At 72.8% G+C, this 57,671-nt stretch carries 42 protein-coding genes (2 of these 42 cut by a window edge); 23 read left to right on the forward strand and 19 right to left on the reverse strand.

The annotated features are described in order from the left end of the window. The 4 genes in view from C2L59_RS37240 to C2L59_RS37255 are tightly spaced (at most 57 nt apart) and all read right to left on the reverse strand, a layout consistent with a single transcriptional unit that may run on beyond the window. Nucleotides 1-605: the 5' portion of an ABC transporter substrate-binding protein gene (locus C2L59_RS37240; protein ID WP_103354282.1), read on the reverse strand. 568 nt of this gene lie to the left of the window's left edge; 605 of the gene's 1,173 nt are visible here — the first part of the coding sequence; its start codon is at nucleotides 603-605; its stop codon lies off the left edge, out of view. Continuing rightward, nucleotides 602-997: a nuclear transport factor 2 family protein gene (locus C2L59_RS37245; protein ID WP_103354379.1), complete on the reverse strand. Its 396-nt coding sequence runs from the start codon at nucleotides 995-997 to the stop codon at nucleotides 602-604. Before C2L59_RS37245 ends, C2L59_RS37240 begins: the two co-directional genes overlap by 4 nt. A gap of 30 nt (nucleotides 998-1,027) precedes the next feature. Then, on the reverse strand, nucleotides 1,028-1,795 hold the full coding sequence (locus C2L59_RS37250; protein ID WP_103354284.1) for a MoaF C-terminal domain-containing protein: 768 nt from the start codon (nucleotides 1,793-1,795) through the stop codon (nucleotides 1,028-1,030). A gap of 57 nt (nucleotides 1,796-1,852) precedes the next feature. Further along, entirely contained in the window at nucleotides 1,853-2,797 is a 945-nt protein-coding gene (locus C2L59_RS37255; RefSeq protein ID WP_199199447.1) for a helix-turn-helix domain-containing protein, read from the reverse strand. Nucleotides 2,798-2,910: 113 nt separating this feature from the next. On the opposite strand from C2L59_RS37255, the gene C2L59_RS37260 reads away from it, so the two are divergent. From C2L59_RS37260 to C2L59_RS37270, 3 genes are all read left to right on the forward strand, one after another. Further along, on the forward strand, nucleotides 2,911-3,882 hold the full coding sequence (locus C2L59_RS37260) for a magnesium transporter CorA family protein (protein ID WP_103354286.1): 972 nt from the start codon (nucleotides 2,911-2,913) through the stop codon (nucleotides 3,880-3,882). A 388-nt stretch (nucleotides 3,883-4,270) separates the two neighbouring features. Beyond that, the gene (locus C2L59_RS37265) at nucleotides 4,271-8,821 is read left to right on the forward strand and encodes a HAMP domain-containing protein (protein WP_103354287.1); all 4,551 of its coding nucleotides are present in this window, start codon (nucleotides 4,271-4,273) and stop codon (nucleotides 8,819-8,821) included. Further along, nucleotides 8,818-11,214 (forward strand): SpoIIE family protein phosphatase, encoded by a 2,397-nt coding sequence (locus tag C2L59_RS37270; protein ID WP_103354288.1) that lies wholly within the window; start codon nucleotides 8,818-8,820, stop codon nucleotides 11,212-11,214. Before C2L59_RS37265 ends, C2L59_RS37270 begins: the two co-directional genes overlap by 4 nt. Here the strand turns inward: C2L59_RS37270 and C2L59_RS37275 are convergent. Further along, the gene (locus C2L59_RS37275; protein ID WP_103354289.1) at nucleotides 11,204-12,301 is read right to left on the reverse strand and encodes a calcium:proton antiporter; all 1,098 of its coding nucleotides are present in this window, start codon (nucleotides 12,299-12,301) and stop codon (nucleotides 11,204-11,206) included. The genes C2L59_RS37270 and C2L59_RS37275 overlap by 11 nt on opposite strands. Nucleotides 12,302-12,352: 51 nt before the next feature. Beyond that, nucleotides 12,353-13,267, reverse strand: coding sequence for a LysR family transcriptional regulator (locus C2L59_RS37280; protein ID WP_103354290.1), 915 nt, complete (start codon nucleotides 13,265-13,267; stop codon nucleotides 12,353-12,355). Nucleotides 13,268-13,337: 70 nt separating this feature from the next. On the opposite strand from C2L59_RS37280, the gene C2L59_RS37285 reads away from it, so the two are divergent. The 3 genes from C2L59_RS37285 (at nucleotide 13,338) to C2L59_RS37295 (ending at nucleotide 17,075) form a co-directional block, all read left to right on the forward strand. Then, entirely contained in the window at nucleotides 13,338-15,071 is a 1,734-nt protein-coding gene (locus C2L59_RS37285) for a pyruvate dehydrogenase (RefSeq protein ID WP_103354291.1), read from the forward strand. A gap of 133 nt (nucleotides 15,072-15,204) precedes the next feature. Continuing rightward, a complete protein-coding gene (locus C2L59_RS37290; protein ID WP_103354292.1) occupies nucleotides 15,205-16,329 on the forward strand; it encodes a hypothetical protein in 1,125 nt (374 codons plus the stop codon). Nucleotides 16,330-16,418: 89 nt separating this feature from the next. Then, nucleotides 16,419-17,075, forward strand: a complete 657-nt coding sequence (locus C2L59_RS37295) for an HNH endonuclease family protein (protein WP_103354294.1) — start codon at nucleotides 16,419-16,421, stop codon at nucleotides 17,073-17,075. Here the strand turns inward: C2L59_RS37295 and C2L59_RS37300 are convergent. Then, nucleotides 17,072-17,815: a fructosamine kinase family protein gene (locus C2L59_RS37300; RefSeq protein ID WP_103354295.1), complete on the reverse strand. Its 744-nt coding sequence runs from the start codon at nucleotides 17,813-17,815 to the stop codon at nucleotides 17,072-17,074. The two genes, C2L59_RS37295 and C2L59_RS37300, sit on opposite strands and share 4 nt — an antisense overlap. A gap of 55 nt (nucleotides 17,816-17,870) precedes the next feature. Between C2L59_RS37300 and C2L59_RS37305 the strand changes: the two genes are divergently transcribed. Beyond that, entirely contained in the window at nucleotides 17,871-18,227 is a 357-nt protein-coding gene (locus C2L59_RS37305) for an MmcQ/YjbR family DNA-binding protein (protein ID WP_103354296.1), read from the forward strand. Here the strand turns inward: C2L59_RS37305 and C2L59_RS37310 are convergent. The 3 genes from C2L59_RS37310 to C2L59_RS37320 all read right to left on the reverse strand — a co-directional run bounded on the left by C2L59_RS37310 (nucleotide 18,152) and on the right by C2L59_RS37320 (nucleotide 24,291). Next, nucleotides 18,152-19,015: a GNAT family N-acetyltransferase gene (locus C2L59_RS37310; RefSeq protein ID WP_103354297.1), complete on the reverse strand. Its 864-nt coding sequence runs from the start codon at nucleotides 19,013-19,015 to the stop codon at nucleotides 18,152-18,154. The two genes, C2L59_RS37305 and C2L59_RS37310, sit on opposite strands and share 76 nt — an antisense overlap. Before the next feature lie 44 nt (nucleotides 19,016-19,059). Next, nucleotides 19,060-21,132, reverse strand: coding sequence for a putative Ig domain-containing protein (locus C2L59_RS37315; protein ID WP_103354298.1), 2,073 nt, complete (start codon nucleotides 21,130-21,132; stop codon nucleotides 19,060-19,062). A gap of 183 nt (nucleotides 21,133-21,315) precedes the next feature. Further along, nucleotides 21,316-24,291, reverse strand: a complete 2,976-nt coding sequence (locus tag C2L59_RS37320; RefSeq protein ID WP_103354299.1) for a BTAD domain-containing putative transcriptional regulator — start codon at nucleotides 24,289-24,291, stop codon at nucleotides 21,316-21,318. Between the two features lie 290 nt (nucleotides 24,292-24,581). On the opposite strand from C2L59_RS37320, the gene C2L59_RS37325 reads away from it, so the two are divergent. Continuing rightward, nucleotides 24,582-24,944, forward strand: a complete 363-nt coding sequence (locus tag C2L59_RS37325) for a DUF488 domain-containing protein (protein WP_103354300.1) — start codon at nucleotides 24,582-24,584, stop codon at nucleotides 24,942-24,944. Nucleotides 24,945-24,981: 37 nt separating this feature from the next. Here the strand turns inward: C2L59_RS37325 and C2L59_RS37330 are convergent, their stop codons facing one another. Continuing rightward, entirely contained in the window at nucleotides 24,982-27,312 is a 2,331-nt protein-coding gene (locus C2L59_RS37330) for a glycoside hydrolase family 2 TIM barrel-domain containing protein (RefSeq protein WP_103354301.1), read from the reverse strand. Nucleotides 27,313-27,389: 77 nt separating this feature from the next. After that, nucleotides 27,390-28,436, reverse strand: a complete 1,047-nt coding sequence (locus tag C2L59_RS37335; protein WP_103354302.1) for a LacI family DNA-binding transcriptional regulator — start codon at nucleotides 28,434-28,436, stop codon at nucleotides 27,390-27,392. A 161-nt stretch (nucleotides 28,437-28,597) separates the two neighbouring features. Here C2L59_RS37335 and C2L59_RS37340 point away from each other — a divergent pair, with 161 nt between their 5' ends. Genes C2L59_RS37340 through C2L59_RS37380 form a run of 9 tightly spaced genes read left to right on the forward strand, consistent with a single transcriptional unit; the run spans nucleotide 28,598 to nucleotide 39,571 of the window. Then, nucleotides 28,598-30,115 (forward strand): sugar ABC transporter ATP-binding protein, encoded by a 1,518-nt coding sequence (locus C2L59_RS37340; RefSeq protein WP_103354303.1) that lies wholly within the window; start codon nucleotides 28,598-28,600, stop codon nucleotides 30,113-30,115. Next, complete coding sequence (locus tag C2L59_RS37345; protein WP_103354304.1) at nucleotides 30,112-31,152, forward strand: ABC transporter permease; 1,041 nt, start codon at nucleotides 30,112-30,114, stop codon at nucleotides 31,150-31,152. Before C2L59_RS37340 ends, C2L59_RS37345 begins: the two co-directional genes overlap by 4 nt. Beyond that, the gene (locus tag C2L59_RS37350) at nucleotides 31,145-32,143 is read left to right on the forward strand and encodes an ABC transporter permease (protein WP_103354305.1); all 999 of its coding nucleotides are present in this window, start codon (nucleotides 31,145-31,147) and stop codon (nucleotides 32,141-32,143) included. The genes C2L59_RS37345 and C2L59_RS37350 overlap by 8 nt, the downstream gene beginning before the upstream one ends. 5 nt (nucleotides 32,144-32,148) lie before the next feature. Then, nucleotides 32,149-33,210 carry a rhamnose ABC transporter substrate-binding protein gene (gene rhaS, locus C2L59_RS37355; protein ID WP_103354381.1) on the forward strand — a complete coding sequence of 354 codons (1,062 nt, stop codon included), beginning with the start codon at nucleotides 32,149-32,151 and terminating at the stop codon, nucleotides 33,208-33,210. After that, nucleotides 33,210-33,545: an L-rhamnose mutarotase gene (locus C2L59_RS37360; RefSeq protein WP_103354306.1), complete on the forward strand. Its 336-nt coding sequence runs from the start codon at nucleotides 33,210-33,212 to the stop codon at nucleotides 33,543-33,545. The genes rhaS and C2L59_RS37360 overlap by 1 nt, the downstream gene beginning before the upstream one ends. After that, a complete protein-coding gene (gene rhaI, locus C2L59_RS37365; protein ID WP_103354307.1) occupies nucleotides 33,542-34,717 on the forward strand; it encodes an L-rhamnose isomerase in 1,176 nt (391 codons plus the stop codon). The genes C2L59_RS37360 and rhaI overlap by 4 nt, the downstream gene beginning before the upstream one ends. Nucleotides 34,718-34,719: 2 nt before the next feature. Continuing rightward, nucleotides 34,720-36,738 carry a bifunctional aldolase/short-chain dehydrogenase gene (locus C2L59_RS37370; RefSeq protein ID WP_199199449.1) on the forward strand — a complete coding sequence of 673 codons (2,019 nt, stop codon included), beginning with the start codon at nucleotides 34,720-34,722 and terminating at the stop codon, nucleotides 36,736-36,738. Between the two features lie 8 nt (nucleotides 36,739-36,746). Next, nucleotides 36,747-38,168, forward strand: coding sequence for an L-fucose/L-arabinose isomerase family protein (locus C2L59_RS37375; RefSeq protein ID WP_103354309.1), 1,422 nt, complete (start codon nucleotides 36,747-36,749; stop codon nucleotides 38,166-38,168). Between the two features lie 44 nt (nucleotides 38,169-38,212). Then, nucleotides 38,213-39,571 (forward strand): rhamnulokinase family protein, encoded by a 1,359-nt coding sequence (locus tag C2L59_RS37380; RefSeq protein ID WP_103354382.1) that lies wholly within the window; start codon nucleotides 38,213-38,215, stop codon nucleotides 39,569-39,571. On the opposite strand, the gene C2L59_RS37385 is transcribed toward C2L59_RS37380, so the two are convergent. The 5 genes from C2L59_RS37385 to C2L59_RS37405 are packed head-to-tail and all read right to left on the reverse strand — an operon-like array spanning nucleotide 39,514 to nucleotide 47,264. Further along, nucleotides 39,514-44,802: an NACHT domain-containing protein gene (locus C2L59_RS37385; protein WP_103354310.1), complete on the reverse strand. Its 5,289-nt coding sequence runs from the start codon at nucleotides 44,800-44,802 to the stop codon at nucleotides 39,514-39,516. The two genes, C2L59_RS37380 and C2L59_RS37385, sit on opposite strands and share 58 nt — an antisense overlap. A gap of 3 nt (nucleotides 44,803-44,805) precedes the next feature. Beyond that, nucleotides 44,806-45,150, reverse strand: a complete 345-nt coding sequence (locus C2L59_RS37390) for a hypothetical protein (protein ID WP_103354311.1) — start codon at nucleotides 45,148-45,150, stop codon at nucleotides 44,806-44,808. Nucleotides 45,151-45,183: 33 nt separating this feature from the next. Further along, entirely contained in the window at nucleotides 45,184-45,792 is a 609-nt protein-coding gene (locus C2L59_RS37395; protein ID WP_103354312.1) for a response regulator transcription factor, read from the reverse strand. Then, nucleotides 45,789-46,871, reverse strand: coding sequence for a sensor histidine kinase (locus C2L59_RS37400; RefSeq protein WP_233223886.1), 1,083 nt, complete (start codon nucleotides 46,869-46,871; stop codon nucleotides 45,789-45,791). The genes C2L59_RS37395 and C2L59_RS37400 overlap by 4 nt, the downstream gene beginning before the upstream one ends. Before the next feature lie 9 nt (nucleotides 46,872-46,880). Next, a complete protein-coding gene (locus C2L59_RS37405; protein ID WP_103354313.1) occupies nucleotides 46,881-47,264 on the reverse strand; it encodes a hypothetical protein in 384 nt (127 codons plus the stop codon). 120 nt (nucleotides 47,265-47,384) lie between these two features. Between C2L59_RS37405 and C2L59_RS37410 the strand changes: the two genes are divergently transcribed. After that, nucleotides 47,385-48,416, forward strand: coding sequence for a LacI family DNA-binding transcriptional regulator (locus C2L59_RS37410; RefSeq protein ID WP_103354314.1), 1,032 nt, complete (start codon nucleotides 47,385-47,387; stop codon nucleotides 48,414-48,416). A gap of 127 nt (nucleotides 48,417-48,543) precedes the next feature. Beyond that, a complete protein-coding gene (locus C2L59_RS37415; protein WP_103354315.1) occupies nucleotides 48,544-51,768 on the forward strand; it encodes a TIM-barrel domain-containing protein in 3,225 nt (1,074 codons plus the stop codon). Between the two features lie 65 nt (nucleotides 51,769-51,833). Here the strand turns inward: C2L59_RS37415 and C2L59_RS37420 are convergent, their stop codons facing one another. Beyond that, a complete protein-coding gene (locus C2L59_RS37420; protein ID WP_103354316.1) occupies nucleotides 51,834-52,376 on the reverse strand; it encodes a DUF305 domain-containing protein in 543 nt (180 codons plus the stop codon). Then, nucleotides 52,373-53,305 carry a DUF1996 domain-containing protein gene (locus C2L59_RS37425; RefSeq protein ID WP_103354317.1) on the reverse strand — a complete coding sequence of 311 codons (933 nt, stop codon included), beginning with the start codon at nucleotides 53,303-53,305 and terminating at the stop codon, nucleotides 52,373-52,375. The genes C2L59_RS37420 and C2L59_RS37425 overlap by 4 nt, the downstream gene beginning before the upstream one ends. 223 nt (nucleotides 53,306-53,528) lie before the next feature. On the opposite strand from C2L59_RS37425, the gene C2L59_RS37430 reads away from it, so the two are divergent. From C2L59_RS37430 to C2L59_RS37450, 4 genes are all read left to right on the forward strand, one after another. Continuing rightward, nucleotides 53,529-55,655, forward strand: a complete 2,127-nt coding sequence (locus C2L59_RS37430) for a discoidin domain-containing protein (RefSeq protein ID WP_103354318.1) — start codon at nucleotides 53,529-53,531, stop codon at nucleotides 55,653-55,655. 517 nt (nucleotides 55,656-56,172) lie between these two features. Next, the gene (locus C2L59_RS37440; RefSeq protein WP_103354320.1) at nucleotides 56,173-56,607 is read left to right on the forward strand and encodes a transcriptional regulator; all 435 of its coding nucleotides are present in this window, start codon (nucleotides 56,173-56,175) and stop codon (nucleotides 56,605-56,607) included. A 32-nt stretch (nucleotides 56,608-56,639) separates the two neighbouring features. Further along, nucleotides 56,640-57,218 carry a hypothetical protein gene (locus C2L59_RS37445; RefSeq protein WP_233223887.1) on the forward strand — a complete coding sequence of 193 codons (579 nt, stop codon included), beginning with the start codon at nucleotides 56,640-56,642 and terminating at the stop codon, nucleotides 57,216-57,218. A gap of 9 nt (nucleotides 57,219-57,227) precedes the next feature. Beyond that, nucleotides 57,228-57,671, forward strand: partial view of a hypothetical protein gene (locus C2L59_RS37450; protein WP_103354322.1) — the beginning only. The gene runs 615 nt beyond the window's last position; only the first 444 of its 1,059 coding nucleotides appear in the window; the start codon lies at nucleotides 57,228-57,230; its stop codon lies beyond the right edge, outside the window.

A 57,671-nucleotide genomic window follows, 5' to 3' on the forward strand; every position in this document is an offset into this window, starting at 1 on the left:
GGGACGGTCGAGTCGACGTACTTCAGCTGCTTGCCGGTGATCTTCGTCCACTCGGCGATGGCCGCCTGGTACGCCGGCAGCGTGTTGCCGGCGATCTCCAGCAGGGCACAGATGTTGTCCTGCTTCAGCACTTCGGAGCCGTAGAGCAGGGTCAGCGTCATGTCGTGGAACGGGCCGACGTTGACCGGCGCGATGTTCGGGCTCGAGAAGCACGCCGGGTCGACGCCGATGCCCGGCATCGACAGGATCTTCTGCTGCTCGTAGTACTTCTCGTTGATCTCGCACTCGATCAGGCTCGACGACCCGACGAGCGCGACGGCCTGGTCGCCGCCGACCACCTCGCGGGCGGCGGCCGCGGCCGCCGCCGGGTCGCCCTTGTCGTCGATCGCCTTGTACTCGATCTTGCGGCCGTTGACGCCGCCGGCCGCGTTGGCCGCGTCGAACACGGCCTTCGCCGCCTGGGACGCCTCCGGGAAGGTGGCCGCACCGGAGAGGGCGTTGACCGAGCCGACGACGATCGGGCCGTTCGCGCCGGCGTCGGAACCGGCGCAGCCCGCGGTGGCCAGCAGGGCGGCGACCGCGAGGGTGGGCAGGGCCTTTCTCATTGCTGCTCCCGGGTTGCGGCCACGACGGGCGCGGAGTCGACGATCTGCTCGAAGGAGGCGACCTCGGCGCCCTCGAAGCGCCACACGTGCGCGACGCGGGCGGTGAAGGACCGGCCGGTGCCGCGGTGGGTGCCGGTGTAGGTGCCGACGCCGATCACCGCGGTCCCGGCGTCGAACAGGTCGCCGAGGGTGAAGCGGTAGCCGTCCCAGTCGCGGCCGATGGCCGCGAAGACGTGCTCGCGGACCTCGTCGGGACCGGTGTACGTGCCGGCGTAGGGGAACCCGGCCGCCTCCGTCCACGTCGTCTTCGGGCCGAGCGGGGCGAGCATGCCGGGCAGGTCGCCCCGGTCGCTGGCGGCGTAGTGGGCGCGGATGACGTCCAGATTGGACACCTTGGGCACGGGGGACACGGTGCGGCTCCTTCAGACGGGCTGGGCGTCGGGGTAGGCCACCGCGCCCAGCGGGTAGATGTGCCCGCCGGCGCGGGAGTGCTCGGATCGGCCGTCGCCGGTCAGGCCGAGGAACACGCCGGTGGTGCGCAGCGCGTAGCCGAGGTCGTGCAGCCAGACGCTCGCCACGGCGATGCGGAACTCGCGGAAGCAGAACAGGTAGAGCCCGTCGGCGAACTTCCACACCGTCGACAGGTCCGTGTCGCCGTGCCCGCGCTGCACGCCTTCCAGGCATTGCCAGGCGTAGCGCTGCGAGGAGACGTAGACGTGCTCGTAAAGGTGGTCGGGGCTGTAGCGGTAGAGGTTCCGCTTGCCGATCAGGTCGCGCGACGGCCCGGGCACCGCGCCGGACGGCGTACCCCCGCCGGTGACGCCCGCCCGGAAGTCCTGCGAGACGCGGGGGACGCCCTCGACGTCCGCGGCGCCGATCACCGAGCGGACAGCGAGCGCGCGGTGGGTGGCCGTCGAGAACACGACGGTCAGCGCCTCGCCGTCGACGCTGGTCAGCGGCAGGTTCACGAAGAAGACGTCGTCGCGCACGGCGACGGCGTCGTACGGGTCTGCCACGCCGTTGCACAGGACGTGCTCGGCGTCGGTGAAGCTCAGGGCGAGGGTCTCGCCGTCGTCGAGGGTGATCGTGACGTCCCGGCCGGTGAGGTCGGCGTTCGGCAGCCGGTAGGTGGCGATGCCGGCGGCGAACTCGTCGTACGTGCGCCAGTCGTCGGAGGGGGCTTCGGGCATGGCCTCATCGTCGGGTGGCCCGGCCCGGCGGGCGAGCGGTCACGCGCTGGCGGGCAACTACCGGACGCTGACGGTCAACTCCCGGCGCACCTCGCTCGGCGCGCGCCCGAAGGCGCTCTTGAACACCCGGCTGAAGTGCGCGGCGTCGACGAACCCCCAGCGTGCGGCGATGGCCGCGACCGGGCGGCCGGCGTGCACCGGGTCGAGCAGGTCGCGGCGGCAGTGTTCGAGCCGCCGGGTGCGGATCCAGCCGGAGACGGTGGTGCCCTGCTCCTGGAACAGCCCGTGCAGGTGCCGGGTGGAGATGAAGTGCTCGGCCGCGATCCGCGCCGGGTTCAGGTCCGCGCAGTGCAGGTTGGCGTCGATGTGGGCGCGGATCCGGCGCATCAGCTCGTGGTGCGGGTCGGCGTTCGCGCGCGCGAGGTCCAGCTCGGTGGCCACCAGCGTGGACAGCAGGTCGACGGCGCTGTGCGCCAGCCGCGCGCCGGCCGGGCCCGCCAGCTGCTCGAGGTTGCCGCCGAGCTGGGCGAGGAACGGCACGACGACGTTGCCGACCCCCTCCTTGCCCGACATCTTCACCGCGGTCAGCCGCCCGACGAGCTCGGCGGGCAGGTCGATCAGCCGCTGCGGGAACATCACGACGAGGGTCCGGAAGTCCTCTTCGAACACGAGCGAATACGGCCGGTGCGTGTCGTAGAGGGCGACGTCGCCGGGGCGCAGCACGGCCTGGCGGTCGTCCTGCACCAGCAGGCCGGTGCCGGCCAGGATCAGGCTCAGCTTGTAGTAGCGGCGCTCGCCGCGCGCGATCAGCTCTCGCGTGCGCTCGACGACGTGGGGCGAGGCGGTGACCTCGGCAACCTGCACGTCGTCGGCCACCGACGAGCGGATCCGGCCGCGGAAGCCGTCACCGCCCGCGGTCACGTGCAGGGGCACGAAGGACTGCGAAACGGCGGTGCGGAACTCGGTGAAGTCACGGGCGATGAGGGTCGTCGGGGCAGGCACGGGGTCACCTCGCAGCGTCGGGAGGGTGCGGCGTCGTATACGATAAGCGATACGATCTTCGGCGACAATGCTCACCGGCGTGTGAACCCCGGGGCGTCCGGGCATCCCGCGGCATGACGAGAACCCGCGTCTACCGCGACGGCGTGCTGCACGAAGAAGACTTCCCGCTCGCGGACGTCTCCGGCTTCCTCGCCGAGCCCGGCACGGCCGTGTGGGTCGACCTCTGCGAGCCGTCGGAGGCGGACCTGGCCGAGCTGGCCGGCGAGCTGGGCCTGCACCGGCTGGCCGTGGAGGACGCCGCCGGAGAGAGCCAGCGGCCCAAGCTCGACCGCTACGCCGGGCACGCGTTCCTGACCGCCTACGCGGTGCGGTTCGACGCGGCCGCCGGCGACCTCGCGACCGCCGAGCTGGCGGCGTTCCTCACGCGGCAGGCGCTGGTCACGGTCCGCAAGGACGACGGGTTCGACATCGAGGCGGTGGTCCGCCGCTGGGACGAGAACGCCGAGCTGGCGAAGTCCGGGGTGCCGTTCCTGGTGCACGGCCTGCTGGACTTCGTCGTCGACGGCCAGTACGAGGCCGTGCAGGCGCTGGACGAGGAGGTCGAGTCCCTGGAGGACCTCGTGTTCGACGACCGCCCGGACCAGTCGCTGCTGCAGCACCGCTCGTTCCGCCTGCGCAAGAGCCTGACCCGGCTGCGCAAGGTGGTGCTGCCGATGCGCGAGGTGATCAGTTCCCTGATGCGCCCGGACCTGCGCCTGGCCGACGAGCTGACCCGTCCGTACTTCGAGGACGTCCACGACCACGCCCGCCAGGCGGCCGAGCAGACCGAGTCCCTGCGCGAGCTGGTGACCACGATCCGCGAGACCCAGCTGAACCTGCAGGGCAACCGCCTGAACCTGGTGATGAAGAAGGTGACCGGCTGGGCGGCGGTGATCGCGGTCCCGACGGCGGTGACGGGCTTCTACGGCCAGAACGTGCCGTATCCGGGAAACGGCACCCCGGCCGGCTTCTGGACGTCGACGGCCGTGGTGCTGGTGCTGTCGCTGGGGTTGTACGCGTTGTTCAAGAAGAAGGACTGGCTCTGAGCCTGCCTTCCACGGTGGACCGTGCGACACGCGCGGGCGCCGGCGGGAATATCGGGCGGTTCCGGGCCGCGAGGCTCCACAGTGGAATGTCCACACCGGACGCCCGGACGCGGGCGCGACGGAACCCCGCGACGTCGGCGGGAGCGCATCGGCGGTACCCGTGCCGCCATTCAGCCGAACGGGTCAGCAGGCTCGGATGGCCTGGCAGGAAAGGAAAGGCTTCGAGGGCCGCCTCGGGGAGCACGCGCGGGCAACGGGCGCGGCTGGTTGCTCAACCGTTGCCGTCCAGTTTAGTGCAGCTGCACTATGCTGAGCCATCCGGTGTGCAGAACGCCGGCCGGCGGTCCGCGCCGGCAAGTGGAGAAACGGGTGGCGGATGGGTGGGGCAATGGCCGAGGGGACGCGCCCGGGTGCCAACGGGGCAGTCGCAGGCGTGGGCGAGGCCGGGGAGCAGGAGCTGCGCCGGCTGCTGGCCGGCCTGACCGCCGTCCGCGACGGCGACTTCGGCATCCGGCTGCCCGGCGGGGCCGACGGCCTGCTCGGCGAGATCGCCACGGTCTTCAACGGCATGGCCGACCAGCTGTCGCTGTTCACCTCCGAGGTCACCCGCGTCGCCCGCGAGGTCGGCAGCGAGGGGCAGCTCGGCGGCCAGGCGAAGGTCCCCGGCGTGTCCGGCACGTGGAAGGACCTCACCGACTCGGTGAACGCCATGGCCGGCAACCTCACCACCCAGGTCCGCGACATCGCGCAGGTGGCGACCGCGGTCGCGAAGGGCGACCTGTCGCAGAAGATCGACGTCGACGCGCGCGGGGAAATCCTCGAGCTCAAGGACACCGTCAACACGATGGTGGACCAGCTGTCGTCCTTCGCGGACGAGGTCACCCGCGTCGCCCGCGAGGTGGGCAGCGAAGGCCGGCTCGGCGGGCAGGCCCAGGTGCCCGGCGTCGGCGGTGTCTGGCGCGACCTCACCGATTCGGTGAACTTCATGGCCGGCAACCTGACCGACCAGGTCCGCAACATCGCCCAGGTGACGACGGCGGTGGCGAAGGGCGACCTGTCCCAGAAGATCACCGTCGACGCCCGCGGGGAAATCCTCGAACTCAAGAACACCATCAACACGATGGTGGACCAGCTGTCGTCCTTCGCCGACGAAGTCACCCGCGTCGCCCGCGAGGTGGGTACCGAAGGCAGATTGGGTGGCCAGGCCGACGTCAAGGGCGTCTCGGGGACCTGGCGCGACCTCACCGACTCGGTGAACTTCATGGCCGGCAACCTGACCGACCAGGTCCGCAACATCGCCCAGGTGGCCACCGCGGTGGCGAGCGGCGACCTGTCGCAGAAGATCAACGTCACCGCCCGCGGCGAGGTCCTCGAGCTCAAGGACACGCTGAACACGATGGTGGATCAGCTGTCCGCGTTCGCGGACGAGGTCACCCGGGTGGCGCGCGAAGTGGGTACCGAGGGCCGGCTGGGCGGCCAGGCCGACGTCAAGGGCGTCTCCGGCACCTGGAAGGACCTTACCGAGTCGGTCAACGTCATGGCCGACAACCTCACCGCGCAGGTCCGCTCGATCGCCCAGGTCACCACCGCGGTCGCCCGCGGCGACCTGTCCCAGAAGATCCGCGTCGACGCCCGCGGCGAAATCCTCGAACTCAAGGACACCATCAACACGATGGTGGATCAGCTGTCCGCGTTCGCGGACGAGGTCACCCGCGTCGCCCGCGAGGTCGGCACCGAGGGCAACCTCGGCGGCCAGGCCACCGTCCGCGGCGTGTCCGGGACCTGGAAGAACCTCACCGACAACGTCAACGTGATGGCGTCCAACCTGACCGGCCAGGTGCGCTCGATCGCCCAGGTCGCGACCGCGGTCGCGCGCGGTGACCTGTCGGGCAAGATCACCGTCGAGGCCAAGGGCGAGGTCGCGGCCCTGGCCGACGTCATCAACACGATGGTCGACACGCTGTCGGCGTTCGCGGACGAGGTCACCCGCGTGGCGCGCGAGGTCGGCACCGAGGGCATGCTCGGCGGCCAGGCCCGGGTGCCGAACGTGGCCGGCACCTGGAAGGACCTCACCGACAACGTCAACTCGATGGCGAACAACCTCACCGGTCAGGTCCGCAACATCGCCCAGGTGACCACCGCCGTCGCGCAGGGCGACCTGACCCGCAAGATCGACGTCGACGCCCGCGGCGAGATCCTCGAGCTCAAGACCACCATCAACACGATGGTCGACCAGCTCTCGGCGTTCGCCGCGGAAGTCACCCGCGTGGCCCGCGAGGTCGGCAGCGAAGGCCGCCTCGGCGGCCAGGCCGAGGTCGAGGGCGTGTCGGGCACCTGGAAGCGGCTGACGGAGAACGTCAACGAGCTGGCCGGGAACCTCACCCGGCAGGTCCGCGCGATCGCCGAGGTGACCAGCGCGGTCGCCGAGGGCGACCTGACCCGCTCGATCACCGTCGACGCCTCCGGCGAGGTCGCCGAGCTGAAGGACAACATCAACTCGATGGTGGAGTCCCTGCGCGAGACCACGCGGGCGAACCAGGAGCAGGACTGGCTGAAGTCCAACCTGGCCACCATCACCGGGCTGATGCAGGGCCGGCGCGACCTCGCCGTCGTCGCGGCCGCGGTGATGGACGAGCTCGTCCCGCTGGTCAACGCCCAGTACGGCGCGTTCTACCTGGCCGACGACACCGCCGAGGTCCCCGAGCTGCGGCTGGTCGGCGCCTACGGCCACCCGGACGACGGCGACGGCCCGGCCGTCCGGTTCCGCGTGGGCCAGTCGCTGGTTGGGCAGGCCGCCCGCAGCCGCCGGGCGATCGCGGTCGACGACGTCCCGCCCGGGTACGCCACCATCTCCTCCGGCCTCGGCAGCACCGCGCCGGCCAACCTGATCGTGCTGCCCATCGTGGTCGAGGACCAGGTGCTCGGCGTGATCGAGCTGGCGTCGGTGCACGGCTTCACGCTGGTGCACCGGGCGTTCCTCGAGCTGCTGATGGAGCAGATCGGCGTCAACGTCAACAGCATCGTGGCCAACGCCCGCACCGACGAGCTGCTCGGCGAGTCGCAGCGCCTGACCGCGGAGCTGCAGGCCCGCTCCGAAGAGCTGCAGGCGCGCCAGGAGGAACTCCAGTCCTCCAACGCCGAACTGGAGGAGAAGGCGGCGCTGCTGGTCACGCAGAACCGCGACATCGAGACGAAGAACCTGGAGATCGAGCAGGCCCGCCAGGAGCTGGAGGCCCGCGCCCAGCAGCTGACGCTGGCGTCGAAGTACAAGTCGGAGTTCCTGGCCAACATGAGCCACGAGCTGCGCACCCCGCTCAACAGCCTGCTGATCCTCGCCCAGCTGCTCGCGCAGAACCCGACCCGCAACCTCACCGCCAAGCAGGTCGAGTACGCGGGCATCATCCACTCCGCGGGCTCGGACCTGCTCCAGCTGATCAACGACATCCTCGACCTGTCGAAGGTCGAAGCCGGGAAGATGGACGTCACCCCGGAGCAGGTGTCGCTGCGCCAGCTCATCGACTACGTCGAGGCGACGTTCCGGCCGATGACCTCGCAGCGCAACCTGGACTTCCGGATCACCGTCGCGCCCGGCTCGCCCGCCGAGCTGCTGACCGACGACTCGCGGCTGCGGCAGGTGCTGCGCAACCTGCTGTCCAACGCGGTCAAGTTCACCGAGGTCGGCGGGATCGAGCTGCACATCGAGGCGGTCGACCCCGATCGGCTGCCGCGGCCGCTGCGGGTGCACGGGCCGGCCGTCGCGTTCCGGGTCACCGACACCGGCATCGGGATCGCCGAGCACCAGCTCGAATCGATCTTCGGCGCGTTCCAGCAGGCCGACGGCACCACGAGCCGCAAGTACGGCGGCACCGGCCTCGGCTTGTCGATCAGCCGGGAGATCGCCCAGCTGCTCGGCGGCGTGATCACCGCGGAAAGCACCCTCGGCGAGGGCAGCACCTTCACCTTCTCGCTGCCGGTCGCGCGGCCGGACTTCGCGCCCCTGCCGGCCGGGGAGCACCCCGGCACCGCCCTCGTGACGACCGATTCCGGCGCCGCCGCGGGGGCCTCGGGCCCGCGGCCGTACCGGCGGCTGCTGGTCGTCGAGGAACGCCAGCACGGCCTGCTGACGCTCGTGGCCGAGAGCGCGGCGGCGGACCTGTCCGACAGCCGTGACATCGGCCTTTCGCCCGCCGACGTCGAAGTCGTCACGGCGGTCGGCACGCAGGAGGCCGCGGCCGCGCTCGCCACCGACGCCTACCACTGCGTGGTGCTCGACCTGGACCTGCCGGAGCGGACCGCGTTCACGTTCCTCGACGCGATGCAGGGCGACAGCGCGCTGCGGCTGGTGCCGGTGCTCGCGCACAACAGCCGCCGGCTCGACGTCGAGCTGGAGCAGCTGGTGCAGTCCCGCGCGGACGTGCAGTCCCTGGAGGTGCTCTCCGGGCTGGACGAGCTGCGCGAACGGATCGCGCTGCACCTGTCGGCCGAAGAGCCCGGCGCGGTGCTGCCGCTGGTCCGCCCGGACGAGCCGGCCGCGCCGGTGCGGGCGGCCGACGTCGACACGACGCTGGCCGGGCGCACGGTGCTGATCGTCGACGACGACCCGCGCAACGTCTATGCCCTGACCGGGATCCTGGAGCTGCACGGCATGCAGGTGCTGCACGCCGAGGACGGCCGCAAGGGCGTCGAGACGGTCGCGGCGCACCCGGGCATCGACCTGATCCTGATGGACGTGATGATGCCGGAGATGGACGGCTACACGGCGACCGCGAAGATCCGGGCCATGCCGGAGCACGCCGGGATCCCGATCGTCGCGGTGACGGCGAAGGCGATGCCGGGCGACCGGGAGAAGAGCCTCGCCTCGGGCGCGACCGACTACGTCACGAAACCGGTGGATGCGGACGACCTGATCACCCGCATCAAGCGGCACGTGACCGCGTGATCGAGAACGATCGGCTGCCCGCCGAGGACCACGTCGTGCCCGTCCTGCCCCCGCCCGCCGAGGTGTCGGCGAACCTGGCCCGGCTCGCGGACACCGTCGCGCGGCTGCGCGGCGAGGTCGACCACGCCCACGCCGTCGCCGACGGCCGCGCGCTGATCGAGCTGGCCAAGGGCGTGCTGATGGAACGCCTGCACTGCACGCCGCCGGACGCGGCGAAGCAGCTGGAGACGCTGGCCGAGCGCTCCGGGGTGACGCCACTGGAGTTCGCCGCGGACGTCGTCGGCGAGGCGGCCGAGGACCGCATCAGCGAGGTGACGCAGGAGTTCCTGGCCCGCGCCGAAGGCGAAGACTCGGTCGCGGTGCGGCTGCGCACCGCCGAGAGCGGCGTGCTCGCGGCGGGGGACACCCAGCGCGTCGCGGAGTCCATCCTGGAGCACGCGCTGCGGCCGCTCGGCGCGACCGCGGTCGCGGTGTGGCTCGCCGGGCCCGACGGGTCGCTGACCCTGGCCGGGTCGGCGGGTTTCTCGGCCGAAGAGGCGGCCCGCTGGCGGTACGTCCCGCCCGGGGTGGCCACGCCCGCCCGCAGCGCGCTGATCGAGCGGGACACCGTCTGGTTCCCGACCCTGGCGGGGGCCGGGCTGCCGTCGCTCGGGCAGCACACGCTCTCCGGCGGCGGCCGCGTCGCGGTGCCGACCGGGACCGGCGGGCGGATCATCGGCGTCGTCGAGATGTGCTGGCCGGAGCCGCTGCCCACGGAACCGGGGCGGCAGCGCCGTCAGCTGGAGGCGCTGGCCGAGCTGTGCGCGCACACCCTCGACACGTGGGACGGCGTGATCACGCCGGTCGCCGCCGACGGTTCCGGGGACTTCCTGGGCGAGCTGGTCGACTTCATCGACGGCCTGCACGACCCGGCCGTGCTGCTGTCGCCGTGCCTCGACGGCGGCGGTTTCCTGAGCGACTTCCGCATCCACCACGCCAACGTCCGGTTCGCCGACCCGGGCGGCCGGCCGCGCAGCCGGATCGTCGGCACCCGGCTGCTGGAGGCGTACCCGCTCGCGGCCGAGGAGAGCGGCCTGCTGGACAAGATCCGGCGCGTCTACGCCACCGGGGAGCCGTTCCGGGCCGACAGCATGGCGATCACCACGCTGGTCGACCAGGTGCCGCTGACCGTGCTCACCGACGTCAGCGTCACCCGGTTCGCCGGGAACGTGCTGCTGATCCTGCGCATCCAGGACGACGCGGCCAAGCTGGCGGTGCTGCTGCAGCACGCCCAGCGGCTCGGCCGGATCGGCGGCTTCGAGGAGAACGTCGTCACCGGCGTGATCACCTGGAACACCGAGCTGTTCGCGCTGTACGGCCTGCCGCCGAGCGCCACGCCGTTGTCGCTGCACGACCTGGCCGCGAACGCGCACCCGGACGACGCGCCGGCGATCGGCCGGTTCCTGCGGGCGGTGCTGCACCACAAGCGCCCGTCGTCGACGGCGTTCCGGCTGCAGCGCTCCGACGGCGTCGCCCGGCACATCCGGGTGGTCGCCGAGCCGGTCGTCGACGTCCGCGGCGAGCTGGTCGCGGTCCGCGGCGCCTACCAGGACGTCTCGTCGCAGCACTGGACCGAGGTGGCGCTGGCGGCGACGCGGGACAGGCTGGCCGAGACCGAGCAGGAGGCGATGGAGCGCAACCGGCTGGCGCTGCAGCTGCAGCACGCGATCATGCCGCCGGCCAAGGGCCCGATCGACATGCCGGGCCTGCGCGCGGCGGTCCGCTACCGGCCGGCGGAGAAGGAACACCTGGTCGGCGGCGACTGGTACGACGCCGTCGCGCTGCCGACCGGCGAGGTCCTGCTGTGCGTCGGCGACGTGGCGGGCCACGGCATCGACGCGGCGACGGGCATGGTGAGCCTCCGCAACGCCCTGCGCGGCCTCGCGGCGACCGGCGCCGGCCCGGCCCAGCTGCTGACGTGGCTGAACCTGGTGGCCTACCACCTGACCGACCACGTCACGGCCACGGCGGTCGCGGCGGTGTACGACCCGGCCCGCCGCACGCTGCGCTGGGCGCGGGCGGGCCACCTGCCCCCGATCGTCCGCCACGGCGACGGAACGGCGACGACGTTGCCGCTGATCCGCGGTTCGCTGCTCGGCGCGGTCCGCGACGTCGTGTACGAGGAGGACGAGCTCCAGCTGGCCGAGGGCGACATCCTGCTGATCTACACCGACGGCCTGATCGAGCGCCGCGACCGCCCGGTCCAGGATTCGGTGTCCCGCCTGGTCACCCTGGTCGACGGCCACGACGGGGGGCTGGAGCACCAGCTGGACACGCTGCTGACCTACAGCACGGCGGACACCGACGACGACACCTGCGTGGTCGGGATCGAGGTCATCACCGTCAAGGGTTGATGGCCAGCACGAGGAAGCCCGCCAGCAGGACCAGGTGCACGCCGCCCTGGAGGCGGGTCGCGCGGCCCGGGACCACCGTCAGGACGCTCACCACCACGGTCAGCGCCAGCAGCACGATCTGCGTAGAACCCAGGCCGAGCAGCAGCTGGCTCGGCAGCCACACCGACGCCAGGGCGATCGCCGGGATCGTCAGGCCGATGCTCGCGATCGCCGAGCCGTACGCGAGGTTGAGGCTGATCTGCATCCGGTCGCGCTGGGCCGCGCGGACCGCGGCCAGGGTCTCCGGCAGCAGGACCAGCAGGGCGATCACCACGCCGACGAACGACTGCGGGAACCCGGCGGCCCGCACCCCGGCTTCGATGGCCGGCGACTCCACCTTGGCCAGCCCGACCACCGCCACCAGCGCCACCAGCAGCAGGATGAGACTGCCCATGGCCGCGCGGCGGGTCGGCGGGTCGGCGTGGTCGTCCTCCTTGACCGCGCCGTCGGCGGCCACCGGGAGGAAGAAGTCGCGGTGGCGGACCGTCTGCGTCAGCACGAACGTCCCGTACAGCGCCAGCGACGCGATCGCCGCGAACGTCAGCTGCGTGGGGGAGAACGCCGGCCCGGGCGTGCTGGAGGTGAACGCCGGCAGCACCAGGCTCAGCGTGGCCAGCGTCGCCACCGTGGCCAGCGCGGCCCCGCTGCCTTCGGAGTTGAACAGCGTCGAGCCGTAGCGGCGGGCGCCGACGAGCAGCGAGATGCCGACGATGCCGTTGGTGGTGATCATGACGGCCGCGAAGACCGTGTCCCGCGCCAGCGAACCGGCTTCCGGGCCGCCGGAGACCATCATCGTGACGATCAGCGCGACCTCGATGACGGTGACCGCGACCGCGAGCACCAGCGAGCCGAACGGTTCCCCGACGCGGTGCGCGACCACTTCCGCGTGGTGCACCGCGGCCAGCACGGTCGCCCCCAGTGCGACGGCGACGACGGCCACGAAGACCGGGCCCAGGTCGCGGCCCCAGGACAGGGCCAGCACGAGCACGCCGAGCACCGGGGTGACGGAGGTCCAGGACAGCAGGAAGGATCTCAGCGCGGCGACCATGTCACCACCCTGTCACACCACCGGGCATTCCGCGGGCCCGCCGGGAGCTTCTCACATCGTCCCTTGTGGACGGTCGGGCGGCGCCGGGGTCAGCGTCGGGGCGGCGGCCAGCACGTGCCGGCGGAAGGTTTCGCTCAATGGTGGGAGTTTCCGCCCCCTCGCCCAGGCGAGACCGATGTCGCGGGCAGCGTCCACATCGGTCAGTGCGAGGTGCGGTGCCGGGAACGCCGCCGTGTGGGGCAGCGGCAGCACGGAGACGCCGAGCCCGGCGGTGACGAGGCCGCGAAGGGTTTCGACTTCGTCGCCCTCGAACCCGATGCGCGGGGCGAACCCGGCCTCGGCGCACAGCCGCCCGGTCGTTTCGCGCAGCGCGTAACCCGGTCGCAGGAGGATGAACGTCTCGGCCGCGACGTCGGCGAGGCGGACGCGGCGGCGCCCGGCGAGCCGGTGGCGCGGCGGGACCGCGAGCCGCAGCGGCTCGACGAGCAGCCGGGTCCAGTGGAGCTGGGGGTGCCCGGGGTCGCCGCTGGTGATGACCAGGTCGGCGGTGCCGCCGAGGAGTTCCCCTTCGAGTCCGGCTTCGCCGTGCTGCCGGAGTTCGAAGCGGGCGCCGGGGTGCTCGTGCAGGAAGCCGCTGAGCACCTCGGGCACGAGCCAGGTGCCGAACGTGTGCAGGAACGCCAGCGGGACGACCCCGGTGCCCGGCGCGACGATCTCACCGACCTCGCGCAGGCCCTGGTCGAGCTGGTCGAGCACGAGCTCCACGTGCCGCCGGAAGGCGTGCCCGGCCGGCGTCAGCCGCAGCACCCGCCCGGACCGGCGGAACAGCTCGGCGCCGGCGTCGCGCTCGAGGCGGCGCAGGGCCCGGGACAGCGCGGGCTGGGTGAGGTGGCCCCGCGCCGCGGTCTCGGTCACCGTGGCCCCGGCGGCGACCTCCCGGAACAGCCGCAGCGTCTCGACGTCCATGCGTCCAGTGTATGGATTTTCAGCCAATCAGGCATTGGACGCATCGATCAGCACGAGGCAGGGTGGAGGTATGGCAACCGTGGCAGAACAACTGGTCAGGACCCTGCGGGACGCGGGCGTCGAGCGCATCTACGGCATCGTGGGGGACAGCCTCAATCCCATCGTCGACGCCGTGCGCCGCACCGACGGCATCGACTGGGTGCACGTGCGCCACGAAGAGACCGCAGCCTTCGCCGCCGCGGCCGAGGCGCAGGTCACCGGCAAGCTCGCCGTCTGCGCGGGCAGCTGCGGGCCGGGCAACCTGCACCTGATCAACGGCCTGTTCGACGCGCACCGCTCGGGCGCGCCGGTGCTGGCGATCGCGTCGCACATCCCGTCGAACCAGATCGGCACCGGCTTCTTCCAGGAGACCCACCCGGACCGGCTGTTCGCCGAATGCAGCCACTTCAGCGAGGTGGTGGCGGACCCGGCGCAGCTGCCGCGGCTGTTGCGGATCGCCACCCAGGCGGCCGTCGGCAAGGGCGGCGTCGCGGTGCTGACCATCCCCGGCGACCTCGCCGACCGCAAGGCCACCGGCCCGCTGACCGAGCGCCTGCCGCTGGTGGCGCCGTCGCCCGCCGTGCCGGCCGCCGAGGTCGTCCAGGAGCTCGCGGACCTGCTGAACTCGGGCGAGAAGGTGATGCTGTTCGCCGGCGCGGGCGTCCGCGGCGCGCACGCCGAGGTGCTGGCCCTGGCGGAAAAACTCGCCGCGCCGGTCGGGCACTCGCTCGGCGGCAAGGAGTGGATCCAGTACGACAACCCGTACGACGTCGGCATGAGCGGCCTGCTCGGCTACGGCGCCTGCTACGACGCGATGCACGAGGCCGACCGGATCGTGCTGCTGGGCACGGACTTCCCGTACGACAACTTCCTCCCGCAGGCGCGCACGATCCAGCTCGACCACGACGCCTCGCGCCTCGGCCGCCGCACGCCGCTGGACCTGGCGGTGCACGGCGACGTGAAGGAAACGCTGCAGGCGCTGCTCCCGCTGCTGCGGCCCCGCACCGATCGCGCGTTCCTCGACCGGATGCTGCGTGAGCACGTGCGGAAGCTGGAGAAGGTCGTCGGCGCGTACACGGGCAAGATCGAGCAGCGCCGGCCGATCCACCCCGAGTACGTCGCGTCGGTGCTCGACGAGGTCGCCGCCGACGACGCGGTGTTCACGGTCGACACCGGCATGGGCAACGTCTGGGCGGCCCGCTACCTGACCCCGAACGGCCGCCGTCGCGTGCTGGGCTCGTTCCGGCACGGCAGCATGGCCAACGCGCTGCCGCACGCGATCGGCGCGCAGCTGTCCCAGCCGGGCCGCCAGGTCGTGTCGTTGTCGGGAGACGGCGGCCTCGCGATGCTGATGGGTGACCTGCTGACGCTGCCGGCGTACGACGTCCCGGTGAAGGTCGTGGTGTTCAACAACGCGACGCTGGGCATGGTGAAGCTGGAGATGCTGGTGGACGGCCTGCCGGACTTCGGCACGGACCACGCCCCGGTCGACTTCGCGGCGATCGCGGCGGCGTGCGGGGTGTTTTCGGAGCGGGTCGAGGACCCGGCCGACGTCCGCGGCGCGCTGGAGAAGGCGTTCGCCCACCCGGGCCCGGCGGTGGTCGAGGTGGTGACCGACCCGAACGCCCTGTCGATCCCGCCCAGGATCACCGGCGAAATGGTCCGCGGATTCGCCTTGGGGGCGACGAAGACGGTGCTCAACGGCGGTGTGGGCAAGATGGTCGACCTGGCCCGCGCGAACCTCCGCAACACCCCGCGGCCGTAACCCGGTCCACAGTGGACGGCCGGCCGGTCACCCACCGTGGTGATCGACCACTCGTTCGGCTGCTGGGACGGCGGCGAGTTGCCTCTTACCGTCGAGGGAGCGCTCGCCGTTTCGTCCCGGGAGGTGTGCCGGCGTGCTCGTGGCTCTCCAGCGCACCGGCGCAGACCGGCCGCTCTCCCCGGCGGTGGTGCATTTGGTGGAGTTGCTGCGTGCGTGGGGCCCGGGGCCGGAGCACCTGACGGGCCTGGCGCTGGTGGGGGTGAGCCTCCCGGGCCGCGTGGTGGACGCACTGGTGTTCACGAGGAGCGGGGTGGTGGTGATCGCGGCCCACGCCCCGGGACCGGGCGAGTGGCCGGGCCCAGGCCACCGCACAGGAGCAGCGGTGGAGGCGGCGAGGGGAGCGCTTGCCGGGCACGAGGGTGGCCGGTACGTGACGGGGCTGGTCGCGGTGGTGCCACCGGCGGAGACGCTCGAGAGCGGGCGCGAAGTGGCGGCTGAACCGCCCGGGAGCCGGTTGGAGCCGACGGAAGACCTGAGCACCCGGCTCGAGGCCGTGGCGGATCGGCACAGTGGCCGGCTGGATATCCCGCCTGAGCCCGAGGCAGGGCCGCACGGCAGCCAACCCGGCCCGGCGGTAGGCCCGCCCGGCACCGCCGCGCCCGAGCCCGCGGCAGACCCGCGCGGCAGCCAACCCATCTCGGCCGTAGGGCCGCCCGGCACCGCTGCGCCCGAGCCCGCGGCAGACCCGCGAGGCAGTCGGTTCAAGCCACCCGAGCCCCAGCCCCCGACCGAACCCACCGGCCAGCCCGCCTTCCACTGGCGCGAACCCGCCCCCATCCCCGGCGTCGCCGTCGTCCGGGCCGATCCGCGCGGGCTGCGGCGGATCATCCGGCAGCACAACCGGTGGCGGACCGTCTGGTCCGCCGACGACATCCTCGACGCCTGCTACGCCCTCTCCCTCGCCCACCTCGCCCCGCCTCGCTCGGCCCTGCTCGCCGATGGCTTCCCTGCGCGGCTGCCCGCCCGCTCCCAGCTCCCCGAACTACCCGCCGTCGTCGCCTTGCCTCCGGAGCCGCCGGCGCCCGTGGCCGAAGACGATCCGTGGACTCCGCCCGTTCGCGGGCCCGGCTCCGCCGTCTTTCCGCGGCCGCGGCCCGTCCGGCAGGTTCCGTGGGGGCTGGTCTTCGTGCTCACCTTGCTCGTCACCGCCGGGGTGGTGGCCGCCGTCTTCGTGGCGCAGGTCTTTCACGGCTCTTGACCCGATTGGTTCGCTTCAACTAGGCCGTCTGCACCGTTTCCCGTGCGCGTCCGCTGGGCACCTCCCGGTCGATGTGAAAGGGGTTCACGATGCCGCGCACCCGAGCGCTTGTCCTTCTCGTCTTCCTCGCGGGTTCGTCCCTCGCCGGGTGCAAGCTCGCCGACGGGCTGGCGGCCGGCACCCAGGCGCCCGGGACGGCCGCCGCGCCGCCGGTCTCGCCCGCCGAGGCGCGTAGCCAGCTCGCCGCGCTCGAGGTCGCCGTGCGCGGGACCATGGACGGCTACAGCCGCGACGAATTCCCGCACTGGGACAAGGTCGACGCCAGCTGCGACGTCCGGGAACAGGTGCTCAAGCGCGACGGCAAGGACGTCAAGACCGATGCGCAGTGCGCCCCGAAGTCCGGCACCTGGGTCAGCCCCTACGACGGCCAGACCTGGCACAAGTCGTCCGATGTGGACATCGACCACGTCGTGCCGCTCGGGCAGGCGTGGATCAGCGGCGCGAAGTCGTGGACCAAGCAGCGGCGCGAACAGTTCGCCAACGACCTCGTCCGCCCGCAGCTCAAGGCGGTCACCGACAACCTCAACGAGCAGAAGAGCGACAAGGCCCCGGACGCCTGGAAGCCGCCGCTCGTCTCCTACTGGTGCACCTACGCCACCGACTGGATCGTCGTGAAGACCAACTACGGCCTGACCATCACCGTGCCGGAGAAGAACGCCCTCGCCGGCATGCTCGACCGCTGCTAGAACGAGCGGGCCGCGGCCACCGCCTGGTCTGCATAGGACTGTCCGAACAGGACAGTGTGGACGAGCAGCGGGAACAGCTGGTGCAGCCCGATCCGGTCGCGCCAGCCGTCGGCCAGCGGGCTCGCCTCGTCGTAAGCGGCGACGATGCGGCCGAGGTGCGGGCAGCCGAACAGGTGCAGCATCGCCAGGTCCGTCTCGCGGTGCCCGCCGTGGGCGGCCGGGTCGATCAGCCACGCCTCGCGTCCGTCCCACAGGACGTTGCCGTTCCACAGGTCGCCGTGCAGCCGCGCGGGTGGCTCGGCCGATGCCGGGATGCGCGCGCACGCCCGCTCGAACACCGCCGCTTCGGCCGGCCCGAACGTTCCCGCGTCCACCGCCAGCCGGACGTAGGGCAGCACGCGGTCGGAGGCGTACCAGCTCACCCAGTCGCCGACCGGGATGTTGGACATCGGTGCCCGGCCGATCCACGCGTCCGCCGGTCCGTCCGGCGGGGGTGCGCCGAACGCCGGGGCGCCCGCGGCGTGCAGCCCGGCCAGCCCGCGGCCGAAGCGTTCCGCCGCCGCGGCCGAGGGACGGCCGGCCGGGACGCGGTCGAGGACGAGCCGGTCCTGGTCGAGACTGCGGATGGCGGGCACCGGGACCGTGCCCGCCGCCGCCAGCCAGCGCAGGCCGGCCGCCTCCGCCGCCGTCGCGCCGGGAGCGTGGCCTCGCTTGACGAACACCTCGCCGGAGTCGGTCATGTCCCGCACGGTACCGGCGCGCTACGGTGGTCGCCGGAGACAGGGGGAAACGACGGTGACGGTGCAGGTCCGGGAGTTCGACCAGCTGCTCGGCGCGCTGGCGGAGGTCCAGCGTGCGGAAGCGCGCGACTACTCGTCGTTCAGCGTGCGCGGCACGCGGTTCGGCTACTTCTGGCCGCGGACCCGGACCGTCGGGCTCAAGCAGACCGTGTCCGAGCAGCTGGCGCTGGTGTCGGAACGGCCGGACGTGTTCGAGGTGCAGTTCACCGCCGGCGGGTTCGGCTGGGTGGTCGTGTACCTCGACGGCATCGACGCCGAAGAACTCGCCGAGCTCGTCTACGAAGCCTGGCGGCTCTCCGCCCCGGAGGAACTCGTCGCCGAGGTGCCCTTCACCAGGATCGCCCGCGCGTAGAGCAGGTCGAACCCCTGCCGCTGCACGTTCTGCTGCGACTTCGACCCCGGTAGCGTCGTGACGATGGCGACGTCGCACCCGGCTGCGGTGGCCGCGGCGAGCCGGGTGCGCAGCAGGGCCGTCTGGACGCCGCGGCGGCGGTGGGCGGGCATGGTGGCGGCGCCGGCGAACTGCGCGATCCCGTCGGTGACCCGGAAGCTCGCGCCGCCGGCGAACTCGCCGTTCCGTTCGGCGGTGTACCGCCGGACCCCGGCCATGTCGCGCAGCGCGTTCACGATGATTTCGGGGGTGAAGTCTTCGTGTGAGGGCAGACCCTCGGTGTCGGTGACCATGGAGGCGCCGGCGATGGCGGACAACCAGGTCTCCAGCTCGTCGTCCCGGCACGGCCGCACCACACCGTCGACGGCTTCGACCGGTCCGCCGAGGCGCCGGCCGAGCACGTTCTCGTACGACTCCAGCCGGTAGCCGCGGGCGGTCAGGAACGCGCCGATCGCCGGGTCGGCGAGCTGCGAAAGCTCGACCTGCACCGGCGCACCGAGCTCGGCGAAGGCCGCTTCGACCTCGTCGAGGTCTTCGAGCAGGCCGGCGAAGCCGAGGCCGGCGACCTTGTTGTACGGCGAGTCCGCCTCGGCGAAGCTGGCCACACCCCCGGCGAGCGGGCGTGCGAACCCGGCGCCGTCCCCGAGCCGCACCCGGGCGGCGTTGCTGCACGCGGCGACGAACCGCGCTTCGGCCAGTTCGATCCTCGCCGCCAGCGCGGTGTCGCAGAAAAGCCGTTCCCCGTCCACGTCCCCACAGTGGCGGACGTGGACGGGGAACTCCAACCGGTTTTTCAGCCTTCGACGCGGTGCGAAGCCCAGAACGACGTCAGGTCGGTGGACCCGGCCGCCGCCTGGGCCGCGGCCTTGAACTCCGCCGTGGTCGACACGCCGTACCAGTGCGACTGCGCGTACGACTTCAGCAGGTTCGCCATCGCCGTGTCGCCGATCAGCCGCCGCAGGTCGTGCAGCGTGCACTTGCCGTAGTTGTAGACCACCGTGGAGTACCGGGACGAATGCGCGTCCCAGTAGGCCATCGAGTTGGTCAGCTTCTCCGCGCTCGACTGCCACGTGATGCCGCAGCCGCTGCCGGTGATGCCGCGGTAGAGGTCGGTGGCGTAGTCGGTGAAGCTCTCGTCCAGCCACGGCGAGTTGTACTCGTCGTCGCCGACGATGCCGTAGAACCACTGGTGCGCCAGCTCGTGGGGGAGCGCCGTGGTGGACACGAGGTCCATCACGAAGCCCGGGTACTCCATGCCGCCGAACCAGAAGTTGTTGTCCAGCACCACGTCCACCTCACCGTACGGGTAGTCGCCGAAGCGGCCCGAGTGGACGTCGATGGCGTCGGCGGCCAGCGTCAGCATCTGGTTGGCGCTGCTGGTGGAGATCCCGCTGACCGAGTAGACGTTGACCCGCACGCCCTTGCCGGACGTCGTGCTGATCTTCGCGAACGGCCCGGCGCCCCAGGCGAAGTCCCGCACCTTCGGAGCCACCGCGTGCGTGGTGGTCGTGCTGCCGCTGGTGGTCTCGGTCGAGGTGCCGGTGGCCGGGGTCAGCAGCGACGTGGGGTGCACGAGCGTGACGTCGAAGTCGCTGATCACCGTGTAGAACGATTCGCCGTTGTTCGTGTACGGGTCCAGGTGCCAGCCGGAGCCGTCGCGGACCGCGAGCACCGGCAGCGCGTTGCCGATCATGGTGAACGCGCCGTCGTGGCCGAACCGGTCGGCGCCGCTGGGGACGACGATGCTCAGGTCGAACCCGATGGTCGCCGACTGGCCCTGGGCCAGCGGCGCGGGCAGCGTGATCTTCATGGCCGTGCAGTTCACGCTCAGCGCGGAAGCGGTGCCGCCGGTGACGTTCGTGACCGTGATCGGCGTGCTCGGGCAGCTGCCGTGGTAGTTGTCCCAGAGCCGCAGGTACACCTCGGGCAGCGCGGTCGCCGAACCGTTGGTGAAGCTGACGCTCTGGTGCCCGGTCCAGGTGTCACCGGCGGAGTTCGACGTCAGGTTCACCGTGTAGGCGGGGTTGACCGGCGTGCGCGTGGAGTCCGCGGGCGCCGCGGTGATCGTCCAGGTGAAGGTGGCGCTGCCGCTGTTGCCGGCCGGGTCCTTCGCCGTCACGGTCACCGACGAGGTGCCGGCGGTGGCCGGCGTGCCGGTGATCCTGCCGGTGCTCGCCCCGATCGCCAGGCCCGCGGGCAGGCCGGTGGCGCTGTAGGTGAGCGCGTCGCCCTGCGGGTCGCTCGCCTGGACCTGCAGGGACGCGGCCTGGCCGACGGCGCCGGTCTGCGCACCCGGCGAGGTGACGACCGGCGACTGCGGGTTGCTCGTCCCGGTCGTGGTCAGCGAGAAGTCGTCGAGGAGGAAGTTGGTGGCCAGGCTCGAATCCTCGGTGCCGGTGATCTTCAGCGTCACGGTCTGGCCGAGGTAGCGCGAGACGTCCACGCTGCGCTGGACGTACCCGGTGTTCTTGTCGAGGTTCGAGTAGCCGGCCAGGGTGTCGGCGCCCGCCTGCACCACCAGCTTGTCGTACTTCGTGGTGGTGGTCGTCTCCTTGGTGTCGATGTGCGACCACCACGACAACGTCGCCGACGCGCAGCCGGCCGGCAGCGTCAGTGACTGGGACAGGGTGTCGGTGTGCGTGCTGCCGGTGCCGTCCAGCCAGGCGTCCATCGTCCCGCTGTGCGCGGGTTCCGCGGTGGTGGCGGCGGAGATGACCCCGCTGGTCTGGGTCCACGGCGCGGTGCCGCTTTCGAACCCGCCGTTCCCGACGAGCTGGTCGCCGCAGACCGCGGCGGCCTGCGCCGGTGCGGCGACGGCGACCGTGCCCAGCAGGCCGGTGGCCACGCCGAGCGCAGCAGAAAGCACCCTCGATCTCATGGAGGTCGTCCTTTCCCGGCTCCGCCCCTGGGAGCCAGGAGAAGCGTCCTCTGCGGTCCGGAATGGCGGAACCCGCCATGAGTCGGGTTCCGCCCGCTGCCCGCCGCTTTCGTCGTGTATGCGCGGCAACGTCCGGTGTGCGGAAGCGATCTGCCGGCCGCCTGCTGACGCTCAGCCGGCCGAGCTCGCCAGGGTCCGCGCCGCCCGGGTTTCCAAGGGGCGGTAGCCCGCCTGGGCCGCGAGCTTGGCCGCGGCTTCGCCGTGGGTGCGCGCCAAACCGGCGTCACCCGCGGCGAGGGCTGCTTCGGCGAGGCCGGTCAGCGCGGCCGCTTCGCACCACGTGAAGCTCGTTTCGCGGGCGATGGCCAGGGCCGCGGTCAGGTGCTCGGCCGCCTCCGCCGGGCGGCCGAGGCGCACGCACGTTTCGCCCAGGGCGGCCAATGCGGACGCTTCCGTGCCGCGGTCGCCGATGCGCCGGGTCAGCTCCACCCCTTCGGCCGCGTCGGCGAAAGCGCGGGTGGCGTCGCCCGCCCGGGCTTCCAGCACCGCCCGGCCGGACAACGCCGCCGCTTCCCCGTACTGGTAACCGAGTTCGCGGTTGGCCGTCAGCGCGCGTTCGTAGAACCCGGCCGCGACGGCGTTGCCGAGGTCGCGGTGGACGTGCCCGAGGTCGACCAGCAGCACGGCCACGCTGAACCGCGCGCCGTCGCGTTCGGCGATCTCCAGCGCGCGGCCGAAGTGGCCGAGGGCCGCGTCGAACTCGCCGACCTGGCCGCAGGCGAACCCGAGGTTGGCCAGCGCCATCGTGATGCCCGGCAAGCCGGCCTCTTCGCACAGCCGCAACGCTTCCGCGCCGCACGCGATCGCCTCGTGCGCGTCGCCGAGGCGCTGGTGCACGGCGCTCAGGTTGTTGAGCGCGGCGGCGCGCCCGGCGGGCCAGTCCGCCGCCAGTCCGTCGGCCAGGACCGTCGTCAGGTGCGCGCGGGCGTCGGCGTAGCGGCCGCTGTTGACCCCGGCGAGGGCGATGGACAGCCGCATCGCCGCCTGCGCCTGGTGGTCGCCGGCCGCCTCGGCGGCGGTCAGCGCCGTCGTCGCCGTGTCGATCCACTCGGTGTGGTGACCGCGGTGGTGGAAGAACGCGCGCAGCGCGTCGGCCAGGTGCCAGGCGTACTCGCGCGGGCCGTGCGCCGCCGCGTGCTCGACGGCGGCGGCGAGGTTCGGCCACTCCGTGTCGAGCCAGGCCAGCGCGTCTTCGGTGCCCTCGAACGGTTTCTCCGGTTCGGGCCGGGGCAGCCGGAGGAAGTGCGGGATCAGCAGGCGGCCCGCCGCGTCGGCCGTCACGAGGTAGTGCTCGAACAGCCGCCGCCGCGCCGCGTCCTCCTCGGCGAGGGAGTCGTCGGCCGCGACCCGCCCGCCGGCGTAGCTGCGCAGCAGGTCGTGGAAGCGGTAGCGGCCGGGCAGGTGCCGTTCGACGAGGTTGGCCGCGGCGAGCGCCCTGAGCTGCTGCCCCGCGCGGCCTTCCGCGACCGCGGCGAGCTGCGCGGCCACCGGCGCGGTGAAGGTCTGGCCCGGCACCAGCGCGAGCCGCCGGAACAGCACGCGGTGTTCGGCGGGCAGGGCCCGGTAGGACACGGTGAACGCCGTCGTGACCGCGCTTTCCTCGGCGCCGTCGACGCTCAGCCCGGCCAGGGGATCACCGCCGGCGAGTTCGCGGGCCAGCTCGGCGATCCCGGACACTTCGCCCGCGCCCAGGTTCGCCGCGGCCAGCCGCAAAGCCAGCGGGAGGTGCCCGCACAGCCGGGCCAGCTCCGCCGCCGCGGCCGGTTCGGCGGCGACCGCGGGCGGCCCGAGCACGGTCTCCAGCAGCTGCCGGGAATCCTCGGCGGGCAGCACAGGCAGCGGTACCGCCCGCGCGCCGTTGCGGGCGATGAGGTCGCCGAGCCGCTGGCGGCTGGTGATCACCACCGTGCCCGACGGTGGCAGCAGCGGCGTCACCTGCGCGCTGTCCCGGGCGTTGTCGAGCAGGACGAGCACCCGCCGGTCGGCCAGCAGCGAGCGCCACAGCGCGGTGCGGCTGTCCGGGTCGGGCGGGATCGCGCGCGGGTCGGTGCCCAGGGCCCGCAGCAGCTGCGCGGCCGCGACGGCCGGGGTGAGCGGCTCGTGGTCGGGATCGAACCCGCGCAGGTCGAGGTAGAGCTGCCCGTCGGGGAAGCGGTCGCGGACGCGGTGCGCCCAGCGGACGGCGAGCGCGGTCTTGCCGATGCCCGCGATGCCGGTGACCACGCGGATGTCCGCTCCGGCGCCGGCCGGTTCGTCGAGCCGGGCCAGCTCGGCGGCGCGGCCGGTGAAGCCGCGGACGTCGTGGGGCAGCTGGGCCGGGCGCACCGGTTCCGGCGGCGGCTCCGCCACCGGCTCCAGCGCCGCGTCGCCGGCCAGGATCGCGGCCTCGAGGCGGGTCAGCTCCGGCGCCGGGTCCAGGCCGAGCTCGGTGACGAGCCGGGTGCGCAGGCCGCGGAAGGCGGCCAGGGCGGCGTCGGTGCGGCCCTCGCGGTGCAGCGCGAGCATCAGCTGGCCGACGAACCGCTGCCGCAGCGGGTGCGCGGCGACCAGCTTCGTCAGCTCGGCGAGCACGTCCCGGCCCCGGCCGAGCCGCAGCTGCGCGTCGATGCGGTCTTCCAGCGCGCCCCAGCGGTCCTCCGCGAGCCCGGCGAGCAGCCGCCCGGCGACGTCGGCGGAGGCGGTGCCGGCCAGCGCGTCGCCCCGCCAGAGCGCGAGCGCCTCGTCGAGCAGGGCGATGGCGGTCTCGTCGTCGGCCGCGCGGGCCCGGCGGACGAGGGCGGCGAAGCGGTGGACGTCGACGGTCTCCGGGTCGGCGCGCAGCACGTACCCGTGCCCTTCGGTGACCAGTTCGGGACCGCCGGCGGCGCGGAACACCGCGCGCAGCCGCGAGATCAGCGCCTGGACTGTGTTGCGCGCGCTCGCCGGGGGAGCGTCGGGCCAGAGCAGGTCGACGAGGTTTTCGAGGGTGACCGGGCGGGGCGTTTCGAGGAGCAGCACGGCAAGGACCAGCCGCTGCTTGCGGGAGCCGAGATCGACCGGGCCTCCGTCCGCCGCCGCCTCGACGGCGCCGAGGACGCGGAACTCCACCCGGTCACCTCCACTCGATCGGGTGTGCAAGCGTACTGCAAGCGTGGTGCCGCCCCGGTCCGCCATCCTGGCGGAGCCGCCGGGCAGGTCCCGACCATGTCCACGGCCGGCTCGGCCGCCGGTGGTACCGGCGGATCCGGCTGTCGCTCCACAGGCGGCACGAGCTGGGGGTAGGACCACCACGGCGATCCCTCCACGATCGCCGTGGTGGCCCTTGTGCTGCCGCGGCCCAGCCGCCCGCGGCCCGGCCTCCGGTGGCGGCCGGGCCTGGCCCGACGCAGAATGCGCGCATGCAGCCGACGGAGGTCCGGGTGGCGCGCCTGGCCGACCCGGCCGGGCCCGCCGACGGGGTCCGCGTGCTCGTCGAACGGCTCTGGCCCCGGGGGACGGCCCGGGCGGCGGTCGTCCTGGACGGCTGGTACCGGGGGTTGGCGCCTTCGGATGAGCTGCGGACCTGGTACGGGCACGATCCGGAGCGGTTCGCGGAGTTCGCCGAGCGCTACCGGGCCGAGCTGCGGGAGCCTGATCGGGTGGCGGCGCTGGAGCGGCTGCGGGCGCTGGCCGGAGACGGGCCGGTGACGCTGCTGACGGCGAGCGGGTCGCCGTTGATCAGCCAGGCTGCCGTGCTCGCCGCGGTGCTGGCCGGGGAGTGAGGACCGGGTACGCGAGCCGTCCCGTGGGGGTGACGCCTCAGGAGCGGGTCGGCTCCTTCGCCAGCCGGACCGTTGCCGTTGCCGTGCCCAGCGTCTCGTGGCGGGCCGTCAACGTCAGCGTGGCCGGTGGCCCCGCAAACGGCCGCAGCCACACCGCCGCCGCGCCGCCGGTCGCTCCGAAGTCCAGCGCCGGGTCGCCGATCAGGTCCCCCGGACCGGTCAGGTCCAGTGTCACCACCCCGGCCGTTCCGGCTCTCAACGTCCCGAAGCGGTCCCTTGCCGCGATCAGCACGCGGGTTGCGTCGGTGCCGTCGGCGCGCAGCTCCGGGTCGTCCGGCGTGCAGCTGAGCACGTCCGACGCCCGGTCGCCGCTGAACCTGCGGCTGAGCAGCAGCCGGCCGGCCGCGTAGCCGTCGATGCGCAGCTGGGGGCGCCGGCCCTTCGGGACCACCAGGTCGGCCGCGAACGGCGGGTAGCGCAGGTGCGGGAACTCCTCGCGCCGGCTGCGGGCCTCGCCCGCGGGCCGGTCGTCGAGGAACAGCAGCAGGCGGTCGCAGTTCGACCAGATCGTGGCCGCCCGTCCCGGCCCGGACGGCTGGGCGGTGAAGTCCCAGTCGAAACCCGGCTCGATGACCGCCCGCACCGCGGGGTCGACCTGCGAGGTGTAGAAGGCCGCCGCGGGTTTGGGAATGCGGAAGATGTCGGCCACCCCCGCGTACTTCGAGCCGCCGATCGAGCGCTGCCAGCCCGAGGGGTAGTCGAACGCGCACCAGGCCAGCAGCCCGCAGTAGCGGTCGTCGGCGGCGGCCAGGTCGTGGGCCTTCGCGTGCAGCTCCGCCTGCTGCCGGCGGGTGGCCGGGGCGTCGGTGCGGCGGTACGCGCGGGCGCCGGCGAGCGTGCCGATCGCCTCGGTCACCAGGTACGGCACCCCCGGCCGGGGCGGGCGCAGCTGGAACGGCGCGCCGCGGCGGGCCGTGTAGTCGTTGTACGCCAGGACCTCGACGTCGGCGCCGGCGTACCGCGCCAGGGTGGTGCTGGCCAGCGCGCCGCTCGTCGGGCGGGACGGGTCGAGCCGGCGGGCCAGTGCGCCGGTGCGCTGGTACATCGCCGTCGTGCCGTTGGCCTCGTTCACCCGGGTGCCCCACACGACGATGCTCGGGTGGTTGCGGTCGCGCACGACCATCCCGGCGACGTCGGCCAGGTTCCGGCGCTGCCAGGCGTCGTCGCCGACGTGCCCCCAGCCCGGGATCTCCTCCCAGACCAGCAGGCCCAGCTCGTCGCAGGCGTCGAGGAACGCACTCGACTGCGGGTAGTGCGAGCAGCGGACCATCGTGCAGTTCAGCTCGCGGCGCAGGATCTCCGCGTCACGCCGCTGCACGCGCTCCGGCAGCGCGCCGCCCGCGAACGGGTACCACTGGTGGCGGTTGAGGCCGAACAGCTTGAGCCGCCTGCCGTTGAGGAAGAACCCGCCGGGGGTGAATCGCGCGTCGCGGAAGCCGGTGCGCACCACCCGCTGGTCGAGCACCCGCAGGCCGGACCGGACGGTCACGACGACGTCGCACAGCGCCGGGTCCTCGACGTCCCAAAGGCGGACCGCGGCGAGCCCGCCGACGTCGAACTCGACGGTCGTGCCGGCCACCGGGGCGGCGCCGTGCGCCAGTTCGCGGCCCGCCTGGCGCACTGACGCCGTCACCTGGCCGGCCACGGGGCCGTCGAACGTGCACGTCAGGTGCAGCGACCGGCCGGGGGAGAGGACGTCGACCGGCCGGGCGAAGACGTCGGTGAGCCGGACCCGCGGCACCGCGCCGATCGTGGCCGGGCGGTAGATCCCGGCCGGCTGGTAGAAGTCGATCACCGACGGGCCCGCGCGCGGCAGGTTGGGCGGGACGTCCAGCGCCCACCGCCCGTCGACGACCACGGCGAGGACGTTGTCGCCCGCGACGACGTCCGGCAGCTCCACCTCGAAGGGCAGGTAGCCGCCGCGGTGGGTGCCGGCGAGCCGGCCGTTGAGGTGCACCTCGGCGTTGGTCATGACGCCGTCGAAGCGGGCGGTGTGGCGTTCGCCGGCCGAGGCCGTGAAGTGCCGGCGGTAGATCCACCGGTCCTGCCAGGACGCCGGGTCCCAGCCGGTCCACGAAAGCGGCGTCACGCAGTGGGGCAGCTGCACCGGCGAGAGGTCGAGCTCGTCGAAACCCGGGTCGGTGCAGCCGTCGGCGTACCGCCCGAACAGCCAGAAATCGCCCAGCCGCACGGCTTCCGGGCCGGGGGCGGCGTGCCCGGCCGAGCCGGCGACGGCGGCGCCGAGCAGCGCGGCCCCGCTCGCGGCCAGGAACCCGCGCCGGGACAGCCGCGGTTGCCGGCCGGCCATCGGCGACCTCCCTGCTCGGGGCTCTCCGGTGTTATCGCTCGTTCCCGAGTAGACGTCACAAACGATCAGCCGGTTGCTCACCGAAGGGTGGAAGCGCGGACCACCAGTTCGGGGGTGAAGACGACCTGCCGGTGCTCGTGCCCGGTTTCGGTGGTTTCCGCCAGCAGGAGTTCCGCGGCCGTGCGGCCCAGGCGCCGCCGGGGCTGGCGGACCGACGTCAGCGGGACCGCGGCCGCCGCGGCGAACTCGATGTCGTCGTAGCCGACGATCGCCAGGTCGTCCGGGACGCGCATGCGGAGGTGGGCGCAGGTCTGCAGCAGGCCGAGGGCGACGAGGTCGTTGGCGCAGAACGCGGCGGTCGGCCGGACCGGCGCGGGCAGCCCCGCCAGCCGTTCGCCGGCGCCGCGGCCGTCGGCCACGGTCAGCGCCGACGTCGTCAGGTCGACGAGGTGCCCGGGACCCAGGCCGGCGGCGCTCAGCGCCCGCAGCGCACCGAGCCGCCGGTCGCGGACCTGGCCGATGGACGTGTGGTTGCCGACGAAGGCGATCCGCTCGTGGCCCTGTTCCGCCAGGTGCCGCACGGCGATTTCGCCGCCGTAGACGTCGTCGACCGCGACCGAGCAGAGCGTGGTGCCGCCGGGTGTGCGGTCGACGACGACCACCGGCGTGCCGCGGCGGGCGATCTCGTGCAGCACCGGCGCGTCCGGGTCGACCGGCGTGATGAGGATGCCCTGGACGCGCTGCTGCTCGAGCCGGCCGAGGTAGGCCGCCTCCCGCGACGGCTGGTGCGCGCTGTTGCAGAGGAACAGGGAGAGGTCGCCTTCGCCGGCGGCGTCGGCAGCGTCTTCCATACCGGCCGCGACGTCGGTGAAGAACGGGTTGCTGCCGTCGAGCATGACGTAGGCCAGCACCCGGCTGCGCCCGGCGCGCAGCTGCCGCGCGGATTCGTTGCGCACGAACCGGAGTTCGGCCATCGCGGCCTCGACCTTGGCCCGGGTCGCCGGGCTGACCCGGCCGGGCCGGTTGAGCACGTTGGACACCGTGCCGAGGGAAACGCCGGCAGCGGCCGCGACGTCCTTCATGCCCGCGGTCCGCGGCTCGGCGCCGGGCTCCCTGACCACCATGCGACCCCTCTCGAACCGGGGCGTTGAAACGTAACATCACCACGAACTGGTCGCTGGAGATGCCGTTTGGCCACGGCTGCACCGATCCATTGACTTCCTCTTCCGCCGCATAGTAGCTTCACCGCACCAGATTTGTGAAACCTTTCAATCCGGAGGTCGCGATGACGCGGCAGGATCCCGGCCGGGCGCCTTTGCTGGAGGTGCGCGGCGTGACGAAGTCGTTCGGCGCCGTCGCGGCCGTCGCCGGTGTGAGCTTCGGGTTGCACGCCGGGGAAGCCCACGCGCTGGTCGGGGAGAACGGCGCCGGCAAGTCCACGATCGTCAAGATGCTGGCCGGGGTGCACAAGCCCGACGACGGCACGCTGCTGCTGGACGGCGAGGCGATCGAGTTCGGCTCACCCGCCGACGCGAAGGCGGCCGGCATCGCGGTCATCTACCAGGAGCCGACGCTGTTCCCGGACCTCAGCGTCGCGGAGAACATCGTGATGGGCCGCCACCCGCGCAAGAGCCTCGGCCGGATCGACCGGGCGGCGATCCGCGCCGAGGCCGAGCGGCTCTTCGCCCGCCTCGGCGTCCGCATCGACCCCGCCCGGCCCGCCCGGGGGTTGTCGATCGCCGACCAGCAGATCGTCGAGATCGCCAAGGCGCTCAGCGCCGACGCCCGCGTGCTGGTGATGGACGAGCCGACCGCCGCACTGACCCAGGTCGAGGTCGAGCGCCTGTTCAGCGTCGCCCGCACGCTGCGCCAGGAAGGCGCGGCGATCATGTTCATCTCCCACCGCTTCGAGGAGATCACCGAACTCTGCCAGCGCGTGACGATCATGCGCGACGGCAAGCACGTCTCCACCGACGCCCTGGACGACGTCACCGTCGAGGAGATGGTGAAGCGCATGGTCGGCCGTGACCTCGACGCGCTGTTCCCCAAGCAGGACGTCGAACCCGGCGCGGTCGTGCTGGAGGCCGAGGGCCTGGCCCGCGAAGGCGTGTTCCGCGACATCTCCTTTTCCGTGCGCGCCGGGGAAATCGTCGCGTTCGCCGGGCTGGTCGGCTCCGGCCGCTCCGAAGTCGTCCAGGCCGTCTTCGGCGTCGACGAGCGAGACGCGGGCGTGGTGAAGGTGAGCGGCAAGAAACTCAAGCCGCACTCCTCGCGGGCCGCGATGGCCGCCGGGATGGCCCTCGTGCCCGAGGACCGGCGCCAGCAGGGCCTGATCATGGACCTCTCGATCGAGCGGAACGTAACCCTGCCGCGCTCGCGCGCGCTGTCGAAGCTCGGTTTCCTGACCGGCGCGAGCGAGCGGCAGGAGGCGCGGCGCTGGACCGAACGGCTGCGCACCAAGTACGGCCGGCTCGGCGACCCCGTCGGCACGCTCTCGGGCGGCAACCAGCAGAAGGTCGTGCTGGCCAAGTGGCTGGCGATGGCGCCGAAGGTGCTGATCGTGGACGAGCCGACGCGCGGCATCGACGTCGGGACCAAGGCCGAGGTCCACCGGCTGATGTCCTCGCTGGCCGCCGAGGGCGTCGCGATCGTGATGGTGTCGTCCGAACTGCCGGAGGTGCTGGGCATGGCCGACCGCGTGCTGGTGATGCGGGAGGGCCGGATCGTGGCCGAGCTGCCGCGCGCCGAGGCGACCGAGGACTCGGTCATGTTCGCCGCGATGGGGCAGGGGGCCGCCGCATGACCGTCACCGAGGAGGCCCGCGTGGCGAAGGAACCGACCGTCCACTCGGGACGCTCGTGGACCGCGAACGTGCTGAAGGCGCGCGAATCCGGCATCGTCCTCGCCCTGATCGTCCTGATCGCGTTCACCGCGACGCAGAACTCCCGGTTCCTGTCCGGGCAGAGCATCCGCGACATCCTGCTGGGGACGGCGATCCTCGCGGTGCTCGCCGTCGGGCAGGCCATCGTGATGATCACCCGCAACATCGACCTCTCGGTCGGTTCGGTGCTCGGGCTGTCGGCGTTCGCCGTGGGCACGCTGATGAAGGACCACCCGGGCCTGCCGGTGCTCGTCGCCATCCTGGCCGGGCTCGCCGTCGGCGCGGCCTGCGGGCTGGTCAACGGCGCCCTGGTGCGGTTCGGCCAGGTGCCCGCGCTGGTCGTCACGCTCGGCACGCTCTACGCCTACCGCGGCGTCAGCTACTTCTGGGCCGGCGGCCAGCAGATCAACGCCGACAAGCTGCCGGCGTCCTTCCTGGACTTCGGCACCGCGTCGCTGCTCGGCGTGCCGTGGCTGGTGCTCATCGCGGTCCTGGTGCTGATCGTCGCCGGGATCGTGCTGCGCAGCTACCGCGCCGGCCGCGAGCTGTACGCGATGGGGTCGAGCCCCCAGGCGGCGAAGCTGGCCGGCATCCGGGTCGGCCGCAACACGAGCGCGGCCTTCCTGGTCAGCGGCGCCCTCGCGGGCCTCGCCGGGGTGCTGTTCGCCGCCCGGTTCGGCACCGTGGACGCGGCCGCCGGCACCGGCTACGAGCTCAACGTCGTCGCCGCGGCCGTCGTCGGCGGGGTCGCGGTGTTCGGCGGCAGCGGCTCGGTCTGGGGCGCCGGCCTCGGTGCCCTGCTGCTGACCGTCATCGGGAGTGCCCTGGCCGTGCTCGACATCAACCAGTTCTGGCAGCAGGCGATCGTCGGCGCGCTGATCCTGCTGGCCATCGGCGCCGACCGGCTCGTCGCCGTCCGGGTCGCCAAGGCACTGAAGAAGAGGGATTCCCATGTCTGACCGAGGGAACCGGCTCGGCCGGCTGCTCAGCTGGGACGCCGCGGTCGTGCTCGTGACGGTGCTCGTCCTGATCGTCGCCTCCGGCGCCGTCGAGAACTTCGGCACCAGCCGCAACTTCACCTTCCTGCTGCTCGACCTGCTCCCCATCGCGCTGGTCGCGCTGCCGATGACGTTCATCATCGTCACCGGCGAAATCGACCTCTCGGTGGCGAGCACGCTCGGCCTGACGTCGGCGGTGATGGGCTCGCTGTGGGACGCGGGCCTGTCGATCGAGACGATCATCCCGCTCTGCATCGTGCTCGGTGCGGTCCTGGGCGCCCTGAACGGCTTCTTCGTCACCGTGCTCAAGCTGCCGTCCCTCGCCGTCACGATCGGCACCCTGGCCCTTTACCGCGGCCTCGCGTTCGTGGTGCTGGGCGACGGCGCGGTCGCCGACTTCCCGCGTGCCTACACGACCTGGGTCACCGGGACGATCGGCGACGGCCCGATCCCGAACGTGCTTGTCCCGCTGGTGGTGATCGCGCTGATCTTCGGCGTCGTGCTGCACGCGACCCCGATCGGCCGCGGTGTCTTCGCCGCCGGCGCGGGGGAGCAGGCGGCCCGGTTCGCCGGCATCCGCACCGGGCGGCTCAAGTTCTGGCTGTACGTGGTGAGCGGCGCGGTCGCCGGTCTCGCCGGGGTGCTGTGGACGCTGCGGTACTCCAGCGCCCGCGCCGACAACGGCTTCGGCCTCGAACTGGCCGTCGTGGCCGCCGTGCTGCTCGGCGGTGTGTCCATCTTCGGCGGCAAGGGCACGCTCCCCGGCGTGCTCGCCGGGGTGGTCCTGCTGGCCTCGCTCCAGAACGCCCTGCGCCTGCAGGACGTGTCGAACGAGGCGCTCAACATCGTGACCGGCGTGCTCCTGATCGTGTCAGTCCTGCTCCCCAACATCGTGACGTCGGCCCGCACGGCAGTGCGACGCCGTCGGCAAGCGGTAACTCCGGAAAGGTGACGAAGATGTCCCGACGGTTCCTCACCGGCGCAGTGTCGGCCGGGCTGGTGCTGGTCCTGGCCGCCTGCGGCGGCACGACCAAGAACGACAACGCCGGCTCCGGCGCGCAGCAGTCCACCGCCGCGGCGAACCCGAACGCCGCGGCCGCGACCGGCGTCAAGATGGCGTTCCTGCCCAAGCAGCTCAACAACCCCTACAGCGACATCGAGGTCAGCGGCGGCAAGGCGGCGCTCGATGAGCTGAAGGGCGAGTACAAGCTGGTCGGGCCGAACGACGCCAGCGCGTCGTCGCAGGTCAGCTACATCAACACGCTGATCCAGCAGCAGCAGGACGTCATCGGCATCGCCGCGAACGACCCGAACGCCGTGTGCCCGTCGCTCAACCAGGCCCGCAGCGCCGGCATCAAGGTCGTCGCCTTCGACTCCGACGCCGCCAAGGACTGCCGCGACGTCTTCATCAACCAGGCCACCACCCAGGGCATCGGCGAGGCGCTGGCCAAGCAGGCCAAGGACCTCTCCGGCGGCTCCGGCGAGATCGCGGTCCTGTCGGCGACCCCGAACGCCACCAACCAGAACGCCTGGATCGACGTCCTCAAGAAGGAGCTGGCCAAGCCGGAGTACGCCGGCCTGAAGCTCGACAAGATCGCCTACGGCAACGATGACGACCAGAAGTCGTTCCAGGAGGCCCAGGGCCTGCTGCAGTCGTTCCCGAACCTCAAGGTGATCGTCTCGCCGACGACCGTGGGCATCGCGGCCGCCGCGCGGTACGTCAGTTCGTCCAGCTACAAGGGCAAGGTCGCGGTGACCGGCCTCGGCACGCCGAACCAGATGCGCGCCTTCGTCAAGGACGGCACCGTGAAGCAGTTCGCGCTGTGGAACCCGGCCGACATCGGCTACCTCGCCGCCTACGCGGGTGTTGCGCTCAAGTCGGGCCAGATCACCGGCAAGGAAGGCGAGAAGTTCAAGGCGGGCAAGCTCGGGGACTACACGATCGGCGCGGGCGGCGAGATCGTCCTCGGCCCGCCGACGACCTTCGACGCGAACAACATCGACAAGTTCACCTTCTGATGCCACGGTACTGCTTCTGCCTCCAGGTCAAGCCCGACCGGAAAGCCGAGTACGCCGAGCGGCACCGGGCGGTGTGGCCCGAGATGCGGCAGGCCCTGCACGACACCGGCTGGCGCAACTATTCGCTGTTCCTCCGCGACGACGGCCTGCTGATCGGGTACGTCGAGGCGGACGACCTCGAAGCCGCACAGGCCGCCATGGCGGAGACCGACGTCAACACCCGCTGGCAGGCGGAAATGGCGGAGTTCTTCACCGGCCTCGACGGCCGCCCGCCGGATGCCGGGTTCCAGCTGCTCGACGAGGTCTTCCACCTCGACGTCCCGGAAGGACAATGATCGCCATGGGTGACTTGACCGCGGTGAAAGCGGCTTTGCGGGCCCAGCGCATCGAGACGCCGTCGTGGGCGTACGCGAACTCGGGCACCCGGTTCAAGGTGTTCCCGCAACCCGGCGTGCCGCGCACGCCGGAGGAGAAGATCGCCGACGCGGCCACCGTGCACCAGTTCACCGGGGTGGCGCCGAGCGTGGCACTGCACATCCCGTGGGATCGCGTGGACGACTACGGCGCCTTGACCGCGTACGCGCGGGACCTGGGTGTCGAGATCGGCGCGATCAACACCAACGTCTTCCAGGACGAGGACTACAAGCTCGGCTCGGTCACCAACCCCGACCCGGGCATCCGCCGCAAGGCGACCGACCACCTCCTCGAAGCCATCGACATCATGGACGCGACGGGTTCGCGCGACTTGAAGCTGTGGTTCTCCGACGGCATCAACTACCCGGGCCAGGACGACATCCGGGACCGGCAGGACCGCCTCGCGGCCGCCCTTCGCGAGGCCTACGACCGGCTGGGGCCGGACCAGCGGATGCTGCTGGAGTACAAGCTCTTCGAGCCCGCGTTCTACGCCACCGACGTCCCGGACTGGGGCACGTCCTACGCCCACTGCATGGAGCTGGGGGAGCGGGCCACGGTCTGCATCGACACCGGCCACCACGCACCCGGCACGAACATCGAGTTCATCGTGGCGTTCCTGCTGCGGGCGGGCAAACTGGGCGCGTTCGACTTCAATTCGCGGTTCTACGCCGACGACGACCTGATGGTCGGGGCGGCGGACCCCTTCCAGCTGTTCCGGATCATGTACGAGATCGTCCGCGGTGACGCGCTCGACCCGTCGTACGGGATCGCGTTCATGCTCGACCAGTGCCACAACATCGAGGCGAAGATCCCGGCGATCATCCGGTCGGTGATGAACGTCCAGGAAGCGACCGCGAAGGCCCTGCTGGTCGACCGTGACGCACTGCGCGCCGCCCAGCAGGCGGGCAACGTCCTGGAGTCGAACGCCGTGCTGATGGACGCCTACAACACCGACGTCCGGCCGCTGCTGGCCGAGCTGCGCACGGAAGCCGGGCTCGACCCGGACCCGATCGCGGCTTACCACCGCAGCGGGTACCCGGAGCAGATCGTGGCCGAGCGCGCCGGCGGCACGCAGGCCGGATGGGGAGCATGACGATGACCGTGCCGGAGCAGCTCATCGCGCGCAGCAACGCGCTCGGAGCCGACCCGCGCAACACCAACTACGCCGGCGGCAACACCTCCGCGAAGGGTGCGGTGACCGACCCGGTCACCGGCTCGCCCACCGACGTCCTGTGGGTCAAGGGCTCCGGCGGCGACCTCGGCACGCTCAAAGAATCCGGGCTCGCCGTGCTGCGGCTGGACCGGCTGCGCGCCCTGGTCGACGTTTACCCGGGCGTCGAGCGCGAGGACGAGATGGTCGCCGCGTTCGACTACTGCCTGCACGGCCGGGGCGGGGCGGCGCCGTCGATCGACACCGCGATGCACGGCCTCGTGGAGGCCCCGCACGTCGACCACCTGCACCCGGACTCGGGCATCGCGCTGGCCACGGCGGCCGACGGCCCGGCGCTGACCAAGGAGTGCTTCGGCGACCGGGTCGCGTGGGTGGACTGGCGGCGGCCCGGGTTCCAGCTCGGCCTGGACATCGCCGCGGTCAAGGCGGCCAACCCGCAGGCCATCGGCGTCATCCTCGGCGGGCACGGCATCACCGCGTGGGGCGCGACTTCCGAGGAGTGCGAGCGCAACTCCCTGGAGATCATCCGCACGGCGGAGGCCTTCCTGGCGGAGCGGGGTGCGCCGGAGCCGTTCGGGCCGGTCGTCCCCGGCTTCGAGGCCCTGCCACCGGAGGAGCGGCACGCGCGGGCGGCGGCGCTGGCGCCGGTGATCCGCGGGCTGGCCTCGACCGACCAGCGGCAGGTCGGCCACTACACCGACAGCGACGTCGTCCTCGAGTTCCTGTCCCGCGAAAAGCTCGCCCCGCTGGCCGCGCTGGGCACCTCGTGCCCGGACCACTTCCTGCGCACCAAGGTCCGCCCCCTCGTCGTGGACCTCCCGGCGACTGCGGCGGTCGAGGACGTCGTCGCGCGGCTGAAGGAACTGCACGCCGAGTACCGCGACGAGTACCGCGCCTACTACGAGCGGCACGCCGACGCCGATTCGCCCGCGATGCGCGGCGCCGACCCGGCCATCGTGCTCGTCCCCGGCGTCGGGATGTTCTCCTTCGGCAAGGACAAGCAGACCGCGCGGGTGGCGGGCGAGTTCTACGTCAACGCCATCAACGTGATGCGCGGCGCCGAGGCGGTGTCCACCTACGCGCCGATCCCCGAAAGCGAGAAGTTCCGGATCGAGTACTGGGCGCTCGAAGAGGCGAAGCTGCAGCGGATGCCGAAGCCCAAGCCCCTCGCCGGACGGATCGCCCTGGTCACGGGCGCGGGTTCGGGCATCGGCAAGGCCATCGCCCGGCGGCTCGCGGCCGAAGGCGCGTGCGTGACGATCGCCGACCTCAACAGCGACGCGGCCGCCGAGGTCGCGGCGGAGATCGGCGGCACGGCCGTCACCGCCGACGTCACCGACGCCGCGGCGGTTCAGGCGGCGATCGACGCGACCGTGCTGGCCTTCGGCGGCCTCGACCTGGTCGTCAACAACGCCGGGCTGTCCATCTCGAAGCCGCTGCTGGAGACCACCGAACGCGACTGGGACCTGCAGCACGACGTGATGGCCAAGGGCTCGTTCCTGGTCGCCCGGGCCGCCGCGAAGGCGATGATCGACCAGGGCATCGGCGGTGACATCGTCTACATCTCGTCGAAGAACTCCGTGTTCGCCGGCCCGAACAACGTCGCCTACGGGGCGGCCAAGGCCGACCAGGCCCACCAGGTCCGGCTGCTGGCCGCCGAACTCGGCGGGTACGGCATCCGCGTCAACGGCGTGAACCCCGACGGCGTCGTCCAGGGTTCCGGCATCTTCGCCGGCGGCTGGGGCGCCCAGCGGGCGGCCGTGTACGGCGTCGAAGAGTCGAAGCTCGGCGAGTTCTATGCCCAGCGGACCATCCTCAAGCGCGAAGTGCTGCCCGAACACGTGGCCGCCGCGGTGTTCGCGTTGACCGGCGGCGAGCTCACCCACACCACCGGCCTGCACGTGCCGGTGGACGCCGGGGTGGCCGCCGCGTTCCTGCGCTAGGAGAACCCATGACGCTCGACCGCATCACCCCGCGCCGCACCCGCGTCGGCCTGGTCTCCGGCGGGCTCGGCGCGTACTGGCCGCAGTTCCCGGCGTTGCTGCCCCAGCTGCGGGCCTCGGCCCGGCGAGTCGCCTCGCGACTGTCCGAAAAGGACTGTGTGGTGATCGACGCCGGGTTCGTCTCGGACGCCGCCGAAGGGTCCGCCGCGGCGGAGAAGCTGCGGGTGGCCGGGTGCGACCTGATCGTCGGTTTCCTGACGACGTACCTGACGTCCAGCATGCTGGCTCCGGTCGCGCAGCGTTCGGGCGCGCCGGTGCTGTTGCTGAACCTGCAGCCCACCGAGGCGATGGACCACGAATCCTTCGACACCGGCGCGTGGCTGGCCTACTGCGGTGCTTGCCCGCTGCCGGAAATGGCCAACAGCTTCCAGCGGCTGGGCGTCGAGTTCCGCTCGGTGTCCGGGTACCTGGAGGACCCGCGGGCCTGGACGCGGATCGAGCGCTGGATCAAGGCGGCCGGCGTGCGGGCGGCCCTGCGGCACGGGCGGCACGGCCTGCTCGGGCACCTCTACCCGGGCATGATGGACGTCTCGACCGACCCGACGCTCGTCTCGGCCCAGCTCGGCGGGCACGTCGAGGTCCTGGAGGTCGACGACCTGCGGGTACGCGTGGAGAAGGTCTCCGACGACGAGACCACCGCGCGTGTCGCCCTCGCCCGCGAAGTGTTCACTGTGGACGAGTCCGTGGTGGACGAAGACTTCGCCTGGGGCGCCCGGGTTTCGGTCGCCCTGGACCGGCTCGTCGAGGATTTCTCGCTCGACTCGCTGGCCTACTACCACCGCGGCCTGGACGGCGAGACGCACGAACGCGTCGGCGCCGGGTTCATCCTCGGCGCGTCCCTGCTCACCGCCCGCGGCATCCCGGCGGTCGGCGAGTACGAACTGCGGACGTCCCTGGCCATGCTGGTCATGGACCGGCTCGGCGCGGGCGGGTCGTTCACCGAGCTGCAGGCGCTGAACTTCCGCGACGGCGTGGTCGAGATGGGCCACGACGGGCCGGCGCACCTCGGCATCAGCGCCCGCAAGCCCCTGCTGCGTGGCCTGGGCGTCTACCACGGCAAGCGCGGCTGGGGCGTGTCGGTGGAGTTCGACGTCAAGCCCGGCCCGGTGACGCTGTGCGGGCTCGGCCAGCGCCGCGACGGGACATTCACGCTGATCGCGTCGGAAGGCACGGTCGTGCCGGGGCCGCTGCTGCGGATCGGCAACACCACCTCCCGCGTCGACTTCGGCTGCGATCCGGGGGAGTGGACCGACACCTGGTCGGCCAGCGGTATCGCGCACCACTGGGCCCTCGGCACCGGCCACCGCGTCGCCGAGCTGACGGCCGTCGCGGACCTGCTCGGCCTCCAGCTGTCGGTGGTGCGCGCGTGAAGCGAGTCGCGGCCGTCGACCTCGGCGCGTCCAGCGGGCGCGTGATGGCCGGGACCGCCGGACCGTCGCTGCTGACGGTCGAGGAGGTGCGGCGTTTCCCGAACGGCGGCGTCCGCGCGGGACCGGCGCTGTACTGGGACATCCTGGGCCTGTACCGCGAGACCCTGGCCGGGATCCGCGAAGCCGGGCGCCTGGACGGCGTCGGCATCGACTCCTGGGCCGTCGACTACGGGCTCCTGGACGAGCGCGGCGCGCTGCTCGGCAACCCCGTCCACTACCGCGACTCGCGCACCGACGGCGTGCCCGCTTCGGTTTCCGCGCGGCTCTCCGCACGTTCGCTTTACGACGTGACGGGCCTGCAGCAGCTGCCGTTCAACACGCTCTACCAGCTGGTGTCGGAAGGCGACCGGCTCGACGCGGCGTCGACCATGCTGCTCATCCCCGACCTGCTGAACTACTGGCTGACGGGCTCGATCGGCGCCGAGCGCACGAACGCGTCGACCACGCAGCTGTACGACGTCCGCGCGCGGACGTGGGCCACTTCGCTGGCTTCTCGCGCCGGGATCCCGCCACGACTGCTGCCGCCCCTGCGCGACCCGGGGACGGTGGTGGGCACGGCGGAGGAGCTGTCGGGCGTGCCGGTGGTGGCGGTGGGCTCGCACGACACGGCGTCGGCGGTGGTCGCGGTCCCGGCGGCCCCGGGGGCGAACTTCGCGTACATCTCGTCGGGCACGTGGTCCCTGGCCGGTTTGGAACTGCCGGCACCGGAGCTGAGCGACGCGGCCCTGGCGGCGAACTTCACGAACGAGGGCGGCGTCGACGGCACGATCCGCTTCCTGCGCAACGTGATGGGCCTCTGGGTGCTGTCGGAGACGCTGCGGACATGGTCCACTTCGGACCTGCCCGCCCTTCTCCGCGCGGCCGCTGCCGCCCCGGCCCTGGCGGCGGTGGTGGACATCGACGCCCCGGAGTTCCTCCCCCCGGGCGACATGCCGTCCCGCATTTCCTCGGCCTGCCGCGCGACGGGCCAGCGGCCCCCATCCGGCCGCGCGGCGATGGTCCGGTGCATCGTGGACAGCCTGGCCCTGGCCCACCGCCGCACGATCCACGAGGCCGCCCGCATCACCGGCCGCCGGGTCGACGTGATCCACCTGGTCGGCGGTGGAGCCCGCAACGAGCTGCTGTGCCAGTCGACGGCGGACGCGTGCGGAGTCCCGGTCCTGGCGGGCCCGGTCGAGGCGGCGGCGCTGGGGAACGTGCTGGTGCAAGCCCGGGCGCTGGGGGAGGACCTGCCGGACCTGGCATCGATGCGGACGCTGGTGCGCGAGACGCAGGAGATCCGCCGTTACGAGCCTTCGGGCACCGCGGACTGGGCGGCGGCGGAGGCGCGGTTGCGCGCCTGACCCCAGCCGGCCTGGATCTCGGTCAGCAGTTCGCGTGCTTCCTGGCGGCAGAGGGCACTGAGGATGGCCAACCCCCGGGCCGCGTCGGCCCGGATGTGGCGCGGGACGGTCTCGTCGTGCGCCAGCTCCCGGCACACCAGCGCGGCCGGTTCGCGGTGGTCGCGCTGCAGGTCCACCAGCCGGTCCGCGCAGTACAGCCGGACCAGCGGCTCGAGCGCCGGGTCCTCGGCCATGGCACGCAGAGCGAGCGCAGCCTCCTCCGGCTCGTACCGGCCGATGACGTCGAGCACCTGGAACCGGACGGCCGGGCCGGCGGTGGCCTGCAGCCGGCGGAGGAGGGCCAGGACCTCGCCGCGCACGTCCGGCCGGATGTCGCCGAGCACCCGTGCGGAGTGCGCGCGCGTCAGGATCGGCAGCGTTTCGTCGGTCATGATCGTCCGCAGGCGGTCCGCGGCGAGCTTCCGGCCGTGCGCCCCGAACATCGCGAGATCCCCGGCCGCCCGCCGGCGCAGAGCGGGCCGGGTCGCCGGGTCGCCCGCGATGGCCGCGAGCACCCGGGCGCCGCGTTCGCGGTCTTCCCGTGCGTAATCGCGCATCCAGCCGGCGGCCATCCACCGCGTGGCCGTGCGGGCCCGGTCGTCGTCGCGCAGCGCCCGGATGTCGTCGAACCGCCTGAGCGCGGAGCACAGCGGGATCCGGAACCGGTCGGCGAGGCGGTCGTCGCGCAGCAGCGGGGCCAGCCGGAGGTGGTCGGCTTCGGTCAGCGGTTCGGGACCGAGTTCGATCAGCAGCTCCGCGGCTTCGACCCGCTGCCGCCACGCCCGGCCTTCGTCGTCGAGAGCGGCACGGGTGTCGCCGAGGACGCGTTCTCGCCACCCCGGGTCGAGCTCCGCCAGCGCCAGGAGCCGTTGCCGCGCGAGGTGTCCGCTCCCGCCGCCTTCCGTCAGGAGCGCGACGGCCTCCGGGACGAGCCGGGGGGAGAGCCGGCCGAGCGCGGCCGCCGCGGCGATCCGGTCGCCCGGTGAGGTTTCGGCGCCGGCCAGCGTGTCCCGGAGGACCGCTTCGGCCTCGTTCGCAAGGGCCCAGTTGTCCCAGTAGCCCTCCGTCGTTTCCGCCCAGGAGACCTTCGGGGCGGTGCGGTCGGCCAGAATGGCCCGGGAGACCGCCCGGAACTCGGCCGCCGGCAGGAACCGGGCCGCTTTCTGCCGCACGAAGGGCGACGACGTCGGATCGTGGACGATGGCCCGCGCGAGCGGAACGAGCTCGCCCGGGGGCGGATTGCTCCAGGTGAGCCAGGTCAGGGCGTCCGCGCGTTCGGTGTCGGACCGCTCGGGGCTGCCGGCCAGCCGCCGGAGCACCGAGCGAGCGGCACTGCGCTGCCCGGGGTCGAGCCGCACCAGCTGGTTGCCGGCCTCGCCGCGGTGGGCAACGGGTTCGGTTTCGTCGTCGAGCACCTGCCGGTGGAAGGCGATCGCGTCATCCACAGTGGACGGATCGAGTTCCGCGAGCCGCATGACCGCTTCGGTCCGCCAGGTGAACTGGAGGTGCGTGTCGTCGGCTTGCGAGCGGAGTTCGGTCAACGCCTCGGGCAGGAGCTCGGGACGGCATTCGCACAGCAGACCGGCGCACAGCTGGCGCAACCACAGGCCGGCGTCCGCGTCCGTGGTGTTCGTCCGCACCGCCGGGGGCAGGTCCGCGCCGAGCGCGACGAGCTCCCGGACGTACCCGACCCACGAACGGGGGCTGATCGCGTGCTGCAGCGGCAGCACCGCGTCGAGCGCGGCCGGGACCTCCGCCCGGTCCCGCCGGGCCACCAGCATGGCGGCCTGCGCACGGTGGATCCCGGCCGCCGGCGCGTCGGACCGCAGGGCGCGGACGGCGGCGTCGATCCGCGGATCGGCCACGTCCAGGGCGGCCATTGCCTCGGCCGTTTCCAGGACGAGCCCGGCCGGGGCGCGCCCGGTCACCCCGGCGGCCACGATCCCGGCCAGCTCGGCCCGCCGGGCCGCGCTCACGCCGGAGAAGCCGCCGGCCGCCTGGTCCAGCTCGTCGACGGGGATTTCGTTCCGGGCGAGGAGCCCGGCGAACCCGGCGACCGCCAGGGCGTGGTGGTGCCGGCCGAGGTTGACCAGGCTGTGGGCGGCGGCCACCCGGTGCCGGACGCCCCGGCGCGGATCGCGCAGGATCAGGGCGAGGGCGGCGGCCGCGGCGTGCGGATCGGTGTCGTCTTCGTAGAAGTCGCTCTCCGAGGTGTGCGCTTCCCATGCCTCCGCTTCCCCCGGACCCAGGAGCTCGAGGAGGGCGGCCGATGCCTGGTGGTGGAAGGCGGTGCCGAACGACTGCAGGGCCCGCCAGGCGGCCATCCGCAGCTGCGGGTCGGCGGCGCGGCCGGCCGCGATTTCGAGCAGGTGCCGGGCGGCCTCGGTGTGGAACGCGGGCCCGAGCCGGATCAGCTCGCGCCCGGCCTCGACGCGCAGGGCGGGGTCGGCGCCGCGGTCCGTCAGGTCGCGGCGCAGCGCGCGCACGGCCGCCGTCCGGTGCGGTTCGCCGAGGTCGGCCAGCTTGCCCAGGGCCATGGTGCGTTCGAAGTGCGCGGCGTGGGGGTGCTCGGCCACCCGGGTCAGCTCGCGGGCGGCCTCCGCGTGGTGCTCCGGGCCGAGATCGGCGAAGTTGTCGGCCATCCACAGCAGGGCGTTCGTGTCGGCCGGCCGGCCGGCGGAAACGGCGCGAAGCAGCTCGACGGCTCGCTCGCGGAACTCCGGGCCGAACCTCCCCAGCGTGCCGGCGATGCTCACCCGCGACGACGCGCCCATCCCCGGGCGGGCGGCCGACGCGAGCAGTATTTCCCCGGCCGCCAGCCGGTGCTGCGGTCCCAACTCGGCGAGCACCCGGGCCGCGGACAGCCGGAGGCGGTTCGGCCGCTGATCGGCGACCTGGGCCTCGAGCGTGGCCACCACTTCCGCCAGGTGGTCGGGGCCCAGCGAAGCCAGGCCCAGCGCCGCGTTCCGCACCGGAGGCGTGGTGCCCTCCTGCCGGGCCAGGACCGCGCGGAAGAGCTCGACGCACCGCGCTTCGTACCCGGCGCCGAGCTCGAGCAGCCCCATCGCCGCGTGGACCATGTCCTCCTCGGGCGCCTGCGGATCGTCGAGAAGTGCGGCGAGCGCTTCGATTGCGCGGGACCGCGGCTCCGGTCCCAGGCCGGCGAGCACGATCGCGGCGTTGCGGCACTGCAACGCGGTCGCGGCCGGGTCCGCCAGCACCGACCGCAGCCCGGACACGGCCGCGGCCCGCTCGCCCGCACCGCACTCGGCCAGCGCCTTGGCCGCCTCGAACCGGAACTCGACCGAGATCGCCTGGTCTTCGACGACGGACCGCAGCATCGCCACCGCGTCGACGCGGTCCGGGCCGTACAACCGGGCCGCCAGCGCGCGGCCGGCCTCGATCCGCGATTCCCACGGGGCCCCTTCGGCGCGCATCAGGTCGCGCAACCACTCCGCCAGCCCCGGGTGGTGGGCGGCGCGGCTCACCTGGGTGAGGATCACCTGCGCCGGGTACTGCGTGGTCATCGCCCACTTCCGGGCGGTGGCCAGGAAGGCGTCCGTCACGGCCGGGCTCGCCGGCGCGTGCCAGGCGAGCAGCCGGGCGGCCAGCACGTGCATCGCCGGGTTGCCGTCGTGCAGGTGCCCGATCAGGCGGTCGGTCTCGGTTTGCCGCAACCGGGTGTAGTGCAGCAGGACGAGCCGCGCGTGCCGGCCGCGTTCGCCCGGGCGCGCGGTGTGCAGCAGCCGGACGAATTCCGGCGCTTCCGGGTCGAAGCGGTCCGGGAGCTTCAGTGCGTGCGCGGTCGCCGCGAGGTGTTCGGCGAAACTGTGGTGGAGGAAGCGGAGTTCGCCCGCGCGGGAAACGAACGGGCCGACGGCGGTGAGGTACGTCGTCAGCTGGTCATGCCAGTTCGGGGTGCCGCAAGCGTGGGGCGCGTGGCCGGCCGCCCAGTCGCCGGCGGCGGCCAGGAGCGACGTTTCCTCTTCCAGGCGCACGCAGCCCAGGTGCCGGAAGAGGCGTTCGCGGCACTCGTCCCACGGCGACGGCGGGATCGCACGCGCGGACTGCAGGTACGCCAGGTACGACTCGTAGAGCTCGTACCGGTTGTCCGGCAGCCGCCGGTCGCTGTCCTGCTCGAACATGATCGCGGCGATCGTGGCCAGCAGCGGCACCCGGACCAGCTCGTCCAGGTTGGCGTCGTGCACCTGCCGGACGAACCGCTCGGCGGTGTCGCCTTCGGCGAACCAGTTCGCCGCGAAGTGGCGCAACGCCTCCTCGTCGAACGGCAGCAGTTCGTACCGCGCCGCCCCGGCGCCGTGGAACGGCGCCAGCGCCGCACCGGCGATCGGCCGCGTGGTCAGGACGATCCGGTAGTGCGCCGAGGCATCCTGGGACGCCCGGGTGACCAGCACCCTGATCAGCCGGTCCCGCTGGCCGAGGTCGGCGACCTCGTCGAGGCCGTCCACGAGCAGCAGCCAGCGGCAGCCCGCCACCCGCTTGGCGAGCGTGCCGGCCTCGACCGGGAAATCCAGGAGCGCGCCGTACTCGGCCTGGATGCTTTCGGCCAGGGCCCGGAAGAACGGCAGGGCGAGCCGGGTGGCGAGTTCCCGCGCGGGCAGGCGCACCGGGATCACCGGCTCGGCGAGCGGCGGGTCGCCGTCCGGGCCGGCCCAGCGGGTGGCGATGTCCGCGGCCAGCCGCAGGGACAGCGTCGACTTCCCCTGGCCGGGACCGCCGGTGACCAGCAGGTGGTCGTCGTCGTCGAGGGCCGCCCGCACCGTGCGGGACGGCGGCCGCACCACCAGCCGCGGTGCCGGGCGGGCGGGCGGGTCGATCCGCTGTCCGCGGCCGTCGAGCACGGGACGCGGGCGCGCCGGTTCGGCCGGCCCGCCGTCGGTCTCGCTGCTGACCTCCTGCCGCACGTAGACCGCCGCGAGTGACGGCCGCCGGGCCCCGGGCAGCTGGTAGGGCAGGTCTTCCGCGGTGCGGACCTGGGCGTCCAGCAGCGCCCGGACTTCGGGCGGCAGCTCCGGCAGGTCGTCCCACCCCCGGGGCGGCGCGACCGGCGGCTCCGGCGCCGGTGCGCTCCCGTGGATGTTCACCACGCCGTACACCGCGCCGAACTGCGCCACGGTGCCGGCGTCTCCCGTGACCCGGTTGCTCACCGCGGGCGGCCGGTCCTGCTCCACGGTTCAGAGGTTGATGTTGCCGTGCACGTCCCGGAGCTGCACGACCTTGCCCGTGACGGTCCCGGACACGGAATTGTGCACATCGCCGTGCGACACCCGGCTCTCCGGCAGCTTGTCCCACTCCGCCCGCAACGCTTCCGAGAACTCGCCGTCCTCCGCCTCCGCCTCGTAGAGCCGCTCGGCGAGGGCGGCGATCGGGCGGTCGTCCTCCGGGGCCGCCGAGGCCGCCTCCAGGGCCGCGAAGGCCGGGGGGTTCTTGGCGAACTTGCGTTTGACCAGGTCGTAGAGTCCGGTCGCACCCTTCGCCGCCAGGGCGGCGGCGATGGAGATCAGGATCGGTTCGGGCATGCCTCCAACCTACTGGCGGACCTGCTCGGTGAGCTACAGCCAGCCGCGCTCGTCGGCGATCCGGACGGCTTCCACCCGGTTGCGCGCTTCGGTCTTCGTGATCGCCGCCGAGACGTAGTTGCGGACCGTGCCCTCCGACAGGTAGAGGCGGCCGGCGATCTCGGCGATCGTGGCGCCGGCCCGGGCCGTGATGAGGACGTCGCGTTCGCGGGCGGTCAGCGGCGATCCGCCCGCCGCCAGGGTCGCGACCGCGAGCGCCGGGTCCACCACCCGCTCGCCGGCCCGGACCCGGCGGATCGCGTCGGCCAGCACGTCGGCGGGGGCGTCCTTGACCACGAACCCGGCCGCGCCCGCCTCCATCGCGCGCCGCAGGTACCCGGCGCGCCCGAACGTGGTGAGCATGACGACGCGGCAGTCCGGCACCTGCGCGGTGAGCACGGCCGCGGCCGCCAGCCCGTCCAGGCCCGGCATCTCGATGTCGAGCAGCGCCACGTCGGGCCGGTGCTCGCGGGCCGCCGCGACGACCTCGTCGCCGCGGCCGACCGAGGCGACCACCTCGAAGTCGGCTTCGAGCGAGAGCAGCGCGCACAACGCTTCGCGGACCAAAGCCTGGTCGTCGGCGAGCAGCAACCGGATGGTCACAGCGTCACCCGCAGCCGCCAGCCGCGCGAGGCGACCTGTCCCGCCTCGAAGGTGCCCCCGGCCGCGTCGACGCGCTCGCGCAGCCCGTCGAGGCCCGAACCGCTGCTCGCCGTCCCGCCCACGCCGTCGTCGGCCACCTCGATCGACGCGGCGGAAAGGGTGACCGCGCACCGGGTCGCGCGGGCGTGGCGCGCGACGTTCGTGAGGCCCTCCCGGACCACCCAGCCGAAGAGCTCCTGGCGGCCGGGGGCGACGACGTCGGTGGCCGTCGGCAGGTCCGCGGCGACCCCGCAGGCCCGCAGCAGCTCGCGGCCGCGGGCGAGCTCACCGGCCAGCGTCACTTCGCGGTAGCCGGACACGGCCGCGCGGACGTCGGTCAGCGCCTGCCGCGCGAGGGTCTCGACGGCGGACATCTCCTCGCCCGCGCGAGCGGCTTCGGCGGTGACCAGCCGCCGGGCGAGGGTGCTCTTCACCGTGATCGCGGTGAGCGAGTGGCCGAGCAGGTCGTGCAGGTCACGGGCGATCCGGGCGCGTTCGGCCTCGGACGCCAGCCGCGCGACCTCGGCGCGGGCCTCGACGAGCGCGGTGTTGGCCCGGATCGCCTCGGCGAACGCGGAAACCATCAGGACGGTGAACACGAGCGCGACCGCCTGCGTCCAGCCCGGCCCGCTCCGCCACGGCCGCACGGCCCACGGCACGACCACGGCGGCGACGGCGGACACCGCCACGAGCGCGGCCGCGGCCCGCCAGGGGAGCCGCGGCGCGGCCAGCGAGAGGACGACGGCGGCGAGGAAGAAGGCGTCGGCGTGGGCGAAGGGGAGCGCGGCCGCGAACAGCACCGCGCAGCCGCCCACCAGCAGCCAGAACGGCCGGGTGGCCCGGCGGGCCGCGGCGGCCGCGGCGAGCAGGTAGCCGGCGGCGAACGCGGCGACGACCCCGCAGCCCGGCACCGCGGCGGCGCCGGTGGCGTGCTGCAGCACGGCCGCGCCGGTCACCGCCGGGTAGACGAGCATGCCCCCGTCGAGCAGCCGCAGCCGCCAGCCGCGCACCCAGCGCTGCACGTCCCCGGTCTCCGGCACCCCGGCACGCTACCGCGCCCGCAGCGGCCGGCCGTTGACCAGCAGGGTGACGCCCAGCAGGAGCACCCCGCAGGCGGCCTGCTCGATCCGCAGCCACAGCGGGAACAGCCCGGGCAGGAAGACGATGACGGCGATCGCCGCCAGCATCACCGCCGAGACGATCCGCAGCCGCAGCAGGCCCTTCCGCGAGCCCCGGGCGGCGCTGCGGGCGAAGGCGAAGGTCCACAGCGAACTGGCGACGACGAGGGTGGCGCGCACCCAGACCGCGTCGGTCACCACCGCGGGATGGGGCCGGAACACGACGATGACGACGAAGGTGAGCACGGACAGGGCGGCGTACGCGCCGGTGAGCAGCAGCACCGGCCGGAAGCCGGCGGGTTCGGTTCTGGTCATGCCGGAATGCTCGCCGGGCGGGGCGGGTGCGGGGCAGTGCTGTCCCGCACCGGCCCACCATGACATTTGTCAAGGGCGCGGCACTGGGAGAGCGCTCTCACAGCGTGCTACAACAGAGGAGTGACGACGCAACCGCCCACCCTGGAGGACGTCGCGCGAATCGCCGGCGTCTCGCGCGCCACGGTGTCCCGCGTGGTGAACAGCGTGCGCAACGTCGACCCGAAGCTGCGTGAGACGGTCGAACGCGCGATCGCGGACACCGGGTACGTCCCGAACCGGGCGGCGCGCTCGCTGGTCACCCGGCGCACCGGCGGGATCGCGCTGGTCGTGTCCGAGCCGGAGCGGCACGTCGAAGCATTCACCGGCGGCGTGTTCGGCGACCCGTTCTTCGGCCGGGTCGTCGAAGGTGTGGTCGCGCACCTGCGCCCGCACGGCCTGCACCCGCTGCTGATGCTCGTCGACAGCGACGAAGAGCGCGCGAAACTGGTGCCGAAGCTGCGTCAGGAGCAGGTGAGCGGGGTACTGCTGATCTCGCTGCACCCGGCGGAGGACCCGCTGCCGCACGTGCTGACGGACGCGGGCGTCCCGACAGCGCTCTTCGCGCGGCCGGCCCGCCCGGCACCGGTCTGCTACGTCGACGTCGCCCACCAGGACGGCGCCCGCCTGGCGGCGGACCGGCTGGTGCTGCGCGGCTGCCACCGCGTCGCGACGATCGCGGGGCCGGCGGGCACCCCGGCGGGCCAGGACCGCCTGGCGGGGTTCCGCGACGCGATGGCCCGCCACGGCCACGCGTACGTCACGATCGCCGAGGGCGACTTCACCGAGCAGGGCGGCGAGCGCGCGATGGAGCGCCTGCTCGCCGAGGAGCCGGAACTGGACGGCCTGTTCGTGGCGAACGACCTGATGGCGTACGGCGCACTGACGGTGCTGCGCGAAGCGGGCCGCCGCGTCCCGGAGGACGTGGCGGTGATCGGCTTCGACGACAGCCGGGTGGCCCTGAGCTGCCGCCCGAGGCTGACAACGGTCCGCCAGCCGGTGGAGGAGATGGGCGCGGCGATGGCCCGGATGGTCCTGGACCGCCTGGCGGACCCGGGATTGCGGGCGGAGGCGGTGATCTTCGAGCCGGCGCTGGTGGTCCGCGACTCGGCCTGACCGACGGCGTCCGCAATCTGTCCGGGACAAGTTCCGCTCAGTGGTCTGGACATCGGCCGACTCGTTGTGCTCAGCTTTCCAACGTTGTAACGCCGCCGAGTCCCCTTCACCGGAACGGAGTTCCGCCGTGCGGAGCAGAACAGCGAGAACCATCCGGCGGGCGTGTGCGCTCGCCGTGGCCGGGGTCGCCGTCGCGGGGGTGACCGTGGCGACGCCCGCCGTCGCCGGGCCTGCGCGCCAGACCGTCACCGCCGGGAACGCGCGCTTCCAGGTGCTGTCCCCGACCCTGATCCGCACCGAGTACGCCGGCGACGGCCGGTTCACCGACGCCGCCACCTTCAACGCCGTCGGCCGCGGCGGCTTCACGCCGACGTCGTACACCAGCACCGTTTCCGGCGGCGTGCTGACGATCAAGACGAGCGCGACGACGCTGACCTACCGGCTGAACTCCGGCCCGTTCGACGGCGGCAACCTCGAAATCCGCACGACCGCCGGCGCGACCCCGGTGCTCGCGGCGCCCTGGCACCACCTGACCTGCTCCGCCGGCGCGCGCTGCGAAGCCGAAGACCTCACCGCCGACGGCCTCGGTGTCGCCACCGACCACTCCGGCTACACCGGCGAAGGCTTTCTAGCCGGCTTCGAGAGCACCGGCAACTCCGTGACCGCCGACGTCCTCGCGCCCGCCGCCGGGACGTACTCGCTGACCGCCCGCTACGCGAACGGCCAGGGCGGTGACAACCAGCACGTCACGCGCACGCTGAGCGTTTCGGTCGACGGGGGAGCGGCGCAGAAGCTCACCCTGCCCGCGACGGCCGACTGGAACGCCTGGGCGCTCGCCTCGGTCCCGGTCACCCTCGGCGCCGGCCACCACAGCGTCCGCCTCGAACGGACGGCCGCCGACTCCGGCAACGTCAACCTCGACGGCCTGGCCGTCCTGACCGCCGGCGCCGCCTTCCCGCCCGCGTCGGCCCGCGCGTTCACCGGCTGCCCGGCCGGCGTGAGCTGCGAGGCCGAAGCCGGGCTGCGCTCGGGTTCCGCCGTCGTCGCCACCGACCACACCGGGTACGCCGGACGCGGCTTCGTCGCCGAGCTCAACCGCGGCGCGACGCTGACCCACCGCGCGTCGGACGTCCCGGCCGACGGCTCCTACCTGCTGCACGTCCGCTACGCCAACGGCACCGGCGGCGACGGCCGGCACGAAACGCGCACCGCCGCCGTCACCGCGAACGGCGTGACCCGCACCCTCTCGCTCCCGGTCACCGACAGCTGGGACGCGTGGAAGAGCGCGTCCGTGCCGGTCGACCTCAAGGCGGGCACCAACGACATCGTCCTCGGCTGCCCCGACGACACCAGCTGCCACGTCAACGTCGACACCGTCGCGGTCACCCCGGCCGGCGGCACGGCCCCGCCGCCGCACCTCGCGCTCGGCGGCTACCGGCGCGGCCTCGACGGCGTCAACGGCGACAACGGCGCGCCGTCGACCACCGAAGGCCTCCTGCACCAGGACGGCTGGTACCTGCTCGACGACACCCCCTCGGCGCTGTACGACACCCGCACCCGCGCGGTGACGCAGCGGCCGTCGCACGGCGGAAACCCGTACCAGGACGGCTACGTCTTCACCTTCGGCCACGACTACAAGGCCGGCCTGCGCGACCTGGCGACCCTGACCGGACCGCCGCAGCTGCTGCCGCGCTGGGCCTACGGCGTCTGGTACTCCGAGTACATCGACCGCACCGCGGCCGACTACCGCGACACGATCCTGCCCCGGTTCCGCAGCGAGGGCGTCCCGCTCGACGTGCTGGTGACCGACACGGACTTCAAGGCGCCGGACACCTGGAACGGCTGGCAGTTCGACACCACCAAGTTCCCCGACCCGGCCGCGTTCTTCGCCTGGTCGAAGGCCCAGGGGCTGCACAACAACCTCAACATCCACCCGAGCATCATGGGGTCGGACCCGCAGTTCGCCCGCGCGCAGGCGACGGCGAAGGGCAAGCTGGTCAAGTCCGGCTGCGGGAGCGACTGCTACGTCTTCGACTGGGGCGACCCGGACCAGCTGAAGGCCTACCTCGACCTGCACGCCGGGATGATGCAGCAGGGCAACGACTTCTGGTGGCTCGACTGGTGCTGCGACGCCTCGCGCTCGAGCCTGCCCGGCGTCACCCCGGACGCCTGGATCAACCAGCAGTACGCCGACCTCGCGGCCCCCGCGACCGGCCGCGGATTCGTCATCTCGCGGGCGTACGGCTCGCTGCAGGCGGGCGGCTACGGCGGTCCGACGGGGCTGGCGACCGGGCCGTGGGCGGACAAGCGCAGCACGCTGCACTTCACCGGCGACACCTCGTCGACGTGGGGAACGCTGCGGATGGAGGCCGGCATCACCCCGGCGGAGTCGGCCGCGACCGGCATGTCGGCGATCAGCCACGACATCGGCGGCCACAACGACACGACCGGCCTGCGCGGCAGCGAAACCTACACCTCGGGCGGCCAGCAGCGCCAGACGTTCAAGCTGCCGGACGACCTGTACGCGCGCTGGGTGCAGCTGGGCACGTTCCAGCCGATCGACCGGCTGCACAGCAACCACAGCGACCGGCTGCCCTGGCAGTACGGCGACGCGGCGAAGGCGTCGGCGACGAAGTTCCTGAACCTGCGCGAGAACCTGGTGCCCTACACCTACACGCTGGCCCAGGAAGCGGCGGCGACGGGCGTCCCGGTGGTGCGCCCGACGTACCTGGAGTACCCGGACGAGCCGGCCGCGTACACCGCGGCCCAGAGCGAGTACTTCTACGGGCCGGACATGCTGGTGGCGCCGGTGACGTCGCCGGGCACGTCGGCGACGACGTCGGTGTGGTTCCCGCCGGGTCAGTGGACGGACTACTTCAGCGGCAAGACCTACGCCGGCGGGACCACCCAGCAGGTGACCTCCGACCTGGGCACGATGCCCGTGTTCCTCCGCGCGGGCGGCATCACGGCCACCCGGACGGCGGACGTCACCAACGACGTCCAGAACCCGCTGGACCGGGTGACGGTGACGGTCGCGCCGGGCGGCCCGGGATCGTTCTCGCTGTACGAGGACAGCGGGACGTCGTCGTCGCGCTCGGCCACGACGAAGATCACCTACAGCGAGCGCTTCGGGGCGCACACGGTGACGGTGGCGCCCACCCAGGGCTCGTTCCGGCCGGCACCGCGCGAGTGGACGGTGAAGTTCCTCGGCGTCGCCTCGGCGCCGAGCCGGGTGAAGGTGGGCGCCGGCTGGGCGCCGTCATCGGCCTGGAAGTGGGACGCGGCGGCGAAGACGCTGACCGTGACCGCGCCGGTTCACCCGGGACGGGCCCCGGTGACGGTCAGCTACTGAGCCACCGGCGGGCGGAGCCGGAAATGCTGCCGGGGTCACGGGAAGCCGTGGCCCCGGCGGCGTTCTCACACCTTCGCGAGCAGCTCGCCTGCGTGGGTTACCTCGGCGCCGACCGCTCCCGCCAGTTCACGGGTCCCGGCGTCCGCGCCGGAGTTCTGCTCGCCTCCCGCCAGCACGACGAGCTGCGCGGCGTGCGCCCGCAACAGGGCGACCAGCCGACGGTCGAAGGCGGAACCCCGTTCGGTGCGCAGGGCCACCAGGTCGGCCGGCGTGACCATGCCCGGCATCCGGTGTCCACTGTGGACGTCGGATGCCGGGAGCCCGGCGCGGTCGCGGGTCGCCCGCAGGTGAACCAGCAACCGCTCCTGCGGTCCGGCGAAGGCATCGGCCGCCGAGCGGATCGCCGGGCTCGCGGTGTGCTGCGGCGCCAGCCGGGCCGCGGCCAATGCGTTCTCGGTCATCGGCACCACGAGCTGCAGCCAGGCCACGTCCGTCGGGTTGAAGGCGGCCTGCGTGGCCGGAGAGGCCGGAGGAGCGGGGGCGGCGGTGGTGGCGCACCCGCCCAGGCACAGCACCACCACCGCCACCCCCGGGAACCGCCGGTTCACGGACGGCCGGGCAGCCGGTAGTTCGGGCCGAGCACACTGCCGCGGTCCGGCTTGTACAGGTCGAACCCGCGCGGGTCGCACTGCAGGCCGCCGTTGATGCAGTGCTTCACCAGCGCGGCCAGGGTTTCCGGGTCCCACGCGTTGAAGAAGTCGTAGTGCCACGAATACCCGCGTCCGCTGGCCAGGTGCACCCCGGACATGTCCCCGCTGACCGGGAACGCCATCTTGAACTCCAGCATCGGCACGGCCACCGGGTGGTCGGCCGGGCACGTCAGGGTCGCCCGGTCCGGGTACGTCAGGTGGCTCTTGTGGTCGGCCGAATCCAGGTGGACGCCGTCCCAGCAGCTCGGCGCCTGGTAGCGGATGTTGAGCTGGCTGCCGGCGACGCACCGCACCGGGATGTCCCAGTTGTGGAAGCTGTCGCCGCACTCCCAGCCCTCGATGGCGCCGGGTGCGTGCTGGAACTCGTCCTGCGTCGCGGTGACGCTCCCGGCCACGTACCGCAGGCCGGGCGGGAACGGCACCACCTTCGTGTAGTCGAGGATGCCGGACTTGTAGTAGACGACCTGCGCGAAGTTCGGCAGCACCACCTGATTCCCGTTGTACACGGTGGGGAACCAGTACGCGGACAGGTCGTCCGGTGCCAGGCACGTCGTGTTGCCGACGCCCGCGGCCTGCAGCGACTGCGTCGTCGTGGCTGCGTTCGTCGTCTTGTTGCCGAGGAACGTGTGGTCGTGGGACGCGCCGGGCAGCCCGGGGAACACGATCGGGTCGTCCGGCTGGTGGTGGCTCGGGGAGCAGTTGACCTGGAACTCGTGGTGGGTCACCAGGTCGTCGGCCCCGGCGGGCGACCAGGTGGCCGCGGTCAGGAAGGCGCCTGCCAGCACGGTGGCGGCGGTGCAGGCGAGGAGCGCGGCTTTCGTTGCCAAGGGTCCTCCACGGTGAGGTGCCAAGGATGGGAGAGCGCTCTCCCACAGCATGCGCAGCTCCTGGCGGCCCTGTCAAGGAGCACCCGGTTCGCCTGCCGGACAGTCATTGTCGGGTTCCCGGCCGGTTCTTGACAACGCCGGTGGCCGTGGCGAACCATCGGCCTTCCGGGAGAGCGCTCTCCAGCGGTCTCCGTCCCCGCCGTCCTGTCGTACGGGAGTCATCGTGGACCGACCGTCGCTCCTCCGTGCCGTCCCGGCGCTGGTGGCCCTGCTGGTGCTGGGGCTGCTCGCCGGCCCGCTCCCGGCGCAGGCCGCCACCGTGCTGTCGCAGGGAAGACCGGCGACCGCGTCGAGCACCGAAGGCGCGGGCACCCCGGCGTCGGCGGCCGTCGACGGCGACACCGGCACGCGCTGGGCGAGCGCCTGGAGCGACCCGCAGTGGCTGCAGGTCGACCTCGGGGCGCCCGCCGACATCTCGCAGGTCACCCTCGACTGGGAGGCCGCCTATGCGACGGCCTACGAAGTCCAGGTTTCCGACAACGCCGCCTCTTGGCAGACGGTATACAGCACGACGTCGGCGGCCGGGGGCCGGCAGAACCTCACCGTCACCGGGCACGGCCGGTACGTCCGCCTCTACGGCACCCACCGCGCCGGCGGTTACGGCTATTCGCTGTGGGAGTTCCAGGTCAGCGGCACCCCGGCGGCGCAGGACGGCCCGGGCGTCACCCGGGTCGCCGGCACCCAGGGGAACTGGCAGCTGACGGTCGACGGCATCCCGTGGACCGTCAAGGGCCTGACCTGGGGACCGCCGGTCGGCGAGGCGGCCGCGCGGATGCCCGAGCTGCACGCGATCGGCGTCAACACCGTCCGGACGTGGGGCACGGACGGCACGACCCAGCCGTTGCTCGACGCGGCCGCGGCCAACGGCATCAAGGTGATCAGCGGCTTCTGGCTGCAGCCCGGCGGCGGACCGGGCAGCGGCGGCTGCGTGGACTACACCACGGACGCGAACTACAAGACCACGATGCTCGCCGAAATCCAGAAGTGGGTCGCCGCCTACCAGGGCCACCGCGGCGTGCTGATGTGGAACGTCGGCAACGAGTCGATCCTCGGCATGCAGAACTGCTACTCGGGCGCGCAGCTGGAGCAGGAGCGGATCGCCTACACGCGGTTCGTCGACCAGGCCGCGCAGGCGATCCACGCGATCGACGCGAACCACCCGGTCACGTCGACCGACGCGTGGACCGGCGCCTGGCCGTACTACAAGGCGTACGCGCCGAACCTCGACCTGTACTCCGTCAACTCGTACGCGCACGTCTGCCAGGTCAAGCAGGACTGGCTCGCGGGCGGCTACGCGAAGCCGTACATCGTCACCGAAACCGGCCCGGCCGGCGAGTGGGAGGTGCCGGACGACGTGAACGGCGTCCCCGCGGAGCCGACGGACCAGCAGAAGCGCGACGGGTACGTGAACGCCTGGAACTGCGTGCTGGCCCACCCCGGCGTGGCGCTCGGCGCGACCCTCTTCCACTACGGCACCGAAGGCGACTTCGGCGGCGTCTGGTTCAACATCACCACCGGCAACGAGAAACGGCTCTCCTGGTACGCCGTCCGCAAGCTCTACAGCGGACAGACCGGCGGCAACACGCCGCCGGTGATCTCGTCGATGAACCTCAGCCGCAGCACCGACGTCCCGGCGGGCGGTACGTTCACCGTGACGGCGGCGGTGTCCGATCCGGACGGTGATCCGATCGCCTACACCATGGGCTACAACAGCAAGTACATCGACAACGCGGCCGGGCTGGTCCCGGCGCGGTTCAGCGGCACCGGGACGTTCACCGTCACCGCGCCGCAGCAGCTCGGCGTCTGGAAGCTCTACCTCTACGCCCGGGACGGCCACGGCAACGTCGGCATCGAAACCCGTTCCCTGCGCGTGGTGGCCCCGCCGGTGCCGGGGACGAACCTGGCCCGCGGCGCCGCGACCACGGCGTCGACCTACCAAGCCGATGGTCCCGGCGCGCCCTACCCGCCCCAGGCCGCGACCGACGGGGACACGGCGACCCGCTGGGCGAGCGCCTGGGCGGACCCGCAGTGGCTGCAGGTCGACCTGGGCAGCCGGCAGGCGTTCACCCACGTCCAGCTGGTCTGGGAGGCGGCGTTCGCGCGAGCCTACGAGCTCCAGGTGAGCGACGACGCGGCGAACTGGCGGACGGTGTACACGACAACGTCCGGCGACGGCGGCGCCGACGACCTCGCCGTCTCGGCGACCGCGCGGTACGTGCGCGTGTACGGCACCCAGCGCGGCAGCGGGTACGGCTATTCGCTGTACGAGTTCGGCGTGTACCGGTCCTGATCGGTGGCCCCTCCGCGAGGGGGCACCGATACGCGTCAGACCGGGATCGGGCAGAAGAGGTTCGCCCACCCGGCGGGCGGTGACGTGTGCACCTCGGTGGACCTCGGCGCGGAGCTGTGGCGCCGCCTCGCCGTACCGGTTGAGCCGTGCGGGTTCCGCGGCGCGAATTGTTCGCCGACTGGCCGCAGAGCGCCGCTCACCCCCACCGCGCGAATCGGCCGCCGGGGTGAGCGAGCAGAACCGCCGGAACCCGGCTGCTCGCGTGAGCCTGGCCGAGCGTCTGCGCTCCAGGCAGCACAGGGCATGGGAAGGGGTGGCGCGGCGGGCAGGGTTGGGCGCGTGGCCACCCCCAGCGGCCACGTGAATCACCCCGCGGCCGCTGCGCCACCCCGGGCCTGGTGTCACGTTTCCGAAACACCCGGCGGGAGTATCGTAGTCTTTCCGGCACAGGGTGTGTCAAGTTTTCGGAACAGCTAGGCTGTCCGGTGTCACGTTTCACGGCGGCAGGTGGTGTGTGGTGAGCGAAGAGCGCAGTTTCGCCGAACGGCTGGCGCACCTGATCGCGACCGTGCACCCGCCGGACCGCAAGCCGTACTCCTACCGGGAAATCGCGCACGGCGTCGCCGAGCAGACCGGCGTGACCATGTCGGCGACGCACGTGCAGCAGCTGGCCGTCGGTGCGCGCAAGGACCCGAAGCGTTCGCACATCCAGGCGCTGGCCCAGTTCTTCGGCGTTCCGGTGACGTACTTCTTCGACGACGAGGTTGCCGGTCAGGTCGATCAGCAGGTCGAGGACGTCGTCGCCTGGCGGGACAGCGAGGCGCGGACCCTGGCCCAGCGCGCCATGCGGCTGTCGCCGCGGGACCGCGAAACCGTGACCGCGCTGCTCGATCAGCTCAGCAGCTACGACGGCACCCGGCGCCGCACGGGCCGGCGGCGGAAGCCGGAGTGACCACGGGCTTCTCGGCTACGATGACGTCGTCCGTGATCGCGCCCCGGTGCACCCGGCTGGCGCCCGGTGAGCGGGGAGGACCCATCGACGAGCGCGGCCTGCCGGACCTGCGTGACCGGGCGCGCGAGCGCGTGCGGACGGTGCTGGCCGCCGTCCCGCTGCCGCGGCCGTGGTCGATGAACGCCTGGGTCGACGGGCTCGAAGCGTGGCGGGGCCGGGAAATCGACCTCGTCCCGATCGCGTACCGGCCCGGTCAGCCGTCCGGTGCCTGGCAGGCCCGCCCGGACTACGACCTGATCGCCTACACCGAACACACGTCGGCGCTGCACCAGGACCACATCATCGCCCACGAGCTGGCGCACATGCTCTGCGCGCACACCGGAACCTGCCTGATGTCGGAATCCGAGGCCGCCGAGCTCGCCCCCGACCTGGCGCCGCGGGCGTTGTCGCACCTGCTGACCCGCGTAACGACGGGCACGGACGAGTACGAGGCCGAGCTGATCGCCGTCCTGCTGATGAGCGCGGCGACCAGCGAGCCACCCGCCGTTCAGCCGGGCGCGTCCGGCCGGGCGGCCGAGCAGGCTAGGCGGCTGGCGGCACTCCTGGGATAGTCGCGTTCCGTGATCGACATACTTTTCGTCGCCGTCGGGGCGTTCGCCCTCTTCGCCGGGATCTGGCGGGCGGTCCGCGCCCGCCGCACCGGCGCCGGCGCGGGCCTGGCCGTCTCGCTGATCGCCCTGGGGGCGGCGTTCTGCTTCCTGTCGAACCGCGCGCAGCAGTTCGAGAGCGAGCTTTACCCGAGCCTCGGCCGGCTGCTGTCGAACCTGGCGACGATGGTCGCGGCGTACGGCATCGGCCTGACGGTCGCGGAGATCAGCGGCACCCGCGACCGCGGCCGCCGCACCCGGCTGGTCGCGCTCGGGGTGGCGCTGACCGTGCTGGTGGTCACGTTCTTCAGCACCTCGGGCCTGCCGCGCGGCGTCGGCGTGTTCGACCAGCTGTACGGAACGCACCCGACGCTGGTGGTCTACGTCTTCACGTACACGGTGTACCTCGGCTTCGCG

The organism is Amycolatopsis sp. CA-128772 (assembly GCF_002904295.1).
Classification (GTDB): domain Bacteria; phylum Actinomycetota; class Actinomycetes; order Mycobacteriales; family Pseudonocardiaceae; genus Amycolatopsis.

Excerpts from the sequence above, each read along its gene's own strand:
- C2L59_RS37250 (WP_103354284.1), bottom strand. The coding sequence starts at position 1,795 with ATGCCCGAAGCCCCCTCCGACGACTGGCGCACGTACGACGAGTTCGCC.
- C2L59_RS37260 (WP_103354286.1), top strand. The coding sequence starts at position 2,911 with ATGACGAGAACCCGCGTCTACCGCGACGGCGTGCTGCACGAAGAAGAC.
- C2L59_RS37265 (WP_103354287.1), top strand. The coding sequence starts at position 4,271 with ATGGCCGAGGGGACGCGCCCGGGTGCCAACGGGGCAGTCGCAGGCGTG.
- C2L59_RS37275 (WP_103354289.1), bottom strand. The coding sequence starts at position 12,301 with ATGGTCGCCGCGCTGAGATCCTTCCTGCTGTCCTGGACCTCCGTCACC.
- C2L59_RS37280 (WP_103354290.1), bottom strand. The coding sequence starts at position 13,267 with ATGGACGTCGAGACGCTGCGGCTGTTCCGGGAGGTCGCCGCCGGGGCC.
- C2L59_RS37285 (WP_103354291.1), top strand. The coding sequence starts at position 13,338 with ATGGCAACCGTGGCAGAACAACTGGTCAGGACCCTGCGGGACGCGGGC.
- C2L59_RS37295 (WP_103354294.1), top strand. The coding sequence starts at position 16,419 with ATGCCGCGCACCCGAGCGCTTGTCCTTCTCGTCTTCCTCGCGGGTTCG.
- C2L59_RS37300 (WP_103354295.1), bottom strand. The coding sequence starts at position 17,815 with ATGACCGACTCCGGCGAGGTGTTCGTCAAGCGAGGCCACGCTCCCGGC.
- C2L59_RS37325 (WP_103354300.1), top strand. The coding sequence starts at position 24,582 with ATGCAGCCGACGGAGGTCCGGGTGGCGCGCCTGGCCGACCCGGCCGGG.
- C2L59_RS37330 (WP_103354301.1), bottom strand. The coding sequence starts at position 27,312 with ATGGCCGGCCGGCAACCGCGGCTGTCCCGGCGCGGGTTCCTGGCCGCG.
- C2L59_RS37335 (WP_103354302.1), bottom strand. The coding sequence starts at position 28,436 with ATGGTGGTCAGGGAGCCCGGCGCCGAGCCGCGGACCGCGGGCATGAAG.
- C2L59_RS37340 (WP_103354303.1), top strand. The coding sequence starts at position 28,598 with ATGACGCGGCAGGATCCCGGCCGGGCGCCTTTGCTGGAGGTGCGCGGC.
- C2L59_RS37345 (WP_103354304.1), top strand. The coding sequence starts at position 30,112 with ATGACCGTCACCGAGGAGGCCCGCGTGGCGAAGGAACCGACCGTCCAC.
- C2L59_RS37350 (WP_103354305.1), top strand. The coding sequence starts at position 31,145 with ATGTCTGACCGAGGGAACCGGCTCGGCCGGCTGCTCAGCTGGGACGCC.
- rhaS (WP_103354381.1), top strand. The coding sequence starts at position 32,149 with ATGTCCCGACGGTTCCTCACCGGCGCAGTGTCGGCCGGGCTGGTGCTG.
- C2L59_RS37360 (WP_103354306.1), top strand. The coding sequence starts at position 33,210 with ATGCCACGGTACTGCTTCTGCCTCCAGGTCAAGCCCGACCGGAAAGCC.
- rhaI (WP_103354307.1), top strand. The coding sequence starts at position 33,542 with ATGATCGCCATGGGTGACTTGACCGCGGTGAAAGCGGCTTTGCGGGCC.
- C2L59_RS37370 (WP_199199449.1), top strand. The coding sequence starts at position 34,720 with ATGACCGTGCCGGAGCAGCTCATCGCGCGCAGCAACGCGCTCGGAGCC.
- C2L59_RS37375 (WP_103354309.1), top strand. The coding sequence starts at position 36,747 with ATGACGCTCGACCGCATCACCCCGCGCCGCACCCGCGTCGGCCTGGTC.
- C2L59_RS37380 (WP_103354382.1), top strand. The coding sequence starts at position 38,213 with ATGGCCGGGACCGCCGGACCGTCGCTGCTGACGGTCGAGGAGGTGCGG.
- C2L59_RS37390 (WP_103354311.1), bottom strand. The coding sequence starts at position 45,150 with ATGCCCGAACCGATCCTGATCTCCATCGCCGCCGCCCTGGCGGCGAAG.
- C2L59_RS37405 (WP_103354313.1), bottom strand. The coding sequence starts at position 47,264 with ATGACCAGAACCGAACCCGCCGGCTTCCGGCCGGTGCTGCTGCTCACC.